The sequence below is a fragment of the Dorea sp. D27 genome, from assembly GCF_001185345.1.
Taxonomy (GTDB): Bacteria; Bacillota; Clostridia; order Lachnospirales; family Lachnospiraceae; genus Extibacter.
Genome location: NZ_KQ236747.1, coordinates 296,341 through 346,510 on the forward strand (window position 1 = coordinate 296,341; position 50,170 = coordinate 346,510).

The 50,170-nt window shown below is 49.0% G+C and carries 45 protein-coding genes and 1 rRNA gene; 42 read left to right on the plus strand and 4 right to left on the minus strand.

What is annotated here, in order from left to right; all coding sequences use genetic code 11:
- Window positions 1-395: 395 nt before the first annotated feature.
- Window positions 396-1,067 (minus strand): hypothetical protein, encoded by a 672-nt coding sequence (locus HMPREF0980_RS17220; protein WP_084002925.1) that lies wholly within the window; start codon window positions 1,065-1,067, stop codon window positions 396-398.
- Window positions 1,068-1,435: 368 nt separating this feature from the next.
- Between HMPREF0980_RS17220 and HMPREF0980_RS17225 the strand changes: the two genes are divergently transcribed.
- The 5 genes from HMPREF0980_RS17225 (at window position 1,436) to hflX (ending at window position 8,015) form a co-directional block, all read left to right on the plus strand.
- Window positions 1,436-3,775 (plus strand): heavy metal translocating P-type ATPase, encoded by a 2,340-nt coding sequence (locus tag HMPREF0980_RS17225; protein ID WP_084002927.1) that lies wholly within the window; start codon window positions 1,436-1,438, stop codon window positions 3,773-3,775.
- A 170-nt stretch (window positions 3,776-3,945) separates the two neighbouring features.
- Window positions 3,946-4,305 carry an ArsR/SmtB family transcription factor gene (locus HMPREF0980_RS17230; protein WP_049730298.1) on the plus strand — a complete coding sequence of 120 codons (360 nt, stop codon included), beginning with the start codon at window positions 3,946-3,948 and terminating at the stop codon, window positions 4,303-4,305.
- Between the two features lie 31 nt (window positions 4,306-4,336).
- On the plus strand, window positions 4,337-6,199 hold the full coding sequence (locus HMPREF0980_RS17235) for a heavy metal translocating P-type ATPase (RefSeq protein WP_049730299.1): 1,863 nt from the start codon (window positions 4,337-4,339) through the stop codon (window positions 6,197-6,199).
- 8 nt (window positions 6,200-6,207) lie between these two features.
- Window positions 6,208-6,735 (plus strand): tetratricopeptide repeat protein, encoded by a 528-nt coding sequence (locus tag HMPREF0980_RS17240; RefSeq protein WP_049730300.1) that lies wholly within the window; start codon window positions 6,208-6,210, stop codon window positions 6,733-6,735.
- A 5-nt stretch (window positions 6,736-6,740) separates the two neighbouring features.
- The gene (gene hflX, locus HMPREF0980_RS17245; RefSeq protein ID WP_049730301.1) at window positions 6,741-8,015 is read left to right on the plus strand and encodes a GTPase HflX; all 1,275 of its coding nucleotides are present in this window, start codon (window positions 6,741-6,743) and stop codon (window positions 8,013-8,015) included.
- On the opposite strand, the gene HMPREF0980_RS17250 is transcribed toward hflX, so the two are convergent.
- Window positions 7,961-8,806: a helix-turn-helix domain-containing protein gene (locus HMPREF0980_RS17250; protein WP_049730302.1), complete on the minus strand. Its 846-nt coding sequence runs from the start codon at window positions 8,804-8,806 to the stop codon at window positions 7,961-7,963. The genes hflX and HMPREF0980_RS17250 overlap by 55 nt on opposite strands.
- Window positions 8,807-8,973: 167 nt before the next feature.
- Between HMPREF0980_RS17250 and dapF the strand changes: the two genes are divergently transcribed.
- The 28 genes from dapF to HMPREF0980_RS17390 all read left to right on the plus strand — a co-directional run bounded on the left by dapF (window position 8,974) and on the right by HMPREF0980_RS17390 (window position 37,667).
- Window positions 8,974-9,831, plus strand: coding sequence for a diaminopimelate epimerase (gene dapF, locus HMPREF0980_RS17255; RefSeq protein WP_049730303.1), 858 nt, complete (start codon window positions 8,974-8,976; stop codon window positions 9,829-9,831).
- A gap of 27 nt (window positions 9,832-9,858) precedes the next feature.
- On the plus strand, window positions 9,859-13,209 hold the full coding sequence (locus HMPREF0980_RS17260; RefSeq protein ID WP_049730304.1) for a PD-(D/E)XK nuclease family protein: 3,351 nt from the start codon (window positions 9,859-9,861) through the stop codon (window positions 13,207-13,209).
- Window positions 13,206-16,820, plus strand: a complete 3,615-nt coding sequence (gene addA / locus HMPREF0980_RS17265; protein ID WP_049730305.1) for a helicase-exonuclease AddAB subunit AddA — start codon at window positions 13,206-13,208, stop codon at window positions 16,818-16,820. The genes HMPREF0980_RS17260 and addA overlap by 4 nt, the downstream gene beginning before the upstream one ends.
- 468 nt (window positions 16,821-17,288) lie before the next feature.
- Complete coding sequence (locus HMPREF0980_RS17270; RefSeq protein ID WP_049730306.1) at window positions 17,289-17,612, plus strand: PadR family transcriptional regulator; 324 nt, start codon at window positions 17,289-17,291, stop codon at window positions 17,610-17,612.
- Window positions 17,609-18,295, plus strand: a complete 687-nt coding sequence (locus HMPREF0980_RS17275) for a DUF1700 domain-containing protein (protein ID WP_049730307.1) — start codon at window positions 17,609-17,611, stop codon at window positions 18,293-18,295. Before HMPREF0980_RS17270 ends, HMPREF0980_RS17275 begins: the two co-directional genes overlap by 4 nt.
- 3 nt (window positions 18,296-18,298) lie before the next feature.
- Window positions 18,299-19,132, plus strand: a complete 834-nt coding sequence (locus HMPREF0980_RS17280) for a DUF4097 family beta strand repeat-containing protein (protein WP_049730308.1) — start codon at window positions 18,299-18,301, stop codon at window positions 19,130-19,132.
- 47 nt (window positions 19,133-19,179) lie between these two features.
- Window positions 19,180-19,371: a PspC domain-containing protein gene (locus tag HMPREF0980_RS17285; protein ID WP_049730309.1), complete on the plus strand. Its 192-nt coding sequence runs from the start codon at window positions 19,180-19,182 to the stop codon at window positions 19,369-19,371.
- A 121-nt stretch (window positions 19,372-19,492) separates the two neighbouring features.
- A complete protein-coding gene (locus HMPREF0980_RS17290; protein WP_049730310.1) occupies window positions 19,493-19,687 on the plus strand; it encodes an alpha/beta-type small acid-soluble spore protein in 195 nt (64 codons plus the stop codon).
- A 109-nt stretch (window positions 19,688-19,796) separates the two neighbouring features.
- Window positions 19,797-20,495 (plus strand): WecB/TagA/CpsF family glycosyltransferase, encoded by a 699-nt coding sequence (locus HMPREF0980_RS17295; protein ID WP_049730311.1) that lies wholly within the window; start codon window positions 19,797-19,799, stop codon window positions 20,493-20,495.
- Window positions 20,496-20,709: 214 nt separating this feature from the next.
- Window positions 20,710-21,798, plus strand: a complete 1,089-nt coding sequence (locus tag HMPREF0980_RS17300; RefSeq protein ID WP_049730312.1) for a PucR family transcriptional regulator — start codon at window positions 20,710-20,712, stop codon at window positions 21,796-21,798.
- Window positions 21,799-21,814: 16 nt separating this feature from the next.
- Window positions 21,815-22,501, plus strand: a complete 687-nt coding sequence (ftsE, locus tag HMPREF0980_RS17305) for a cell division ATP-binding protein FtsE (protein WP_049730313.1) — start codon at window positions 21,815-21,817, stop codon at window positions 22,499-22,501.
- Window positions 22,491-23,399, plus strand: coding sequence for a permease-like cell division protein FtsX (ftsX, locus tag HMPREF0980_RS17310; protein WP_049730314.1), 909 nt, complete (start codon window positions 22,491-22,493; stop codon window positions 23,397-23,399). Before ftsE ends, ftsX begins: the two co-directional genes overlap by 11 nt.
- A gap of 20 nt (window positions 23,400-23,419) precedes the next feature.
- Complete coding sequence (locus HMPREF0980_RS17315; protein ID WP_049730315.1) at window positions 23,420-24,529, plus strand: murein hydrolase activator EnvC family protein; 1,110 nt, start codon at window positions 23,420-23,422, stop codon at window positions 24,527-24,529.
- Window positions 24,530-24,545: 16 nt separating this feature from the next.
- Window positions 24,546-25,730: a S41 family peptidase gene (locus HMPREF0980_RS17320; RefSeq protein ID WP_049730316.1), complete on the plus strand. Its 1,185-nt coding sequence runs from the start codon at window positions 24,546-24,548 to the stop codon at window positions 25,728-25,730.
- 95 nt (window positions 25,731-25,825) lie between these two features.
- Window positions 25,826-27,112 carry a dihydroorotase gene (locus HMPREF0980_RS17325; protein ID WP_049730317.1) on the plus strand — a complete coding sequence of 429 codons (1,287 nt, stop codon included), beginning with the start codon at window positions 25,826-25,828 and terminating at the stop codon, window positions 27,110-27,112.
- A gap of 12 nt (window positions 27,113-27,124) precedes the next feature.
- Window positions 27,125-28,051, plus strand: coding sequence for an orotidine-5'-phosphate decarboxylase (gene pyrF / locus HMPREF0980_RS17330; RefSeq protein ID WP_049730318.1), 927 nt, complete (start codon window positions 27,125-27,127; stop codon window positions 28,049-28,051).
- Window positions 28,044-28,817 carry a dihydroorotate dehydrogenase electron transfer subunit gene (locus HMPREF0980_RS17335; RefSeq protein ID WP_049730319.1) on the plus strand — a complete coding sequence of 258 codons (774 nt, stop codon included), beginning with the start codon at window positions 28,044-28,046 and terminating at the stop codon, window positions 28,815-28,817. Before pyrF ends, HMPREF0980_RS17335 begins: the two co-directional genes overlap by 8 nt.
- Complete coding sequence (locus tag HMPREF0980_RS17340) at window positions 28,817-29,719, plus strand: dihydroorotate dehydrogenase (RefSeq protein ID WP_049730320.1); 903 nt, start codon at window positions 28,817-28,819, stop codon at window positions 29,717-29,719. The genes HMPREF0980_RS17335 and HMPREF0980_RS17340 overlap by 1 nt, the downstream gene beginning before the upstream one ends.
- A gap of 12 nt (window positions 29,720-29,731) precedes the next feature.
- Entirely contained in the window at window positions 29,732-30,406 is a 675-nt protein-coding gene (gene pyrE, locus HMPREF0980_RS17345) for an orotate phosphoribosyltransferase (RefSeq protein ID WP_049730321.1), read from the plus strand.
- A 14-nt stretch (window positions 30,407-30,420) separates the two neighbouring features.
- Window positions 30,421-30,573, plus strand: a complete 153-nt coding sequence (locus tag HMPREF0980_RS19210) for a hypothetical protein (RefSeq protein WP_049730322.1) — start codon at window positions 30,421-30,423, stop codon at window positions 30,571-30,573.
- Window positions 30,574-30,598: 25 nt separating this feature from the next.
- A complete protein-coding gene (locus HMPREF0980_RS17355; RefSeq protein ID WP_049730323.1) occupies window positions 30,599-31,087 on the plus strand; it encodes a VanZ family protein in 489 nt (162 codons plus the stop codon).
- Window positions 31,047-31,445: a hypothetical protein gene (locus HMPREF0980_RS17360; protein WP_049730324.1), complete on the plus strand. Its 399-nt coding sequence runs from the start codon at window positions 31,047-31,049 to the stop codon at window positions 31,443-31,445. Before HMPREF0980_RS17355 ends, HMPREF0980_RS17360 begins: the two co-directional genes overlap by 41 nt.
- The gene (locus tag HMPREF0980_RS17365; RefSeq protein ID WP_049730325.1) at window positions 31,446-33,494 is read left to right on the plus strand and encodes an aminopeptidase; all 2,049 of its coding nucleotides are present in this window, start codon (window positions 31,446-31,448) and stop codon (window positions 33,492-33,494) included.
- A gap of 78 nt (window positions 33,495-33,572) precedes the next feature.
- Window positions 33,573-34,085, plus strand: coding sequence for a 5-(carboxyamino)imidazole ribonucleotide mutase (purE, locus tag HMPREF0980_RS17370; protein ID WP_049730326.1), 513 nt, complete (start codon window positions 33,573-33,575; stop codon window positions 34,083-34,085).
- A gap of 11 nt (window positions 34,086-34,096) precedes the next feature.
- Window positions 34,097-35,122: a phosphoribosylformylglycinamidine cyclo-ligase gene (purM, locus tag HMPREF0980_RS17375; protein ID WP_049730327.1), complete on the plus strand. Its 1,026-nt coding sequence runs from the start codon at window positions 34,097-34,099 to the stop codon at window positions 35,120-35,122.
- Window positions 35,116-35,742 (plus strand): phosphoribosylglycinamide formyltransferase, encoded by a 627-nt coding sequence (purN, locus tag HMPREF0980_RS17380; protein WP_049730328.1) that lies wholly within the window; start codon window positions 35,116-35,118, stop codon window positions 35,740-35,742. Before purM ends, purN begins: the two co-directional genes overlap by 7 nt.
- Window positions 35,743-35,780: 38 nt before the next feature.
- A complete protein-coding gene (purD, locus tag HMPREF0980_RS17385) occupies window positions 35,781-37,052 on the plus strand; it encodes a phosphoribosylamine--glycine ligase (protein WP_049730329.1) in 1,272 nt (423 codons plus the stop codon).
- A 66-nt stretch (window positions 37,053-37,118) separates the two neighbouring features.
- Window positions 37,119-37,667, plus strand: a complete 549-nt coding sequence (locus HMPREF0980_RS17390; RefSeq protein ID WP_242847438.1) for a helix-turn-helix domain-containing protein — start codon at window positions 37,119-37,121, stop codon at window positions 37,665-37,667.
- Between the two features lie 79 nt (window positions 37,668-37,746).
- On the opposite strand, the gene HMPREF0980_RS17395 is transcribed toward HMPREF0980_RS17390, so the two are convergent.
- Window positions 37,747-38,475 carry a GntR family transcriptional regulator gene (locus tag HMPREF0980_RS17395; RefSeq protein ID WP_049730330.1) on the minus strand — a complete coding sequence of 243 codons (729 nt, stop codon included), beginning with the start codon at window positions 38,473-38,475 and terminating at the stop codon, window positions 37,747-37,749.
- Window positions 38,476-38,699: 224 nt separating this feature from the next.
- On the opposite strand from HMPREF0980_RS17395, the gene HMPREF0980_RS17400 reads away from it, so the two are divergent.
- Genes HMPREF0980_RS17400 through pnuC form a run of 3 tightly spaced genes read left to right on the plus strand, consistent with a single transcriptional unit; the run spans window position 38,700 to window position 41,284 of the window.
- Complete coding sequence (locus HMPREF0980_RS17400) at window positions 38,700-39,695, plus strand: ADP-ribosylglycohydrolase family protein (RefSeq protein ID WP_049730331.1); 996 nt, start codon at window positions 38,700-38,702, stop codon at window positions 39,693-39,695.
- Window positions 39,692-40,588: a PfkB family carbohydrate kinase gene (locus HMPREF0980_RS17405; RefSeq protein ID WP_049730332.1), complete on the plus strand. Its 897-nt coding sequence runs from the start codon at window positions 39,692-39,694 to the stop codon at window positions 40,586-40,588. The genes HMPREF0980_RS17400 and HMPREF0980_RS17405 overlap by 4 nt, the downstream gene beginning before the upstream one ends.
- A gap of 3 nt (window positions 40,589-40,591) precedes the next feature.
- The gene (gene pnuC, locus HMPREF0980_RS17410; protein ID WP_049730333.1) at window positions 40,592-41,284 is read left to right on the plus strand and encodes a nicotinamide riboside transporter PnuC; all 693 of its coding nucleotides are present in this window, start codon (window positions 40,592-40,594) and stop codon (window positions 41,282-41,284) included.
- A gap of 694 nt (window positions 41,285-41,978) precedes the next feature.
- Here pnuC and HMPREF0980_RS17415 read toward each other — a convergent pair.
- A complete protein-coding gene (locus tag HMPREF0980_RS17415) occupies window positions 41,979-42,836 on the minus strand; it encodes a MurR/RpiR family transcriptional regulator (RefSeq protein ID WP_049730334.1) in 858 nt (285 codons plus the stop codon).
- 302 nt (window positions 42,837-43,138) lie between these two features.
- On the opposite strand from HMPREF0980_RS17415, the gene ald reads away from it, so the two are divergent.
- The 6 genes from ald to HMPREF0980_RS17445 form a co-directional block, all read left to right on the plus strand.
- The gene (ald, locus tag HMPREF0980_RS17420; protein ID WP_049730335.1) at window positions 43,139-44,254 is read left to right on the plus strand and encodes an alanine dehydrogenase; all 1,116 of its coding nucleotides are present in this window, start codon (window positions 43,139-43,141) and stop codon (window positions 44,252-44,254) included.
- A 223-nt stretch (window positions 44,255-44,477) separates the two neighbouring features.
- Complete coding sequence (locus tag HMPREF0980_RS17425; protein WP_049730357.1) at window positions 44,478-44,846, plus strand: GntR family transcriptional regulator; 369 nt, start codon at window positions 44,478-44,480, stop codon at window positions 44,844-44,846.
- Between the two features lie 59 nt (window positions 44,847-44,905).
- Window positions 44,906-47,344 (plus strand): ATP-dependent Clp protease ATP-binding subunit, encoded by a 2,439-nt coding sequence (locus HMPREF0980_RS17430; protein ID WP_049730336.1) that lies wholly within the window; start codon window positions 44,906-44,908, stop codon window positions 47,342-47,344.
- 56 nt (window positions 47,345-47,400) lie between these two features.
- Window positions 47,401-47,814, plus strand: coding sequence for a hypothetical protein (locus HMPREF0980_RS17435; RefSeq protein ID WP_049730337.1), 414 nt, complete (start codon window positions 47,401-47,403; stop codon window positions 47,812-47,814).
- Between the two features lie 248 nt (window positions 47,815-48,062).
- On the plus strand, window positions 48,063-49,415 hold the full coding sequence (gene radA / locus HMPREF0980_RS17440) for a DNA repair protein RadA (RefSeq protein ID WP_049730338.1): 1,353 nt from the start codon (window positions 48,063-48,065) through the stop codon (window positions 49,413-49,415).
- Between the two features lie 512 nt (window positions 49,416-49,927).
- Window positions 49,928-50,170, plus strand: a 16S ribosomal RNA gene (locus HMPREF0980_RS17445); the annotation flags it as partial.

The following is a 50,170-nucleotide window of genomic DNA, read 5'->3' on the forward strand; positions in this document are numbered from 1 at the left end:
CTGAAAGAAGAGCCGGAATCAGGCAAGGGATGTTATCTCATATAACAGCCCTGTACCTGATTCCGGCTCTTCCTCATAATAATTTCATTTTTCAAAGGTTTTCACTCGCTCAGCTTTTTTATTAATATACCGGCACAGATAAATTCCTTCTGACCGCCAGTAACGTCACACAGCCACCCCCGCTCGTGCCAGTAAAGTAGATAGCCGATGGGGAGGCAGGGGACATATGCGAAGGTATAAGCGGGAGGGACGGAGAATCCTCACCAGATTCCTTGGCCCGTGGGATGAGAGCCCCATCGGCGAACATTCCACAGGCTTAGGAATCTGTGTGATAGTCGCAGTCCCGGACGCATCGCAGCAGATGCCCCCTGCCTTCCCAGCGGCGCCCTGCTTCACTAAACCCCCATTCCCTTGATGAGCTCCTGAATGACTTCTTCAGTGCGCCCTTCTTCACGCCCTTCCTGCATTCCTTCTTTTCTTGCCTCTTCTTTCTCGTAATATTTCTCTTCCCATGCCTGCATATACTTCACCCCGACTTCTTCACTGTTCCTTACCTTGCGGACCCGGTCGTGGATGCGCCGGATGCGTTCGCTCCCGGCTTGTTCTGCCGCCTCGTCCGTCGTATGCTCCACGTAGTGCAGGAATTCCGCCAGCTCCTGTGAGACCTCATCGTCATTCGTCCCACGGGTGTTCAGGAAGATCCGGGTTGCCCCATCTTCGAGGATGCATCCCGGCGCTTCCTCACACACGGCCCGGAAGGTGTACCGGTACTTCCCGCGGCCAAACAGGTCGAAAGGCGTAATCATGATGAGGTACGACTCGTTCAGCTGGCTGTAGTCCGGAATCCCGGGCTCCAGCAGGGAGATGTCCAGGCGGACGGAGCGTGCCTCCGACGAGATCCGCAGCTCCTTTTCCGCCTCATTTTGCGTAAGGAGCGGGACATCCCTGCCCAGGATGATTCCGAGCGCCTCCTGGTGGGCCAGCGGGTCCTCCATTACTTCCTCGAATAGGAAACGGTCCGTAAGGTTCAGTTTGTTTAATGGTATCAGCTTTTGTCTTTTGTTCATATGATTCTCCTTCATTTTATTATATCTTATCCACGGTTAACAGACGGAAAACAAAAGAACGGCCCCATAGGCATCCCTCCCTCGCATGAAAGATTTGTTACAAACATCGGATAGGTGCGGCGATCTGCCGTAGATGACTTTAGATAAATCAGAATGTTTGACTCGTACACGTATGTTACCATAATCTGGAACTCTGTTCAAGCAGAATCCGGCACGTTTCGGTAAGGGTATGTACGATTAGGAAAGTTTTAAAATTCTATTGACATTTATACAGATGTGTGGTTATATTAAAGTACAACATATGAATGATTGCTCATATGTTCATAAAAACAATTAAAGCTATTTAAAAATGTTCAGGAGGATTAGTTATGTTAGCAGCTGAGAGAAAAGCATTTGATGAATGCGGGTGTGGATGCGGCCATGCTCATCACGATGATGACGGCCATGAATGCCATGATGGAAACCATCATGACAACAGCCATGAACATACGCACGCATGTCATGAACATCACGAACATATAGACGAAGAACAGTACGGCCATGACCATCATCACGAGGAAGTGGTGCATACAGGCCGTGAATTCGACCATGTGGGCCAAGATGTGCCACAGAAAGTATATATGCTGGAGAACCTGAGCTGTGCGAACTGTGCGGCCAAAATGGAAAAACAGATACGACAGTTGCCGGAAGTAGAGATGGCAACCATCACTTATGCGACAAAACAGCTGAAGGTAGCAGCCCGAGAACAGGAGAAGCTGCTACCAAGATTCAGGGAAATATGCCGTTCTATAGAAAGCGATGTGACTGTTACGCCGAGAGACGAGGTGCAGAGACAGGCGAAGCAGGAGCATGCCGGATTTTTCACAGATAACAGGACAGATGTACTTGCTATTGCAGGGGGAGCTATCCTGTTCGTCGCGGGGGAGGTGCTGGAACGGACCTCGGCAGATCCGATGCTTGCTTCGGCGGCATTTATTATAGCCTATATACTGCTCGGATGGGGGATTGTATTTACGGCGGTGAAAAACCTATCAAAAGGCCATGTGTTTGATGAGAACTTTCTTATGAGCGTAGCTACGCTGGCCGCGTTCGCCATCGGCGATTTTGCGGAAGCAGTCGGAGTCATGCTGTTCTACCGGATTGGAGAATTGTTCGAGCATGTGGCCGTGGAAAGAAGCCGGTCCCAGATAATGGATGCTGTCGACTTGAGGCCCGAGGTAGTCAACCTCGTGCATGGCGGAGAGGTTGATGTGATACCGGCCAGGGATGCAGAGGCAGGAGACCTTATCCTGGTGCGCCCAGGAGACCGCATACCCCTCGACGGCCGTGTGGAAGAGGGGGAGAGCCGTATCGATACATCTCCGGTAACGGGAGAACCGGTGCCAGTGGGCGTTAAGCCGGGGATGGAAGTGATCTCGGGATGTGTCAATGAGCAGGGCGTATTAAAGGTAAGGGTTGAAAAGCCATTGAGCGAGTCTATGGTGACAAAGATTCTGGATTCCGTTGAGAACGCGGCAGCCAGCAAGCCGAAGATTGACAAGTTCATCACCAAATTTGCGAGGGTGTATACTCCGATAGTAGTAGCCGCCGCCATTGCAACGGCTGTCATACCGTCACTGATAACGGGCGACTGGAACCACTGGATATATACGGCCATCACCTTTCTTGTAATCAGCTGTCCGTGCGCGCTCGTGCTCAGCGTGCCTCTGGCATTCTTCTCTGGAATAGGGGCCGGTTCCCGGCGCGGGATACTGTTCAAGGGCGGAGTGGCGATTGAGGCGCTGAAGAACGTTAAGGCCATCGTCATGGATAAGACAGGTACAATTACAAAAGGCAGTTTTGAAGTACAGCAGGCAACAGCAGTTGGACGGTTTACAGAGAAGCAGGTGCTTACTATGGCGGCTGACTGCGAGTTAGACTCGTCCCATCCGATTGGCAGCAGTATCGTGAAAGCGGCGCGGGAGATGAAGCTGGAACTCATGAGGCCGGATAAGTCGGAAGAAATACCAGGGAAAGGGGTGCGTGCCGTATTCCGTGACGGCGAAGTGCTCTGCGGCAATAAGGCGCTGATGGAAATGCATGGAGTAGATACCGCGGCGTACAGGAAGAAGGGGTACGGGACGGAAGTCCTCGTGGCTGTAAGTGGGGAGCTGGCAGGATGGCTCGTCATTGCAGACGTAATCAAAGAAGAGGCGAAAGATGCCATCGGTATGCTCAAGGCCAAGAACCTGGTGACGGCGATGCTTACCGGAGATGCCAGGGAGAGCGCGGCGGCCGTGGCTGATATGACCGGTATCGACGAGGTACATGCACAGCTTCTGCCGGAAGATAAGCTTCACATCCTGAGGAAGATACGTCAGACACATGGGCCGGTCATGTTTGTAGGGGACGGCATTAACGATGCTCCGGTGCTGGCTGGTGCAGATGTGGGAGCGGCGATGGGAAGCGGCGCGGACGCGGCGATAGAGGCTGCAGATGTTGTATTTATGACATCCTCTGTGACGGCGATACCGGAATCTATCGGCTTAGCCAACGCGACAGGAAGAATCGCGATACAAAATGTTACGTTTGCACTGGCGCTGAAACTGCTGATCATAGTGCTTGGTTTTGCAGGAATGGCCAATATGTGGATGGCGGTATTCGCAGATACGGGGGTAGCCATGCTCTGCGTACTTAATTCTATCCGTATATTGTATAAACGGGTGTGATGATTGTATAACAGCAGTTCGATAAGTGAAGGATATCAGTATAGTAAAAGATGACACCAAGATTACAAAAATGTTAATTTTGGTGTCATTTTGGTAAAACAGTTGAAAAGGGATGTCCCATGTTGCATAATTAACAAGTGAACGGATATTCATATGAAAGGATGTAATAAATGAGGAAACCAGAAGCTGAATGCTGCGAGACAGTCTGTATCCACGATGATGTGATCGACAGGGTAAGCAGACAGATGCCTCCGCAGGAGAGAATGAAAGAACTGGCTGATTTCTATAAAGTATTTGCAGATGCCACGAGGATCCGCATCTTATGTGTGCTTCTGGAATCGGAGATGTGTGTCTGTGACCTGGCAGAGGTGCTGGAGATGACGCAGTCTGCCATTTCGCACCAGCTGCGTGTACTGAAGCAGGCGAAGCTTGTGAAAAACCGCAGGGACGGCAAGACCGTGTATTACTCGCTGGCCGATGGACATATACAGACAATTATTAGTCAGGGAATGGAGCATATTACAGAGTAGACAACATATATATACAAAAAAGGAAAGTGGAATGACAAGGCAATTGAAACAGAGACTCTTAATCTACGGTACAGGTGTGTTTATATACATTTGCGCTGTTGCAGCGACGATACAGTATACACTGTCTGACTGGGTAAAGTTCATATTGTTTTTGACGGCATATCTTGTGATAGGCTTTGATGCTTTCCGCCAGCTTGCTGGAAATCTGATGAAAAGGGAGATATTCTCCGAGTATCTGCTGATTATCCTGGCGACGGTAGGGGCGTTTGGCGTACAGAGATATACGGAGGGCGTGCTTGTCATGCTGCTGTTCGAGCTTGGAATGATGTTCGAAGCCGTATCGACGGACAGTGCCAAACGTTCCATCGAACAGATGATTGACATACGGCCCGAGTATGCGACAAGGAAAGTGCGCGGCAAAGAGACGAGGGTGGATCCATCGGAACTCAAGCTGAGACATATCATCATCGTCAAGCCGGGAGAGCGGATTCCGGTCGATGCTGTCGTCACCGCAGGGACATCTACGGTGGATACGAAGGCTCTGACGGGAGAGTACATGCCCCAGACGGTAGAACCGGGGGATGAGATATACGGAGGCTGCATCAACCTGAGCGGTGTCATCGAGGCAAGGGTGAGCCGCATCTACCAGAATTCTACAGTGTCCAAAGTTATGGAGATGGTGGAAGAGGCACAGAATAACAAGGCTGAGAGCGAGACATTTGTCACGAAATTCTCCAGGGTGTACACGCCGGTGATGATTGTGTGCGCGCTTCTCATCATGATATACCCGTCTCTGACATTTTCTTACGGCAATTGGAACACATGGATATACAGGGGACTGATTTTCCTTGTCGTGGCTTGCCCTTGTGGCCTGGTCCTGTCCATCCCCCTCGCTTTTCTTGCGGGTATCGCGTCTGCGGCCCGTCAGGGGATAGTCGTAAAAGGAGGAAATTACCTGGAGTTCCTGGCGAAGGCGGATACATTTATATTTGATAAGACGGGAACGCTGACAGAGGGCGTCTTTCATGTCAAGGAGATGAAAGCAGAGGGCATGACAGAAGAAGAGCTTCTGGAGATGGCGGCCCATGTAGAGAGCTATTCCAACCATCCGATTGCACAGTCCCTGCTCGCTGCCTATGACGGAAAGCTGGACAAATCACGCGTTCGGAGAGTCAAAGAAGCACCTGGCTTCGGCATCAGTGCCACATATGACGGGAAGCGTGTACACATAGGCAATTACCGGATGCTGGAAAAGCAGAATATAGAACGCAGCAGGATAAAGCGCCCGGGAACCGTGATATATCTCGTGGCTGATAAGAAATATGCGGGTTACATAGTCATCGCTGATTCAGTGAAGGAAGATGCAGGCCCGCTCATGCAGTACCTGAAGGAAAAGTGCCGGGCGGTGCTTGTCATGCTGACAGGAGACAATGAGGCTTCAGGAATGGAAGTTGCCGAAGCGCTGGATATGGATTACGCATATATGGACCTGATGCCGGAGGATAAACTGGAGCAGATAGAGGACTTCCTCGGTCTGCAGGATAAGATGGAAAAGCTCGTATGTGTGGGGGACGGCATCAATGATGCTCCGATTCTGGCCCGGGCTGACGTGGGAATCGCCATGGGCGCCCTTGGCTCAGCAGCGGCCATTGAGGCGGCGGATGTAGTTCTCATGGAAGACGAACTTATAAGAATTAAGGACGCTATCCGCATCTCCAAGGAGACTATCAGGGTAGTAAGCCAGAATATAGCATTTTCAGTTGGCGTGAAGATAGTGATTCTTCTGCTGGCGGCTGTAGGATATTTCGGGATGTGGGAAGCGATTCTTGCAGAACTTGGAGTAATGTTCGCGGCTATCCTGAATGCGGTATGGGTAGTCAGATACACGGTATAGGAGGAAATATGAAGAAATATATAGTCATCCTGTCTGTGGTGGCAGTGAGCGCCGCGCTGACAGGGTGCGTGAAGAACTATACAAAAGAAGGAGTAGAATATCTCGAAAAGGGAAAATATAAAGAGGCAGTGGAACAGTTTGAACTGGCGGTAGAGGCCGATAAGAACGTGGGAGAGGCCTACAGAGGCATCGGCATGGCCAAGTGGGAGCAGAAGGACTATGAAGGCGCCCGCGATGCGTTCAAACATGCAATCGAGAGCAAAGCAGAAAAGACGGCAGCCATATATAACCTGCTCGGAAGCTGTGAGATGGAGCTTGACAATCCACAGGGGGCTCTCAGCTATTACAGGCTGGCGCTCTCAGCCGAGGATGCAGGCAAGGAACTCATAAAAGAAGTAAAGTTCAACATGATAGCCGCTTTTGAGCAGTCCGGGGACTGGGAAAGCGCAAGGGCGAAGCTGAAAGAATATATTGCAGAGTACCCCGATGATGAGAAGGCACAGAAAGAGGCCGATTTTTTAGAGACGAGACAGTGAGGCATATGATAGATATAAAAGAAGAAAAGGAACGGGTAATCTTAGTCGGGGTCAGTACATCGGATCAGGACGACACGAAGAAATCATTGGATGAGCTGGCTGAACTGGCAGCCACCGCAGGGGCGGAGACGGCCGGGCGTATCATCCAGAGCAGGGAGCAGATGCACCCTGCCACTTATGTTGGAAAAGGGAAGCTTACCGAGCTTAAGGATTTGATTTGGGAGGCATCTGCGACAGGAATCATCTGTGACGATGAACTGTCTCCGGCCCAGATGGGGAATCTCCAGGATGAACTGGATGTTAAGGTCATGGACCGGACATTGGTAATTCTGGATATTTTTGCGTCCCGGGCATCTACCAGCGAAGGTAAGATACAGGTTGAGCTTGCACAGCTTGGATACCGCCAGTCCAGGCTGACCGGGTTCGGAAAGTCTCTGTCCAGGCTTGGAGGCGGAATCGGAACGAGAGGGCCGGGGGAAAAGAAGCTGGAGATGGACCGACGCCTGATCAAGGGGAGGATAGCCCAGCTGAACAGAGAATTAAAAGATGTAAAGCGCCATCGTGAGGTTACGAGAGAACAACGTGCCAGAAACCAAGTGCCGGTGGCCGCTATCGTCGGGTATACGAATGCAGGCAAATCGTCACTTTTGAATGCGCTTACAGATGCAGACATACTGGCAGAAGACAAACTGTTTGCCACGCTGGATCCGACGACGCGTGAACTGAAGCTCCCGAGCAAACAGTCTGTCCTGCTTACGGATACGGTAGGATTTATCAGGAAGCTTCCACACCATCTCATAGAAGCCTTCCGCAGCACGCTCGAGGAGGCAAAATATGCGGATATGATACTGCATGTGGTAGACGCCGCTAATCCCCAGATGGATGAGCAGATGCACATCGTATATGAGACGTTACGCAGCCTGGGTATTAAAGACAAGCCGGTCATTACTTTATTCAACAAGCAGGACAAAGAAGAAGCCCAGCAGACAGTGCGCGATTTCCAGGCTGATTATACGGTCAGGATTTCTGCCAGGACGAAAGAAGGCCTGGAGGAACTGAAAGAGATGATAGAAGCCGTGCTGCGCGGACAGAAGGTGCTCATAGAACAGCTGTATTCATATAATGAAGCGGCTAAGCTGCAGCTCATACGGAAGTACGGAGAGCTGACGGCAGAGGAATACAGGGAGGACGGAATCTTTGTTAGCGCATATGTCCCGGTATCTGTCTATGGCAAGGTAAGAAGCGTATCTCTCGGCGATTCATTGAACAAAGCTTTATAGGCCCGCTGGAAAGTGGAGTAATCCTTAAAGCCGCATTCATAGGCGGCCTGGGCGGCAGAGGTGCCGGACAGTATAAGCTCCCTGCCAAGCAGAAGACGCTTTTGCGAGATGTAGCTTCCTATCGTGAAGCCGGTTTCCTGCTTAAACAGGCGCATCATATAATATCTGCTTATGAAGAATGTCTCCGCGATGGCACTGATGTTGAGTTCATCTGCAAGATGTCCGTTGATATATTCCAGTATATCCATAACTTTCGGATTGCAGGCGTCCGTGCCAATGAATTCGAGCCGGTTGGATAGTGCAGCCCGGTTGAGGTGAATCATGAATTCAAGGAAGAGCACCTGGCGGTAAAGGGCCGCTGCATACGCACCGTCTGAAAAGGAACGTTCCAGGCGGGCGATAGATCTGAACAGGGAGCTCTTCTTAAGCGAAGGGATACGCAGGACGTTAGAGCCTGCTTTTTCTGCTTTCTGGAAGCAGCAGCTCAAATCGTATTCTTCGGTTTTATATGCATCCATAAAGTTTGGAGAGATATAGACGATGATGCGCTCGTACGGATAACGGTTGTCCACGATAAGCCGGTGGATATCGTTGTGTTTTACAAGTACGATATCATATGGCTTCAGCTCGTAAGACCTGCCCTCGACCATATAATTGACGTGGCCGCGTATGAGGATAGTGATCTTGTCAAACTCATGATAATGGTATTCTACCTCTTTTGTCTCCGTATCAGTCAGGTGGAACAGCCGGAATTCACTGTTTAAATATCCACGTTTTTCATAATCGCCCATCGTTCGCCCTCCTTCTGGAATAATTTTAGCGGAACAGGGCATTATTTGCAATACAGTAAGCATTATTTGTATTGAATTTGAAAATAATGCCTGTTATGATATACATATGATGCAGACTCTGAGTAATCAGGGATACATGAAGACGTTATGTTATGGAGGTAACGAGAATGAAAGTTGTTTTGGAAAGATATCATGGACTCGGGAATGATTATGTCGTGTTCGACCCGAATAAAAATGAACTGGAACTTACGCCGGAAAATGTCCGTATGATCTGCGACAGGAATGCAGGGCTTGGTTCGGACGGTGTCCTGGAAGGGCCGGTTATGAAGGATGAGGGCATGTTTGTAAAAGTCTGGAATCCTGACGGGAGCGAATCTGAGACAAGCGGCAATGGAGTGCGTATCTTTGCCAAATACCTGAAGGATGCAGGGTATGTGCAGAAGAAGCATTTCAAGCTGTTTACAGAACATGGCCCGGTTGAGGTGGCCTTTTTGAATGAGGACGGCAGCCGTCTCCGCGTGTCTATGGGAAAACTGTCCTTCTACAGCGACGATATTCCGGTGACAGGGGAGAGAAGGGAAGTCATCAATGAGGACATGGTTTTTGGCAGGACACTCTATCCCGTAACATGTGTTTCTATCGGCAATCCGCACTGTGTTATCCCGATGAGGGAGATATCGAAGCCGCTCGTATGCAAGATTGGCGACTACGCAGAGATTGCCAGATACTTTCCGAACCGTATCAACACGCAGATTATGCAGGTCATCGATAAGGAAAATATAGCGATAGAGATATATGAAAGAGGGGCGGGATATACGCTTGCATCCGGTACCGGCGCCTGTGCCGCCGCGGGTGTCGCGCATAAGCTCGGCATGACAAACAATAAAGTAATCGTCCACATGCCGGGGGGAGAGCTGCAGGTAGAAGTAGAAGCTGACTGGAACGTATATATGACAGGAGACGTATTCTATGTGGCAAAGATTACCCTCAGCAACGAATTTGTAGAAAAATTAAGAAGCGTATAGTATACTAAGGCATAGGAGGAAAGACCTATGCCTTTACAATTTATATTCGGACCGTCAGGTTCGGGGAAATCAACATATCTCTATGAACGTGTCATAGAGGAATCTCAGCAATATCCGGAACGGAAATTTCTGGTCCTTGTGCCGGAGCAGTTTACCATGCAGACACAGAAGGACCTTGTCAGTATGCATCCCAACAGAGGAATTATGAATATAGATGTCTTGAGCTTTGGCCGTCTGGCCTACCGTGTGTTCGAGGAAACAGGGGGAGGGGCACTGCCCGTACTCGATGATGAAGGGAAGAACCTTATCCTCCGCCGCATTGCAGGCAAGTATGAGAGCAGGCTCAAAGTGCTGAAAGGGAACATGAAGAAGCTTGGATATATCAGCGAAGTCAAGTCTGTCATCTCGGAATTTACCCAGTATGATATCGGGGAGGAAGAGCTTGAAAAGGTGATGGAGACAGCAGGCGAGAACTCCAGGCTCTATTATAAGCTTAAGGATATCAGCCTGCTTTATAAAGGCTTCTCCGAATATCTGGAGGAGAGATATATCACAAAGGAGGAACTGCTGGATGTCTTAAGCCGGGTGGCCGGGCAGTCAGAGCTGCTAAAGGGCAGTACAGTGGTGCTGGACGGCTTTACAGGCTTTACTCCGGTACAGAACCGGCTGCTGCTGGAACTTATGCGCTGCTGCGGGGAGGTTATCGTCACGGTCACGATGGATGACAGAGAGGATCCTTATGTATACAGCCATCCGTACCAGCTCTTTGCCATCAGCAAGCAGATGGTCACTTCGCTAGTGCGGATTGCCCGTGAGTCATCTATAGAGATGAAGGAACCGGTCTGCCTGTATGAAAGACCTCTGCCCCGTTTCCGCGGTAATGACGCCATGGCGTATCTGGAGCGCAGCCTTTTCCGCTTCGGACGGCATTCATACAGCGCAGAGCAGAGTGCAGTGTCTATACACGTGGCAAGAAATCCGAAAGAGGAGGCGCTGGCCGTGGCCGGACGCGTGCGGAATCTTGTGAGGACGAAAGGATACAGATATCGTGAGGTCGGCGTTATCGCAAGTGATATGAACATTTACGGCGACTATCTGGAGCAGGCTTTTGACATGTATGGCATACCGGTCTTTATGGATCACAAGCGCAGTATCCTGCTGAACTCCTTTGTAGAATATATCCGAAGCCTGCTCAATATGGTCCAGCAGAGATTCAGCTATGAGAGCGTGTTCCGTTTTCTGCGCACGGATCTTGCAGGGTTCGCCGGCGAGGATATAGATGATTTGGAGAATTATGTAATAGGCCTCGGCATCAAAGGGTATAAAAAATGGCAGGAAAGATGGGTCAGAAGAACGAAGGGGATGAACGAAGAGGATCTGGAACGGCTGAACCATTCCCGGACAGCGTTTATAGAGAAGGTGGACGGTTTCAGCTACGTACTGCGCCAGAGAAGGAAAACGGTCCGGGACATCACGATGGCTGTCTATGAGTTCATGGTGCAGGAGGAGCTGCAGATGAAGCTGAAGAGGCAGGAAGAAGAATTTCAGAACAGCGGAGAGCTTGCGCTGGCAAGAGAATACGCGCAGGTATACCGTATCGTGCTGGATCTGTTTGACAAGTTCGTAACATTGCTTGGGGACGAGGCTGTCAGCCTGGAAGAATATATAAAACTTCTGGACGCGGGGCTTGAGGAGGCAAGAGTCGGTGTCATTCCACCGAGCCCGGACCAGGTGGTGGCAGGCGACGTGGAGCGTACAAGGCTCAAAGATATAAGGGTTCTGTTCTTTGTCGGCGCAAACGATTCTTATCTTCCTGGCGCGCTCGGGCAGGGGGGACTCCTGTCGGAACATGACCGGCAGCAGTTTTCCAGAGAGAAGCTCCCCTTGTCTCCAGGCAGCAAGGAGAAAGCATACATCCAGAAGTTCTATCTGTATATGAACCTGACAAAACCGTCAGACTCTCTGGAAGTATATTACAGCAAGGTGTCGTCAGATGGAAAGAGTAGCAGGCCATCGTATCTGATTCAGGAGCTGAGGCGCCTCTATCCGCTGCTGTCCGTAAAGGATGAAGAAGGAAAACGGCTTGTTGAGCAGGAGTTGACGGAAGAAACAGCTGTAGCGAGGCTTATCGATGGAATCCGGGATGCACGGATACAGGCGGATGCCGGCTGGAAAGAACTCTTCTCGTGGTATCGGAGGAGCCGGGTATGGCAGAGGCGTCTGGATCGGCTGATTGATGCCGGATTCCACTCCTATTCTATGGACGGACTCACTAAAGAGGCGGCGCGGAGGCTATATGGGGATGCGTTTGAGGACAGCATCACAAGGATGGAGCGATATTCCACCTGTGCGTTCTCTCATTTTCTTGCATACGGACTTAGGCTTGCCGAGAGGCAGGAGTACGAGTTCCAGTCGGTGGATCTGGGCAATGTATGCCACAGCGCTCTTGAGAAGTATTCGAAGCTCGTTGAGGAAACGGGGAGAAGCTGGACGGATATCCATGAGGAAGAACAGCGAGAATGGATAGAGCGAAGTGTCGAGGAGGCAGTTGCGGATTATGGCAATTCCGTACTCTACAGCTCCGCCCGCAACGAGTATATGGTGAGACGGATGAAACAGATGCTGTATCGGACCATATGGGCATTGACCAGACAGCTGTCCGCCGGTGATTTTAAGCCGGCCGGTTATGAACTCAGATTCGCTAACGGCAAGATTGACCGTGTGGATACGTGTGAAGATGACAACAAGTTATATGTGAAGGTTCTGGATTACAAGACAGGTATGAAGGCATTTGACGTGGTGGCCCTATACGAAGGTCTGCAGCTACAGCTCATGGTATATATGGATGCCGCTGTAAAGCTGGAACAGAGGAAGCATCCGGATAAAGAAGTCGTGCCGGCCGGGGTGTTCTATTACCGTATCCAGGATCCTCTTGTTGAAAAGGCAGAGGAGGAAGAAGAGCGGATAGAGGCGGTTCTTAAGGAACTGAAACCAGACGGGGTCATCAACGAGAAAGAGGAGGTGCTCTCCCATCTGGACAGGGACCGGTCGGGAGAATCTCTTGCCGTGCCGGTAAAATATAATAAAAACGGCAGCCTTGCAAAGGGGTCTAAGACGGTTCCGGAAGAGGATTTCCGTACATTGATGGAATATGCGGTCCGGAAAGTGGCGGATGTGCACCGGGAGATTGCGGACGGAGGCACCGCTGCCCGGCCATATCGGAAAGGGCAGGAATCCGGATGCGATTACTGCGCCTACCGCCATGTGTGCGGGTTTGATGTCAAAGTGCCCGGCTATGCATACAGGGAGCTGGACAAGATGAGCAAAGAGGAGGCCATTGAGGCCATGAGGATGGAGAAGGGAGACAGCAGGCCATGAGTATAGCATGGACAGAGGAACAACGGAAAGTCATAGACTTGCGGGACAGGAATATCCTCGTATCAGCCGCAGCGGGATCGGGAAAGACAGCAGTGCTCGTCGAACGGATCATCGCCATGCTCACGGATGCGAAGCATCCCGTCTCTGTAGACAGCCTCCTTATCGTGACCTTCACAGAAGCGGCCGCGGCGGAGATGAAGGACCGTATCCGGGAAGCAATTGAAAAGAAGCTGGAGGCTGATGATACGAACGAGCATCTCAAGACGCAGGCGACATTGATTCACAGCGCCCAGATAACGACAATCCACAGCTTCTGCCTGTCGGTCATACGTGACCATTTCCATGCAATTGATATAGATCCTGGGTTCCGCGTGGGAGAAGAGGGCGAATTGAAGTTGATGAAGCATGACGTCCTCGGGCAGATATTGGAGGATAGATACCAGAATGGGAGCAGAGAATTCCTGGAGTTCGTGGAGGCCTACGGGGGAGGGAGAGATGACAGGAAGATGGAAGAACTTGTCCTCAAGCTGTATGAATATTCCAGAAGCTATCCGGATGCGGAAGGCTGGCTTGCCTCCTGCGTAGACGCATATGACATAAAGGATGAAGCAGAGCTGGAGGGCAGCAGGTGCATGGAGCTTATCAGGAAACAGTCCATGCTATACATGTCGGATGCGGCGGCGCTTATAGACGAGGCACTTGACGTGTGCCGGGAGCCGGACGGGCCGTCAGTCTATGAGGAGGCGCTTCTTTCAGACAGGGAGATTGTCAATACATTTCTTGCAGCCGGTTCTTATGGGCAGATGTATGAAGCGGCAGCAGACGTAAGGTGGACGAAGCTTAAGGCAAACAGGGACAAGACGGTGTCAGAAGAGAAAGCGGCTCTCGTGAAGGCAGCACGGGAAGAGGTGAAAAAGACAGTAAATGATCTGTGCAGCCAGTATCTTTGCCAGGATGCAGAAGGGGCCGTAGAGGACATGACGCTGTGCAGGCGGGCCATGTCCGTCCTGGCATCGCTAGTGGATGAATTTGCATGCAGGTTCGAGGAACGGAAACGGGACCAGAATATGATTGATTTCAGCGATATGGAGCAGTATGCGCTCAGAATCCTGGCAGCAAAAGAGGGAAGCGACTTTGTGCCGACAGCCGTGGCAAGGGAGTATCAGCAGCGGTTCCAGGAGATTATGATCGATGAATACCAGGACAGCAACCTGATTCAGGAGACTATACTCACAAGCGTATCTACCGTATCGCAGGGAAGAAATAATGTCTTTATGGTGGGAGATGTGAAGCAGAGCATCTATCGTTTCCGGCTCTCCAGGCCGGAACTTTTCATGGAGAAGTTCCATACGTACGATACGGGGAACAGCAGCAGGCAGAGAATCGATCTTCACAAGAACTTCCGAAGCCGGAAGGAAGTTCTTGATAGTGTCAATGATATATTTGAACAGATTATGACTCCCGCGCTTGGGGGAATCATGTACGATGACGAGGCAGCGCTACATATCGGTGCCGGTTTCGAAGAGAGCAGTGAAAAAGGCCAGAACGATACGGAGGTTCTTCTCATCGATACGGATCCTGCCTTATACGTGGATGACATGGATACAGAAAAGAAGGCGATTATGCCCTCGGACAGGGAGCTGGAGGCCAGGGCAATTGCAGCACGGATTCGGAAGCTGCTGGAAAACCAGACGGTACTCGATAAGGCTTCGGGAAAGAGCCGTAAAGCGAGGTATTCGGATATCGTAATCCTTACCCGGAGTGTGAAGGGGTTCAGCGACGTATTTTCCGAAGTGCTGAACAAAGAAGGGATACCGACATATGCCGGCACAAAGGAGGGATATTTTGAGACGCAGGAAATAGGTGTCCTGCTAGATTATCTGCGTGTGCTGAACAACAGGAAGCAGGATATTCCACTTGCGGCGGTATTAAAGTCTCCATTTTTAGGATTGTCAGATGTGGAGATGGCAGATATTAAGAATAGAGCTGTGGATCTGCCTTTCCATGAGGCCGTACCTGCTTATGCATCGCAGGAAGAAACGCCAGCGGGATGCAGGCTGAAAGAGTGTCTGGATAAGATGGAGCAATTCCGCAAAAAGGTACCCTATACCCCAATACACGAGCTGCTTCTCTTGGTGCTGAAGGAGACGGGATATGAAGAATATGTAACTGCCATGCCCGGAGGGGAGCAGAGGAAAGCGAATCTGCAGATGCTGATCGAAAAAGCGAGAGCATTCGAATCGACCAGCTATAAAGGCCTGTTTCATTTTATCAGGTATATCGAACAGCTGCAGAAGTATGATGTGGATTACGGAGAAGCCAGCCTGGAAGATGAGCAGTCCGATACGGTCCGGATTATGACGATACACAAGAGCAAAGGACTGGAATTTCCGATTGTCTTCGTGTCGGGCATGGGAAAGCAGTTTAATATGACAGATGCCAGAAGCAGTGTTGTGCTCCATGCCAGGCTCGGAGCGGGGCTGGATGCCGTAGATACAGATATGCGTACAAAGAGCCCGAGCCTGCTCAAGCGGGTCATCCAGAAAGAAGAGATGCAAGACAGCCTCGGTGAGGAGCTCAGAGTGCTTTACGTCGCGCTGACGAGGGCAAAGGAGAAGCTGATTATGACAGGAACGGTGAAAAATGCCGGGAGAAAGCTGGATTCATATGCGCTGGCAGCCCGCCGGAAGGAGCAGCAGCTGTCTTTTACCCGCCTTGTGCGGGCCGGCAGCTATCTGGACTGGATTCTTCCTGCGGTGCTAAGAAAGTCAGAGGATATTCCTGTCAATATAGAACGGATATCGGCAGAGGACCTTGTAAGAGAATCGGCAGGAGAGTATGTTAAGGGCAGGCTCACGGCAGAAGTGCTGAGGCGCTGGGATACCGGGCAGGTCTATGACTTGCAGATGAAGGAGCTCATCGAAGAACAGTTTTCCTATGAATATCCATACAGCCTGAGCCAGAACCAGAAATTGAAGTTTACCGTCTCCGAGCTCAAGAAGAGAGCTTACATGGAAGAAGAAGCCGGCGCCATATTGTATGAAGAGGAAGATGTTGTCCCCCTTATCCCGCAATTTCTGAAAGAGGAAGAAGAGCTGAGCGGGGCGTCAAGAGGTACGGCTTACCACAGGCTTCTGGAGCTTCTCGACTTTGCGGAAGACTATGACGGCGTCTTGCTGAAAGAAGCGATGGAAAGACTTAGAAGTGAAGGAAAGCTGACGCAGGATATGGCAGATTGTATCCGGCCGGGCGATATCCTCAGATTCCTGGACAGCAGCGCCGGAAGACGCATGCGCAATGCATCAGTGAAGCAGAAGCTTTACAAAGAGCAGCCGTTCGTGCTCGGCGTGGACGCGAGGGAGATGTATCCGGATGAAGCGGAAGGAGAGTTGATACTTGTACAGGGGATTATAGACGTTTACTTTGAAGAAGAGGATGGCCTAGTCGTACTGGACTATAAGACAGACAAGGCGAAAAGCGGCGTGGAGCTTCGGGAAAAGTACCATGCGCAGCTTGACTATTATGCCAGGGCGTTGGAACAGGTGACAGGAAAGCACGTGAAAGAGAAGATCATCTATTCCTTTACGCTGCAGGAGGAGATTGAGGTTTAGGTTTAGGTAAAGGAGGCGCCGCTGGTGAGGATTCTCCGTCCCTTCCGCTTACACCTTCGCATCTGTCCCATACCTCCCCAGCGGCTGTCTGCTTTACTGGCATGGCGGGGGTGGATGTGTGGCGCTGTCGGCTGATAGTAGGGCTTTGGCTGTGTCAGAATAGTGATAAAGGGGTAAGCAAGTCGGAAACCTTGGCTGGTAATAACATAATGAAGAAGAGCCGGAATCTGGTTCGGGGATGTTATATGAGATTACACCCCCTGCCTGGTTCCGGCTCTTCTTGCATCAACGGCGTGTACGCCTGGCTGCAAACGCTTAACAACGACCAATTTGCTCCCCGCCCGCGTCTAATTTACAAAAATATATAATATGTGTTGACAAATGATATTATACATCATATAATATGGATATAAAAATAATATTAAAACTTACATAATATTATAAATACACACACAGAGAGGTGATAATATGGTATTTAACACCGGAGCAGCTCTTTTGGACGCAATTGTTCTTGCAGTCGTGTCAAGAGAAAAAGAGGGGACTTACGGATATAAGATTACCCAGGATGTGCGGCAGGCAATTGATGTGTCTGAATCCACACTTTATCCGGTACTCAGGAGACTGCAGAAGGATGAATGCCTGGAAGTGTACGATCAGCAGTTTGACGGCAGGAACAGACGTTACTACAAAGTGACGGAGAAAGGGATGGCCCAGCTGAATCTGTATAGAGGCGAATGGAAGAATTATTCCAATAAGATTAGTGAATTGTTTGAGGGAGGTGCTACGGCATGAATCGCATTGATTATATGACAGAATTGGCCGCATTATTACAGGATGTTCCGGTGGAAGAGCGCAGGGAGGCGATGAAGTATTACAACGATTACTTTGATGATGCGGGTGAGGAGAACGAGCAGCGGGTCATCGAAGAGCTCGGAGGCCCGGAAAAAGTTGCGGCAACGATAAAAGCCGGCCTCAATGGAGGCGGGGACGCTGAAGGAGAGTTCAGCGAGACCGGATATACGGATACAAGATTTGAACAAAAAGACGTACCTGCAGGAAGAGAAGGTTACACATACGGAGGGCAGGAGCCGCCAAGGACGAACCGTACATTGAAGATAATCCTTATTATTGCAATTATTATCGTAGGAGCCCCGGTTGTCATACCGGTTTCCATCGGAATTACATTGGCTGTAGTGGCATGTGTATTTGCATTGTTTCTCATCTTTATCGCTCTTGTCATTGCATCTATAGCAGTGGTGATAGCAGGGATATCATTATTCTGCATCGGAATCGGGAATCTCGTGCCTGCGCTTGCAGTAGGCTTGGCACTTGTCGGTACAGGACTCTTGCTGGCAGTTATAGGCACGATTGCGACAGTAGGTACTGTAAGGCTCTGTATTATAGTTTTCCCGGGCATTATAAGAGGAATTGTATGGATATTAAGAAGACCATTCCAAGGAAGGGCGGTGGCATAAGTTATGAGAAGAGGGTGGAAGATTTTCTGGATAATATGTGCAGTCATTGCTGCAGTTGGTTTTGCATGCTGTATGACGGCAATGGCACTTGGTGTCACGGCGGAGGCGATAGAGGAACGTTTTCCCAATGGATTTGCCATCGTGAAAAACAGTGACTGGCATCACAGCGGAAACACATATACCGGTGAAGTGGATGAAAGTCAGACGTTTTCCAATATGCAGATTCAAGAGATAGATGCCCACATATCTGGAGGAGAACTGCAGGTGCTGCAGTCAGATTCAGATGAGATTAAGATTGAGACATCGGGCATCGATTCCCGTCTGAAGCTTAAATACTACGTAGAAGACGGGGAACTGAAGATAGAGACAAAAAAACACATATGGGGTATAAATGGCGGGAAACATATAGGTACAGTATATTTGTTCGTGCCAAAAGGATACGAATTTGATGATGTAAGCTTTGAAGTGGGAGCAGGTTATCTGTATGTGGAAGACATTTCCGCCAACAGCCTTGATATAGAAGTAGGGGCAGGCGCGGCCGATGTCAGCAGCTTTCACGCTGGTGAAGCCAGTCTGGACTGCGGGGCAGGCAGGATTACGGCGTCGGGACTGGCGGACTGGGAAATGGATATCGACTGCGGCATAGGTGAGATTGCCCTTGCTGTCAATGCGAAGCTGGAAGATTACAGCTATGATATCAAATGTGGAATCGGACAGGTGGACGTAGGAGATGAACATTTTACCGGCCTGGGATCCAAGAAGACGATAGAACACGCGACGGGCAAAGAGATAAATATTGACTGCGGAATAGGTAAAGTAAGCGTGGACTTTTATTAGACAGATACGACAATAACAAATAGATATGAAAAAAGGAGGATTTAACTATGGAGACAAAGAGACTATATCGTTCCAGGCAGAGCCGTATGATCTGCGGCGTATGCGGAGGCATTGCAGAATACTTCAACGTGGACCCGACACTCATCAGGCTGGGGCTCGTCCTGCTTGCCTGTACAGGAACCGGCATACTTGCATATTTCATCGCTGCGATTATCATACCGGACCAGCCTCAGAATTAAATCATTTATTTCATAGGGGTCAGACCCCCGCATATGCGAGGGGTCTGACCCCTATGCAAATTCTGTATATTTTCAGAAAACTTGTCAATACTCTCTAAAAATGAAAAGGAGAGTTTTGACTATGTCTGGGAAGAAGAGCAAACCAATTAACCTTCATGAACTTACGGATGAGGAGAAGATAAAGTATGAGATAGCGGAGGAGCTTGGTCTTTTGGATAAGGTGATGGCTGATGGCTGGAAATCGCTGTCGTCCAAGGAGACAGGGCGAATTGGCGGCCTGATTACGAAAAAGAAACGGGAGAAGGAGAAAAAGTAACAGAAATATTACGAATATTAATAAGTGTGAACAATTGCCGACAAAGGTTGAAAATCCAATATCCTTTTGCTATAATCGAAAAACTGGAATAACATGATAAGGTGAGCATATGAACGATAAGATTAGCGTTTTAGATATTGATATTGACAACTATACTGCTAAAGAAGCGATGAAGGAGACGGTCCGCTACCTGGAATCAGATCCTGTCAATGTCGTGGAACTGGTGACGGTTGACGGACTGATGCAGATGGATGAGGTGCCGGAGCTTAAGGATGACATACGGAAGTTCGACCTTGTGCTTGCAGGTGACAAGACGATACTGGAGGCAGCAGACATTACGGACAGAAGAACCATACAGGAGACAGAAGGACATGTGTTTATGAAGATGTTCTTCCGCTATATCCATAAGAACCACAAAAGAGTATATCTTCTTGTCGAGTCTGAAGAGGAAGGGGAGCACCTGTACAATTATCTGGAGCATTCCTACAGCGGTTCCCAGATTGTCGGGCTGGCCAAAGTATCGGCCCAGAACCGTGCGGACGATATGCTTGTCAACGCCATCAACGGGGGAGAGGTTGACTGCGTGATCTCCATATTGTCTTCTCCGCTGCAGGAAGAATTTATCGCCAAGAACCGCGGAATACTCAACACGAGAATCTGGATGGGCCTTGGCAAAGGGATACTTCCGGTTGGAAGGCCCGGATTCGGACAGGGCAGGATAACACAGTTCCTTTTGAAGAGAATCTTTAAGAAAGAGATAGAAAAAAGGAAGAGAGATATGAGCGAAGCGCTGGTGTCCGCAAAATAAGAAAAATATAAGAATTTATTTTTGGTAACAATGTACATGGTATAGAATGTGAAAAATATATGAAAAGTTGAGGAAATTAACAAAAAATTGTTATTTCCTCTTTCTTTTTTTGTTGATATATATTAATATAGATTTTAGTAGTATGCGTTTGAGGGCTTTGAAAGCTTTTTTTGTTGTGAAAAATGCATATTGAAATGAGTGGAGGAGATGGAATATGATATCTAATCAAATACTTCAAAATACAATTGAAGGATTGAAAGGGATTACGAGGATAGACTTCTGCGTGATGGACACCGACGGTAAATCTCTTGCAAGTACTTTCTCAGAACAGGAGAATTATGAGGAAGAGGTAGTATCCTTCGTAGAATCCCCGGCCGACAGCCAGGTTGTCCAGGGATATCAGTTTTTTAAAATCTTTGACGAGCACCAGTTGGAATATATTTTACTTGCCAACGGGGGTGGAGATGATGTATATATGGTAGGGAAGATTGCTACGTTCCAGATTCAGAATCTTCTGGTGGCATACAAGGAGCGTTTTGATAAGGATAACTTCATCAAGAATCTGCTGCTTGACAACCTTTTGCTGGTTGACATCTATAACCGTGCCAAAAAGCTACATATTGACACGGAGGTGAGGCGCGTTATCTTTATCATAGAGACAAAGCACGAGAAAGACAGCAATGCACTTGACAATGTGCGCACGCTTCTTGGCAATAAGTCGAAAGATTTTGTGACGGCAGTTGATGAAAAGAACATCATCGTCGTAAAAGAACTGGAAGCCAATGATGGCCATGAAGAACTGGAAAAAGTGGCAAAGGAGCTTTACGAGCTTCTGAAAGAAGATGGTGAGGAAGAGATTCTTATCGCTTACGGCACCATCGTCAATGACATCAAAGAAGTATCAAAATCCTACAAAGAAGCAAAGCTTGCTTTGGATGTAGGCAAGATATTCTTCGGTGAGAAGAATATCATGGCTTACAGCGCGCTCGGAATAGGCCGGCTGATCTATCAGCTTCCCATTCCTCTGTGCAAGATGTTCATCCGTGAGATTTTTGAGGGGAAATCACCAGATGATTTTGATGAGGAGACACTGACGACTATCAACAAATTCTTTGAAAATAATCTGAACGTGTCAGAGACATCGAGACAGTTGTATATACACCGTAATACATTAGTGTACCGGCTGGATAAATTACAGAAAAGCACAGGACTTGATCTGCGCGTATTCGAGGATGCCATTACATTCAAGATTGCACTCATGGTAGTGAAATACATGAAATATATGGAGTCCTTGGAGTATTAGTAATCAGGAGGAGAATATGATTGAATTAAAAGAAGTGACGAAAGAGTACTCAAAAGGGGTTGCAGCCCTCAATGGCATCAATCTGAAGATTGACCAGGGCGAATTTGTATTCATAGTCGGCGACAGCGGTTCCGGTAAATCGACGCTGATACGTCTGATTATGAAGGAGCTTGATCCTACATCAGGTACTATAGTCGTGAACGGGCAGAACCTGAACAGGATGAAGCACAGGAAGATTCCGATGTATCGCAGAGGGCTCGGGGTCGTGTTCCAGGATTTCCGTCTTCTGAAGGACAGGAATATCTATGAAAACATAGCATTTGCACTGCGGGTGACGGAAAAGCCGACTCGTGTGATAAAAAAGAAAGTTCCGGCGGCATTGTCACTCGTCGGGCTGGCGCAGAAGTATAAGTCTTTCCCTAAGGAACTGTCCGGCGGGGAGCAGCAGCGTGTAGCCATTGCCAGGGCGATTGTAAATGAGCCTGCCATACTGCTGGCAGATGAGCCGACCGGTAATCTGGATCCCACCAATTCATGGGAAATTATGAAACTTCTAGAAGAGGCGAATGAGAGAGGGACGACCGTATTGGTGGTTACTCATAACCAGGAGATTGTAAACGAGATGAAGAAGCGCGTTGTTACGATGAAGAAGGGTGTCATCGTCAGCGACGAGAAAAAAGGTGGGTATAGTAATGAGAATTAGCACAGTTGGATATTCGATGAGACAAGGGGTCAAGAACATCCGCAGAAATAAGATGTTTTCCATTGCATCTATCGCCACTATGGCGGCATGTATCTTTCTGTTCGGACTGTTCTATTCCATTGTAATAAACTTTAACTACATAGTAGACAAAGCGGAAGAAGGAGTGGCCATCACCGTGTTCTTTGAAAATGATGCCACACAGAGCCAGAAGGATAAGGTCGGGGAGGACCTGGAGAATGCCGAGGGCGTTTTAAAGGTGAACTACATCAGTGCGGATGAAGCGTGGGATAAGTTCAAAGATGATTATTTCGGCGAGTCCGGCGACCTTGCAGAAGGATTCAAAAGCGACAATCCGCTTGCAAATTCAGACAACTACGAGGTGTACATGTCGGACGTATCGAAGCAGAAGGATGTGGTATCCTACGCGGAAAGCCTGGACGGCGTCCGTAAGGTCAACAAGTCCGACGTTGTGGCGAAAACGCTCACGAGCGTGAACAAGCTTGTCGGTTACGTATCCGCGGCTATTATCGTCATACTGCTTATCGTGTCGGTATTCCTCATAAGCAACACGGTAACGATGGGTGTTACGGTGAGGCGGGAAGAGATAGCGATTATGAAGTATATAGGGGCCAAAGACGGATTCGTCAGGTCGCCGTTCGTAATCGAAGGTCTGCTCATAGGGGTGATTGGCGCCGTACTGCCGCTGATTCTTCTGTATTTCCTCTACAGCAAAGTGATAGAATACATCATGGTCAAGTTCAGTCTGCTCAACAATATAGTAGACTTCCTGCCGGTAATGCAGGTATATAAGACGTTGCTTCCTGTAGGCCTTGCTTTGGGAGTAGGCATTGGTTTCCTGGGAAGTTTCGTGACAATCAGAAAACACCTTAAAGTATAAAATCAAGGGGGATACGTAAGATGCGAGGGAAGAGAATATGGAGCGTGCTGCTGGTAACAGTTCTCTGTATGGGGATGGCGATACAGGTGAACGCCTCAAGTATCGGCGACACGAAGAAAAAGGCAGAGGAACTGGAATCAAAGAAGAAAGCGGCTGAGGATGAGAAAAATTCTCTGGCGGCCCAGCTCGATTCGATCGTGGCCGAGATGGAAGACACGAAAGCCAGGATTGAAGAAAAAGAGGCTGAGATTGAAAAGAAAGAAGAAGAGCTGATTCAGGCAAAAGTCGATGAAAATGACCAGTACGAGAGTATGAAGAAGAGAATCCAGTATATGTATGAAAACGGCAATTCCCAGTTCATAGAGATTCTCGTACAGTCGAAGAGCATCGGTGATTTTCTGAACAATGCGGAGTATATCACGACTATATCTGAGTATGACAGAAGCATGCTCGTACAGTTCCAGGAGATCGTCAAAGAGGTCGAGGAGCAGGAAAAGGCGCTGCAGGAAGAATACGATGAGCTTGAGACGATGCAGAACGACCTGATTGCCAAGCAGGACAGCATCAATACTATGCTGGAGAGCAAGAATGCGGAGATCAGCCAGCTGGAAAGCGAGATAGGCGCTACCGCCGATACGCTCGCGAAGCTGGAGGCTGCCGCGGCGGCTGCGGCGCGTAAGCAGGCAGAGGCCACTCAGACGTACAGCGGAGGCAGTGCGGGGGCGGCTGTCGTATCGGGTAACGGGACATTCACACATCCTTGTCCTGGATATAGTTACATATCAAGTGAATTTGGCTGGCGTGCACAGCCGATTCCAGGTGCAAGCTCCAATCACAAAGGGATGGACTTTGCCGCGGCTACAGGGACACCGATATACGCGGCGGCAGGCGGAACCGTGGTATCTGCAGGCTACAGCGGCAATGCCGGTAACCTGATTATTATCAATCACGGAAATGGACTGCAGACATATTACATGCACTGCAATAATATCTATGTAAGAGCAGGTCAGAGCGTTAGCAAGGGACAGAACATCGGCGCGGTAGGAAGTACAGGCAATTCTTCCGGCCCGCACCTTCATTTCCAGGTAATGTCAGGCGGTACGCCGGTCAACCCGCGTAATTATTTATAAGAACAGGACTCGTATCATGAAGAAAAACAATGGATTTATCAAGGGGGCGCTCTGCGGCGCCCTTGCTGTATTATTAGTTGCAGGGCTTGTATCCTGCGGAAGCAGAATGAACAAGGCGTCAGCCGGCAAAGAAGAAGTGGTGGACAACGAGACAGAGGATAAGCTGGAGATGCTCCAGCAGCTCATTGATGGCAGCTACCTTGGAGACGTGGATGAAGATGCACTCCAGAGCGGAATATACAAAGGGTATATCAATGGGCTTGCAGATCCGTACTCTGTCTACTACGACAAAGAGGAGACGGAGCAGCTCCTTGAGACGACGTCAGGGGAATACAGCGGCATCGGCGCCGTACTAAGCCAGAACAGAGAGACCGGCATCATCACCATACTACAGGTATATGACGATTCTCCCGCGCAGAAAGCCGGCATCCAAGATAACGATATACTTTATAAGGTGGAAGGCGAAGAAGTGACTGGTGTGGATCTGACAGAAGTCGTCTCCAACATCAAAGGAGAAGAAGGGACAGAAGTCAAGATGACTGTGCTGAGGGGTGATGCCAATGACGAGGTGGAGGTGACCGCGGTCAGGGGTAAGGTTGAGGCGCAGACCGTCAAATATGAGATGAAGGACGGCCAAGTGGGCTATATCCGTGTGTCGGAATTCGATTCCGTCACATATGACCAGTATAAAGCAGCCATTGAAGATCTGGAAGGACAGGGGATGAAAGGCCTCGTCGTAGACCTGCGGAACAATCCGGGCGGCAATCTGGCCACCGTGTGCGATATGCTCGACCTCATGCTGCCAGAAGGGCTGATCGTATATACGGAAGATAAGGATGGGAAACGTTCAGAAGAGACATCGGACGAGGAACACCAGTTCAAGCTTCCGATGACCGTGCTTGTCAACGGCAACAGCGCCAGCGCGTCTGAGATATATGCCGGTGCAATCCAGGACTATGGCCTTGGAGAGATCATCGGAACCCAGACTTACGGAAAAGGTGTCGTGCAGCAGATATTTGACCTAAAGGACGGCACCTGCGTGAAGCTGACAATTGCTGAATATTTTACGCCAAAAGGGAGAAACATTAATGGAAAGGGCATTACTCCTGATGTAGAAGTAGAGTACGAAGCAGACAAGGCTAATCCAGAAGCGGATAATCAGCTGGATAAAGCATTGGAAGTAATAAAAGGCAATATGTAAGTATAAGGGGAATGTCTGTTTGGCATTCCCTTTTAATTTCCCTTGTGCTAAAATAAAACATGGTATGTACTTTTAGAAGCAGAAAGGAAGCATATATGAAAATATTGATTCAGAACGGGCATGTCATCGACCCGCCGACAGGCAAAGACGGCATATATGACGTGCTGGTAGAAGAAGATAAAATAATTAAGGTAGAGCAGCAGATAAAGGAAAAGGCCGACCGTGTCATCAATGCAGAAGGCTGCTATGTCATGCCGGGATTTATCGATATGCATGTACATCTGAGAGACCCGGGTTTCACGTACAAGGAGACGCTGGCAACCGGAGGCCGGGCTGCAGTAAAAGGCGGCATCACTACGATGTGCGCGATGCCTAACACGAAGCCGGTCATCGACGACAGAGAGAAAGTAGAGGACGTACATGCAAGGGCGGCCAGACAATCTCTGGCCCATGTGATTCAGCTCGGTGCCGTGACGAAAGGACAGCTCGGACATGAGCTGGCTGATATAGAAGGGATGGCAGAAGCCGGCTGCCACGCCATAAGCGAAGATGGAAAGTCAGTGATGAACGCGTCTTTGTACCGCAGGGGTATGAAGAAGGCCAAAGAATGCGGCATATCCGTGTTTGCCCACTGTGAGGATATCACGATGGTAGAAGGGGGTGTCATGAATGCGGATGACAATGCAAAGCGCCTCGGCCTGAAAGGAATCACCAATTCTGTGGAAGACGTCATCGTGGCAAGAGATATCCTGCTCGCCAAAGAGACAGGCGTGCGGCTGCACCTGTGCCACTGCTCAACGGCAGACAGCGTGGAGATGGTACGGCTTGCCAAAGAGGACGGGCTTCCGGTCACCGGTGAAGTGTGCCCGCATCACTTTATACTGACGGCGGACGACATACCGGAAGACGACGGAAACTATAAGATGAATCCTCCGCTCCGGGGCAAAGAAGACGTGACCGCCCTGCGGGAAGGTCTGAAGAACGGGATTATGGACGTCATTGCGACAGACCATGCTCCTCACTCGGAAGAAGAGAAAAACAAATCCATGGCGGAGGCGGCTTTTGGCATCGTAGGCGTAGAGACTTCAGCCGCACTGACGTATACAGAACTTGTAGAGCCGGGGATACTGACCATGACGGAGATGGCGGAAAAGATGAGTACGAATCCGGCCGGAATACTTGGACTGGAAGACAAAGGGTCCGTATCAGAGGGAATGACCGCGGATATCGTGATTTTTGACACGCGACAGGAATATACGATTGACAAAGATACATTTGCCTCAAAGGGCAGGAACACGCCGTTCCATGGACGTAAAGTAAAAGGACAGGTCATGTATACGCTGGCGGGCGGTACGGTTGTATATGAAAATGAGGTACGTTAGGAGGAAGATGAAGTGATTAATCAGTTAGTGTCTAATATCAAAAAGACAGGGGCCCCGGTTGCAGTCGGTCTGGATCCGATGCTCGGCTATATACCGGAGCATATACAGAAAAAGGCTTTCGCACAATATGGGGAGACGCTTGAAGGGGCTGCCGAAGCAATCTGGCAGTTCAACAAAGCCATTGTAGATTATACGTACGACCTGATTCCCGCCGTCAAACCACAGATAGCCATGTATGAGCAGTTCGGGATTCCGGGGCTTGCCGCATTCAAGAAGACGACAGATTATTGCAAGGAGAAGGGTCTCGTAGTCATCGGGGACATCAAGCGCGGAGATATCGGTTCCACATCGAAAGCATATGCAGTAGGGCACCTTGGCAGAGTCCAGGTCGGGAGCAAGACGCTCGTACCGTTTGATGAGGATTTTGTAACGGTCAATCCGTATCTTGGTTCCGACGGCGTCCATCCGTTCCTCGATGTGTGCAGAGAGGAAAAGAAAGGCGTATTCGTACTCGTAAAGACATCAAACCCGTCCAGCGGCGAGTTCCAGGACCAGCTGGTCGGCGGCCGGCCGCTCTATGAACTTGTGGGAGAGAAAGTAGCTGCCTGGGGAGAGGAACTTATGGGAGATGAGTATAGCTATGTCGGTGCGGTCGTCGGTGCGACGTACCCGGAGATGGGCAGAGTCTTACGCAGCATTATGCCGAACGCATATATCCTCGTGCCGGGATACGGGGCACAGGGAGGCAGAGGCAAGGACCTTGTACATTTCTTCAACGAAGACGGGCTCGGTGCGATCGTGAATTCTTCCAGAGGCATCATAGCGGCGTACAGGCAGGAGCAGTATGTGAAGTATGGAGAGGCGAACTTTGCCGATGCCTCAAGAGCCGCGGTAAAGGATATGATAGAAGATATAAAAGGAGCGCTGGAACATGAGTAAATATAAAGGACAGGCAGCGGTCCTCTCGCAGGAGCAGATTGCCAGGGACATATACAGTCTGTGGATTGAACTTCCGCGCATTGCATCGGAAGCGGCGCCCGGACAGTTCCTGTCACTGTATACGCGGGATGGAAGCAAGCTGCTGCCACGTCCGATAAGCATATGCGAGATAGACAAATTGCAGGGAAGACTACGGCTCGTGTATCGTGTGACCGGAAAGGAGACCGGAACAGAGTTATTTTCCCGGCTGGAACCAGGAGATTCTCTGGAAGTGATGGGTCCTCTCGGCAACGGCTTTCCACTTGAGAATCCGGGAAGAGCGTTCCTGATTGGCGGCGGCATCGGAATACCTCCTATGCTGGAGCTTGCCAAGCAGCTGCCAGGTGACAGGCAGATTATCGCGGGATACAAAGATGAGCTGTTCCTGACGGAAGATCTGGAGAGGTACGGGGAGCTCTATGTGGCTACAGAGGATGGCAGCGCAGGCACGAGAGGAAATGTGCTGGATGCAGTGCGTGAGCACGGGCTTGCCGCGGATGTCATCTATGCATGCGGGCCGACGCCGATGCTACGGGCTCTTAAAGCATATGCAGAGGAACACGGCATTGTCTGCTACATATCGCTGGAAGAAAAGATGGCATGCGGTATCGGGGCATGTCTTGCGTGCGTGTGCCGGTCGAAAGAGACCGACAGTCACAGCAATGTGCATAACAAACGGGTCTGTAAAGACGGGCCGGTATTCTTGTCTACGGAGGTGGAAATCTGATGGATACAAAAGTGAACCTTGCAGGCGTGGAGCTTAAGAATCCGGTCATGACCGCATCAGGAACGTTTGGATCCGGTGAAGAATACAGCGAATTCGTGGATTTGAGCCGCCTCGGTGCAGTCGTTACGAAAGGGGTGGCAGATGTACCGTGGCCCGGCAATCCGGTTCCAAGAATCGCGGAGACGAAGTCGGGCATGATGAATGCCATCGGACTACAGAACCCCGGAATCGATATGTTCTGCCGGCGTGACATCCCTTTCCTGAAACAGTTTGATACAAAGATCATTGTCAATGTGTGCGGAAAGACGACAGAAGATTACTGCAAAGTAGTGGAGCGTCTGGCGGATGAAGATGTGGATATGCTCGAGATAAACATATCGTGCCCGAATGTCAAAGAGGGCGGCATTGCCTTTGGTCAGAACCCGAAAGCGGTGGAAGAGATTACGGCCGAAGTTAAGAAGCGTGCAAAACAGCCGGTCATCATGAAGCTGAGCCCTAATGTGACAGATATTACTGAGACAGCGAAGGCGGCGGAAGCCGGTGGGGCAGATGTACTGTCGCTCATCAATACGCTGACGGGGATGAAGATAGACATACACAGGCGCGCGTTTGCGCTGGCCAACAAGACAGGAGGGCTGTCCGGGCCGGCGGTAAAACCGGTTGCGGTGCGGATGGTCTATGAGGTGGCAAACGCTGTGAAGATTCCTGTTATCGGCATGGGAGGTATCGAGACTGCGGAGGATGCTATAGAATTTCTTCTCGCCGGAGCTACGGCCGTGTCTGTAGGAACCGCCAATTTTTATAATCCGTCTGCAACCGTGGAGGTGGCAGACGGCATAGAGGCTTATATGAAGCGTTACGGCTTTGAACACGTATCCGAGCTGACAGGGCTTGTAAAGTAGAGGAGGTTAGATATGGAACAGTATAAAAAAGAGTTTATCGAGTTTATGATTGACTGCGAAGTGCTGAGATTTGGAGATTTTGTGACAAAGAGCGGCAGAAACACGCCGTTTTTCGTGAATACAGGTTTCTATCGGACGGGAGCACAGCTTCGGAAGCTCGGCGAATACTATGCGAAGGCGATAGAAGGCAGCTTCGGCCTTGACTTTGACGTCCTGTTCGGGCCCGCCTATAAAGGGATTCCGCTTACGGTGGCTGCAACGATGGCCATCAGCGAATTCTATGGCAGAGATATCAGGTATTGCTCTAACCGTAAGGAAGTGAAGGATCATGGCGATAAGGGGATTCTGCTTGGCAGTCCGATTACGGACGGGGACAGGGTCGTTATCATTGAAGATGTGACAACCGCAGGAACCTCTATACAGGAGACGCTTCCCATTATCAAAGCGCAGGGCGATGTGACGCCGGTGGGCCTTGTCGTGTCGGTGGACCGCATGGAACGAGGCCAGGGCACGAAGAGCGCTCTTGCGGAAATTGAAGAGAAATATGGTCTGAAGACGACGGCCATCGTCACGATGGATGAGGTGACGGAACATCTCTACAACAGACCATATAAAGGAAAAGTTATCATTGACGATACATTAAAATCAGCAATTGATGCATATTATAAACAATATGGCGTGAAATAGCAGGAGGGTTTCTTATGAATGAAAAAGCATATAAAACCATGAGTTTCGCAGGGGCGGCCGGTATAGCCACCGGTATCGTCATGATAGCTGTCGCAATCGCGGCAGGAGTAATTATGATTGTGAGTGGGGCACGCTTATTAAAAGATAAAAAGGGGCTTACATTTTAGCCTGGATTGAAAGGGTGCTATATTTTTGAATACGAAAAACAGAAAAAGAATCCGCATAATCGGGAAAATATTATTTGTATTTTATATCGCGTTTCTCATTTATTTTCTCTTATTATCTGATTGGTACGGGCGTACGGGAGTGATGCAGGAATACCGGTACAACCTTGTGCTGTTCCAGGAAATCAAACGTTTCTGGGAGTACCGGGAACAGCTCGGAATGTTTGCTATGTTCACGAACCTGTTCGGCAACGTGCTGATTTTTATGCCTTTTGGATTCTTTATGCCCATGGCAAGCCGTCACAGGAGCTTTTTTTCCGCACTGTTCTACAGCTTTGGACTAAGCCTGTGTGTGGAGACTTTCCAGCTCGTGACGAAAGTGGGCAGTTTTGATGTGGACGATCTTCTGCTAAATACGATAGGCGGAGTGTTAGGCTATATTATATTTGCAATCTGTGCAGCAGTAAGGAGAAGATATGATCATAAAAAGAAGGCAAAAAGACAAAGAAGAAGATAGGTCAAAGGAAATACAGAAGGAGCGGGAGAAACGACGCAGGAAGATGATGCGCGGCAAATACGGGCAGGCGCCGCTTAAGCACGCCAAAAAGGGAATCAATTCCTGCTGCTATGCAGGAACCGTATTCCTCATACTTATGGCAATGCTCGTTTTCTCCTACGTGTCAGGCGGCAGCGTGAGCGTGATTGCCGGCTTCGCCGGTCTTGCGGTAGCGATACTGGCCTGGCTTGGTCTGATGTCGGGAATCCGCGGCTTCCGTGAGAGAGAAAAGAATTACATAACCTGCAAGGCAGGGGTCGTATGTAACGCGCTCCTCCTTATGGGCCTTATGAGTATATTTTTCAGGGGGCTGTTTTAGATGATTGAGGAAAGATATGAACTTGCGGTTGAACGCATAAAAGAAATCTGTAAGGAAGATACGGTGGCCGAATCATTTCGTGACTATTTTTGCCGTACAGCGCAGTTTATCGGAATGCTCGATGAACTGAACAGCTGTATAGAGAGCGGAACATATGCGGGCCTTCCGCTTGAACAGCTGAAAGAATGGAACGAAAACTTGTATGCGGATATACTGCCCGGGCAATATGAGACAAGCTATGCCAATCCGGATTATGCTGTGGAGAAGGCAGGGAGAGCATATGGACAGATACTGAGCTTCCTGTACACGGAGCTGAGAGGCGCAATCGCATATGTATTCGAGGGCAGAAAGGAATATCTGGATATCTTATATGAACTGTTCATTGAGATATATAATGAGTTTGAAGAAAAGGACGAACCTGAGACTAAGGTGCTGAAGGAGATTCTCTACTGGTATGCCAGCGACTACTGTGACGTGTTCGCGGCGGACCGTGTCAGGGAGCAGATTGATCCTGAGGAGTCATTTGCGGCGGGCATTATTATGGGCAGCAATCTTTCGGACCTGCGGTATCTGTACCGGTTTGGCGAGTATATAAGCGAAAATGAATGGAAGACGGCAGAGCACCTGAACAGCCTTGATGCATCTGTCATCTGTAAGATGGCCGATACCTTCACGGAAGGCTACCGGATGGGATTCATCAATACGGGCAAGGACCTGTCTAAAAAGTCTGTCGTAAATATCCGGTATGTACTAGGCTTTGAGCGGGTCATCCGCCAGGCCATAGAGAATTTTGCCCGGTTGGGGCTTAAGCCTGTCATCTACCGCTCCGGTGTGAGCGTGCTGACAAAACGCCGGCATCTGAAGACCGGCTATTACGGAGCCATCCCGAATAAACAATACGAATATGACCATAGAAATGACCAGGGGCTGTATCTGGATAAAAAGTTCGTGGAGCGCAGGCTGGAAGTCATCCAGTCAGCTTTTGAACAGAATAAGGACATGGCCGCCCGGTTCGCAGGTCCGGCGTGTCTGGATGTCTTTGGAGAGAGTCCTTTTTCTCCAGAGCAGAAAGATACGGCAGTCAGGCTTACGAAGAAGCAGGAAGAACTGTCTCTGCTCTATGACAGCCGTTCCGGACAGATTACCAATACGTATATCAAAGGCGAGGAGAGAAGCTTTACTATCGCCGCATATCCTGTGCCGGAAATCGGGGAGCAGTATGAAGAGATATTCGATGAAGTAATCAGGATCAATACGCTGGATGCCTCTTTGTATGCCAAAGTTCAGCAGACGCTCATCGATGCCCTTGACAAAGGCGAATATGTACACGTAAAAGGCAGAGGCGGCAATAAGACAGATATGAGGGTACAGCTATACCGCCTTGCAGATCCGCAGAAGGAGACGATATTTGAAAACTGCGTGGCGGATGTCAATATACCGGTAGGAGAGGTGTTCACCTCTCCGGTACTGGAAGGCACGTGCGGGGTCCTGCATGTGAGCCGCGTATATCTCAACGAACTGCTGTATAAGGATCTTGAAATTACATTCTCTAACGGTATGATAACAGATTATACGTGTGGCAATTTTGAGCGGGAGATGGAGAATAAAAGTTATATACGCGACAACATCCTCCACAGGCATGCGACGCTTCCCCTTGGTGAATTTGCTATCGGGACGAATACGACCGCTTATATCGCCGCGAGGAAATACGGGATAGAAGATAAGCTGCCGATCCTGATTGCTGAGAAGATGGGCCCTCATTTTGCCGTCGGTGATACGTGCTACAGCTGGAGCGAGGATATCAAAGTGTACAATCCTGATGGGAAGGAGATTGTGGCAAGAGACAATTCCGTGTCGTCCAGACGGGCAGAAGACGTGTCGAAAGCATATTTCCACTGCCACACGGATATCACGATACCTTATGATGAACTCGGCAGCATCACCGTCGTCACAAAGGAGGGGGAAGAGACGCTCCTGCTTGAGGACGGGAGGTTTGTGCTCCCGGGTACGGAGATCCTGAACGAACCGCTGGAAAAATACAATAATTAGGACGTGCGTATTGAACTGCCTGCGTCCAGTATGATATGATTTATATATTGAAATTTTAAATACGAAAGGATGAAGATTATGCCAAAAGTAGGAATTGTCATGGGCAGCGACTCAGATATGAAAGTGATGAGCAAGGCAGCCGATATGCTTGAAAAATTAGGAGTAGAATATGAGATGACAATCATCTCGGCACACCGTATGCCGGATTTATTCTATGATTATGCGAAATCAGCCGAAGAGAAGGATTATAAGGTCATCATAGCCGGAGCGGGAATGGCGGCACACCTTCCCGGCATGTGCGCGGCCATCTTCCCGATGCCTGTCATCGGAATCCCGATGTCCGGCAAGAATCTGGACGGGCAGGACGCACTCTATTCTATCGTCCAGATGCCGCCAGGAATTCCGGTTGCGACAGTTGCAATCGACGGAGGAGCGAACGCGGCGATTCTGGCGGCCAGAATACTGGCGACCTCAGACCCGGAACTTCTCGACAGGCTGAAGGAGTATTCCCGGGAAATGAAGGATACAGTACAGGCCAAATCAGAAAAGCTCGATAAACTTGGATATAAAGAATATATGAACCAGATGTAAGGAGAAGAGGAATGGATTACAAGAACGCAGGTGTAGATATCGAAGCAGGTTATAAATCTGTGGAGCTGATGAAAGAACACATCAAGAACACGATGAGGCCGGAGGTACTGACGAATATCGGAGGATTTTCAGGAGCTTTCTCTATGGAAGCATTCAAGAATATGGAGAAGCCGACGCTCGTATCAGGGACGGACGGTGTAGGTACAAAACTGAAATTGGCATTTCTTTTAGATAAACACGATACGATTGGTATCGACTGTGTCGCAATGTGTGTAAACGATATTGCCTGTGCGGGAGGGGAGCCGTTATTCTTCCTCGACTATATCGCGTGCGGCAAGAATGAGCCTGAGAAGATTGCCACGATAGTGAGCGGTGTGGCAGACGGATGCGTACAGTCCAAAGCGGCCCTCATCGGCGGGGAGACGGCGGAGATGCCTGGCTTCTACCCGGAGGATGAGTATGACCTGGCCGGATTTGCAGTTGGCGTGGTCGATGAAAAAGACCTGATTACCGGAAAAGAGTTAAAAGCCGGCGACGTGCTCATCGGCATGGCATCCTCAGGGGTGCACAGCAATGGCTTCTCTCTCGTGAGAAAAGTATTTGATATGACGAAAGAGTCGCTGAATACATATTATGAGGAACTTGATGCCACCTTGGGAGAGGCGCTTATCGCTCCGACGAAGATATATGTGAAAGCGCTGTCCGGCATAAAGGCGGCGGGCGTGAAAGTGAAGGCGTGCAGCCACATTACAGGAGGCGGCTTCTATGAAAACATTCCGCGTATGTTATGTGACGGCGTGCATGCGGTTGTGGAAAAGGACAGCTATCCGGTTCCGCCGATATTCGGACTGTTGGCAAGAGAAGGTCAGATTGAAGAACATGCGATGTACAATACGTATAATATGGGGCTTGGTATGATCGTGGCAGTGGATGCGGGTGATGCTGATAAGACGATGGAGGCGATAAAGGCGGCCGGGGAAGCTCCGTACGTTGTAGGACGCATCGTGGCCGGCGAAAAGGGAGTTACAGTATGCTAGATGTAGTTGTGCTCGTTTCCGGTGGCGGAACGAATCTGCAGGCCCTCATAGACGCAGTGGAGTCCGGTGCTGTCGCTAATACGAAGCTGGCCGGTGTAATCAGTAATAACAGGAACGCATACGCGCTGCAGCGGGCGGAGGACAACGGGATACCGGGGATATGCATATCTCCGAAAGAGTTTGCATCCAGAGAAGAATTTAATGAGAGATTTCTGGATGCAGTGGATACGCTGCAGCCCGATCTGATAGTGCTGGCGGGATTTCTCGTCGTCATACCGCCGGCGATGATAGAGAAATACAGGAACCGCATCATCAATATCCATCCGTCTCTTATTCCGTCTTTCTGCGGAACAGGGTATTACGGGCTGAAAGTTCATGAGGCGGCCCTGAAGCGCGGGGTGAAGGTAGCAGGAGCTACGGTTCACTTTGTGGACGAAGGGACAGATACCGGTCCCATTATTCTGCAGAAAGCGGTAGAAGTAGTCCAGGGCGATACTCCGGAAGTGCTTCAGCGGCGGGTGATGGAGCAGGCGGAGTGGAAGATACTGCCGCAGGCTGTCGGCCTCATTGCCGCGGGCAGAGTGAAAGTGGAAGACGGAAGAGTGTTTATCAGAGAGTAGAGCAGGATAGCAGGACACATACAGGAGGAGAACTTGGAATGAAGGTATTAATTGTCGGTAGCGGCGGTAGAGAACATGCCATAGCATACAGTGTGGCAAAGAGCGATAAGGTTGATAAGATTTATTGTACTCCGGGAAATGCAGGGATAGCAGAACTGGCGGAATGTGCCCCGATCGGCGCCATGGAATTTGACAAGATTGTGGCTTTTGCCAGGGAAAGGGGAATCGACCTTGTAATCGTAGGTATGGATGACCCACTTGTAGGCGGCCTGGTCGATGAACTGGAAGCGGCAGGTATCCGGGCGTTCGGCCCGAAAAAGAACGCGGCCGTACTGGAAGGATCCAAGGCGTTTTCAAAAGACCTCATGAAGAAATATAACATTCCGACCGCAGGATATGAGAATTTTGAAGATCCGGAAGAAGCTCTGGCCTATCTGAAAACTGCAAAATTTCCAATTGTATTGAAAGCGGACGGACTTGCTCTCGGCAAGGGGGTGCTCATATGCAGTTCCTATGAAGAGGCGGAAGCCGGCGTGAAGACGATTATGGTAGAGAAGCAGTTTGGAGCTTCCGGGAATACGATGGTCGTGGAAGAGTTTATGACCGGCCGGGAAGTCTCTGTTCTGTCCTTTGTGGATGGGAACACGGTCAAGACAATGACATCCGCCCAGGACCACAAAAGGGCCGGCGACGGCGATACCGGCCTCAACACGGGAGGAATGGGTACATTTTCGCCAAGTCCGTTCTATACGAAGGAAGTAGAGGAATTCTGTAACAAATATATTTATCAGGCGACGGTCGATGCCATGAAGGCTGAAGGCCGGCCATTTAAGGGTATTATATTTTTCGGCCTCATGCTGACGGAAGAAGGCCCGAAAGTGCTGGAATATAATGCAAGATTTGGAGATCCCGAGGCACAGGTAGTGCTTCCCCGCATGAAGAATGATATCATAGAAGTGATGGAGGCATGTGTCGATGGCACGCTTGACAAGATAGACCTCCAGTTTGAAGACAATGCGGCTGTCTGCGTAGTTCTGGCTTCTGACGGATACCCTGTCCAATATGAGAAGGGACTTCCGATTACGGGGCTGGAAGAATTCAAGAAGCACGATGGATATTACTGCTTCCATGCCGGTACAAAGCGCAACGGGGAACAGGTTGTGACAAACGGAGGGCGCGTGCTCGGCGTGACGGCAAAGGGAAGCGACCTGAAGGAGGCCAGGGCAAATGCCTATGCGGCTACCGAATGGGTGAATTTTGAAAACAAATATATGCGCCATGATATCGGAAAAGCGATTGATGAGGCATAAGCGAAGGGCGCGTATCGCTGTGGGTAAGGCGCGGTATGATATAGAGAAAGAAGGAGCATGGAAACGTTGAATGATATTCAGTTGATTGGTTACAGTATCCGCAGCCAGAGGCGGAAAAAAGGTATGACGTTACAACAGCTTTCAGACGCGACAGGATTATCAATCGGATACCTGAGCAATCTGGAACGGAACGCGAACAGTCCGACCCTGGTCAACATCCAGAAGATATGTGAGGCATTTGGTACTTCTTTGTTCAGTCTTCTGGAGACGAATAAGGAAGAGGATATCATCGTCCGGCGGAATGAGCGGGAGCCGATAATCAGCGAAGAGCACAATATGAAACTGGAAAATATAGACTTTGGGCTTGTAAATGCCTCTTTTATCTATATGACAATCGAACCGGACGGAGCAGGGGATGGACTGTGGTGGGAGCATGAGTACCACGAAGTCGGAACTGTTCTCAAGGGGAGGCTGACGCTAACTCTGGACAACCAGACGTTTGAGCTGGACGAGGGGGATACGATTCTCATAAAGGCTCACACGCGTCATTGCTATTTTAACAGGACAAAGGAGAGCTGCGTCTCTTATTGGACAAGATGTAAAGAAATCAAGTAATCAAATGATTGCAAAAGCCACCGGCAGGAAATGCCGGTGGCTTTTTTGGACTGGGGAGGACGAATGCATGGCTGTACTGCTAATTGCGGCTCTGCGTCAGCGTATATTCAAAATGATCGGTCAGATAATAAGTGGTAAAGAGCTCAATCGGGACTTCTCTATCCTTTACTATTCCATAGGTCAGCCCCGCCGAGTATAGAAGGGGCGTATCTTTGCTGATATCGAGATGCTTCATGACATCGCCGTATGCAGGAACTGCTTTCAATTTCAAGGTCGTGGTTGATATTTTCACTCTGTAGTTTTCTTCGATTATCTTATAGAGAGAGCTGTTGATGAAATCATATCCCTCAATATCACGGAAGACCTCATACGGCAGGGTGGTCTGGGTAAAGCAGAGAGGGGCGTCATCAGCGTAATAGATACGTTCAAGATAGAAGACCGGATCTGCTTTGCGCAGCTGCAGCCTGGCGACTTCTTCGGGACTGCTGATGCGTATTTCTGCTTTGATGACCTTCCTGCCAGGAGTCATCCCCTGCCGGATAATCTCTTCCGTGTAGCTTGAGATAGACGTGAGTTCCTGGAGCCGGGCCGTTCTTCTGACACAGGTACGCTTTCCCTGCATCTTTTCGATATATCCATTATGATACAGTTCATCGATAGCACGGCGGGCGGTTACACGGCTGACTTCGTAAGAAGCGATAAGCTGTGATTCGCTCGGAAGTTCCGCACCCCCTGGGAGTTCTCCTGACTGGATCCTGCTTATCAGGTCTTCTTCGATTCTTTTATACTTCGGTTTATTCTCGTTCATAGCATACCTCTTTTTCAAATTGCTCACACGGGAGAAATCCGCTGTTCTATGTCAATTATACGTTTAAAAGCAGATGATGTAAACATGTTATTATAAGTGTATAAATTGGAAAATTTATCTTTGTACAGTATGTACAAATAATATATGTTTTATTTTGCTATTATTACAAGTTGACTATATGTGTAAAAACACATATTATAATAAGTGAAAGGAGACGTTGCAATATGAGAGAGAAGATTTTGGGAGTTTTATACGGAATGGCCATTGGTGACGCTATGGGTATGCCTCCGGAGCTATGGAGCAGAAAGCGTGTACTGGAGCACTATGGGGAGATAGATGACTTTCTGGACGGATGTCCGGAAAATATCATTTCCTATCAATATAAAGCAGGACAGTTTACGGATGATACGAGCCAGGCACTGACGATACTGGACAGTCTGACAGAGACGGATTTTGTTCCGTCAGCGAGAAGCATAGCGGAACATATCCTGAAGTGGGCAGAGGATGAAAATGCATTTGAAAATAATATTCTCGGCCCTACGTCGAAAGTTACCCTCCAGCTCTTCAAAGAAGGGAAGGATGCCAGGAGGTTTTCCGATGAGGCGGTATCTAACGGGGCAGCTATGAGAATCGCACCTATAGGCACCTTGTTTGAGCCGAAGGAGAAAGAGAAGCTGTGCGATTATGTGGCGGCAGTCTCTCAGGTCACCCATACGAGTGACGTGACAATAGCTGGAGCGGCCATGATTGCCATGGCTGTTGCATCAGCGGTGAAGTATGGTGACAGGGAACGGATGATAGAAGATGCCTTGTCAGTTACAGAGTATGCCATGTCTCTCGGCGCGTCTACACCGAGCCCGTCGCTTTCCGCCAGAACCCGGCTGGCCGTCCATTATGCAAAAGAGTACAAAGAGGACAGCAGAATGTTTCTGGAGCATATATATGACATCATAGGGGCAGGCGTGAACACGTCCGAGTCTGTTCCGGCGGCGCTCGCGCTTGCCTATTATAGTTTTGATGTCCAATCATGCGCGCTTCTCTGTGCCAATCTCGGAGGGGATACGGACACCATCGGGGCTATGGCCGTAGCCATATGCGGAGGAGCCGGGGGCATAGACAGGATTCCTCGTTCCTATGTGGATAAGATCCGGCAGGCAAATGGAGTTGATCTGGAGAAGTATGCTGACATATTGGCAGAGAAACGGGGGAGGATATCATGAATAAGAAATGTCTGATAATAGGAGCCGCTATGCTGGATATTATCATGGAGGTAGACAGGCTTCCGCGTTCCGGGGAAGATATGTACGCGAAGGACCAGAAGATGACGGTGGGCGGATGTGCCTATAATGCGGCGGACATATTAAAGCATTTTCAGGTAGACCACACCTTTTTTGCGCCGGTAGGCACAGGGATGTATGCGGGGTTCATTGAAGCGGAGCTTGAAAGGAACGGTCACAAAAGTGCCGTCAAGTCCGGCCGGATGGACAATGGCTATTGCCTTTGCATGGTAGAGGCGGACGGTGAGCGGACATTCGTCACGATGCCGGGAATAGAGTGCAGGTTTGAAAAAGAATGGTTCGATTCTCTGGCCGGAGAGGACTATGAATCGGCTTATGTGAGCGGTTATGAGATAGAAGGAGAAGGTGGGGATGTCATACTTGATTTCCTTGAGAGCGTTCCGAATCTTCTCGTATATTATGCACCCGGGCCGAGAATCACTTATATCTCGGAAGAAAAGAGGGACAGGCTGTTTGAACTTCATCCTGTCCTCCACCTCAATGAGACGGAGAGTATCTCGGCAACAGGTGCGGATACGGCAGAAGACGCTGCCCTGCGTCTGGCAGAAAAGACCGGCAATGTGGTAATCATCACTCTCGGTGACAGAGGAGTGCTTCTCTGTGAGGACGGCAAGACTATGGTTATCCCGGCGGAAAAGGCAGAGGTCGTGGACACGATCGGGGCAGGTGATTCACATATCGGAGCGGTCATGGCGATGCGCGCGCTCGGGCACAGCTTTGAAGAAGCTGTTCGGGCAGCCAACAAGGTATCAGCTATGGTGGTAGGAGTAAAAGGACCGACACTGACGAAAGAACAATTTGAGAAAGGATTATAGACGATGGAAAAGACGAAACGATTTTTTACAGACTGGAGCAGATTTGAAATCAGCTGGCTCATATTATCTACGGTTATCATGATTGTGCTCAGCGTTATCTGGGGCGACAATCTACTTGCCCTCATCAGCGGCATCACCGGCATCCTTGGGGTCGTGCTGGCGGCAAAGGGAAAGGTGAGCACTTATATCTTTGCAACTGTTAATGTAGCCATATATGCGCTGCTCACCTTCCAGAACCATTTATACGGAGAATTCATGTTGAACGCTTTCTATTATATACCGATGAATTTTATCGGCTTCTATCTCTGGTCCAAGCACAAAGACAATGAAAGCGGAGAGGTGGAAGGAAAGAAGCTGACCGGCAGGCAGACTGTCATACTATTTGCGGTAGTTGCGGTAGTCGTGCTTGGATACTGGCAGATATTAAGCCGTATCGGGGGACAGCTGGCGCTCATCGACGCATTATCTACCGTATTCTCTGTCGTAGCGCTCATTATGCAGGTTGCACGTTATGCAGAGCAGTGGCTCCTCTGGATTATTGTGAACGTCGTGTCAGTGGTCATGTGGCTGCTCCTCATAGGGAAGGATTCCTCAGCCGTGACGATGGTCGTCATGTGGGTTGCCTATCTGTTCAATTCCGTGTACGGATATTACAACTGGAGAAAGCTGGCCGCTAAGAATGTAGAGAACAAATAATTGGCAGTTTGAGTAATGTAGACGCCGATGGCGGCTCTCATCCCACAAACTAAGGTATCTGGTGAGGATTCTTACGTTCCTCCCGCTTACACCTGCGCATCTGTCCCATACCTCCCCATCGGCTATCTGCTTTACTGGCACAGGCGGGGGAGGCTGTGTGACGCTGGCAGTTGATGGAAAGGTTTTGGCTGTGTCAGTATAGTGATAAGGGGCCAAGCAGGTTGAAAACCTTGATTGGAAGCAATCGTAATGAAGAAGAGCCGGAATCGGGTACTGGGATGCTATCTCATATAGCATCCCAGTACCCGATTCCGGCTCTTTTTGCAGCAACGGCGTGCACGCCTCGCTTCAAACGCCCAACAATGACCGATTTGTTTTCTATGTCGCACATATTAAGCTTGTCATATCTTATCATTCATCTCATGCAGCCAGCAGCCATCCGCTGGCCAGTAATGCTACATCGCCGCTCTCGCCCTTGTCAGTAAAGTAGATAGCGGGCGGGGAGCCGTGTGGCAGATGCGCAGGTGCAAGCGGAAGAGGCGGAGAATCCTTTCCGTAGCCCTTATCCTGCGGAATGCAAGCCGCTATCGGCGCGCATTCCGGAGGGTTAGGGATACGTGAAATAGTCGGAGCCTCGGACGCATCGGAGCAGATGCCACCCGGCTCCCCGCCCGCGTCCCACTTTAATCATAAACTAGTAGTTCCCCAGCTCACCGAGATATTTGTCTATTTTCTTCAGCCGCCGTTCAATGCCTTTCACCTTATGGCTGATCGTGTCCAGAAGTGCTTCGGCTATGAACTGGGGCGCCACGAGGGAATTGAAGAAGGTATTGCTGTCTACAGGTACGGTGAACAGGACGGTGGCATATTGTGCGAGCAGGGCACTTGGCTTGTCTGTTACCACAATAATCTTAGCACCGACTTCATAGGCCATCCTGACGGATATCTTATCTATAGAAGAATAACGAGGGAAGCTGAATGCGACGACACAGTCATCCTTCGAGATATTGCACATATGGTCCACCGGACTGATGGACGTGGAATTAGTCATCTCTACATTAGGAAGCATATGCTTCAGGTACAGGAGGAAATAGTCGCCAAGACAGCTGTTGCCTCGGGAAGAGACAATATATTTCCTTTTGCTTGATATGATGGCTTCCGCGGCTTCCTCAAAAAGGGCCGTGCTGTTGTTGACAAAGACCGATTCCATATTCTTGGCCGTATTTTTAAAATGTCTGTTGATATAGTCGGAGCTAGTATCCAGCTTGGCACGCTTGGCCACCCTCTGTGAAGGAACTGTTATGGAGCTTGAAATGCTGAGCACTTTGTCCTGGTAATCTTTGCGCAGACTTTTCTGAAAATCCATAAAACCGTCAAAGCCAAGAGAACGGCTGAAACGTATGACAGAGGATTCACTTACACCAAGCTTTAACGCGATTTCGGTGGAGGTCATGAAACAGGCATCAGCAGAATTGTCCAATACATATCTCGCAATCATCTTTTGTGTTTTGGTGAGATTGGCATTGTTAATAGTTTCTCTTAATTCTTTCATACTATGTCCTCCGAAAGCATACGTATTTCTATCTTATAATTAGATTTAATCATGAAAAACTGAATTTTGCAAGAATAAATTGTAAATACAACTGACATAAAATTAACACAATTAAAAGTTTTTGTGAAAAAAATAACTTTTATTGAATATTATTGACGGCTGTGATACTATAATTTTAGAGACAAATGAATAATATTCTTCACAAAACTAGGAAGGTGAAAAATATTGTTCACGAAAAGTCAATGCCGACGCATGGCAGCCAAACTAATATAATTTTTAGTACCAATAGGAGGTAAAACAAAGTGAAAGTAGGATGCGTAAAAGAGATTAAGAACAATGAATTCCGTGTAGGTATGACACCTGACAACGTAAAGAGTTATGTAAATGCAGGTCATGAAGTTTACATCGAAAAGGGAGCTGGAGCCGGTTCCGGATTCATGGACGCTGAGTATGAAGCAGCGGGAGCTAAGATGATTGACGCTGCTAAAGAAGTTTGGGATACCGTTGATATGATGATCAAAGTGAAAGAGCCATTGCCGGAAGAGTACCCATTATTCCACGAAGGACTGATTCTTTATACATATCTTCATCTCGCAGCTGACAAGCCGCAGACAGACGCTCTTTTGAATGCAAAGGTTAAAGGTGTTGCTTACGAGACATTGATTGAAAGAAACGGAAGTATTCCGCTTCTTGCTCCTATGAGCCAGATTGCAGGACGTTTAAGTATCCAGGAAGGTGCTAAATATCTTGAGAAGACATTTGGCGGAGAAGGCGTTCTCCTTGCCGGCGTACCAGGAACACCAAAGGCTAATATCGTTATCCTCGGCGGCGGTTCAGTAGGAACCAACGCTTGTAAGATAGCAGTTGGTATGGGCGCTAACGTAACAATCATGGATATCAACCTTCAGAGACTGGCATATCTGGATGATATCTTCGGAGCACGTATCCAGACATTAGTATCTACAGATGCTAATATTGAAAAAGCAGTGAAAGAAGCTGACCTCGTAATCGGTTCCGTACTGATTCCAGGAAAAGCTGCACCAAAACTCTTCAAGAAAAAATATCTCAAAGAGATGAAACCAGGCGCTGTATTCGTAGACGTTGCTGTAGACCAGGGCGGATGTGGAGAGACGACGAAGGTTACATACCACGACGATCCGATTTACGAAGTAGACGGAATCGTACACTACTGTGTAGGCAATATGCCAGGAGCAGTTCCGAGAACATCTACGATTGCACTTACAAATGCTACGTTAAACTACGGCCTGCAGATTGCGAATAAGGGCCTTGAAAAAGCTTGCTCAGATAACGATGTTATCTACTCTGCAATCAATACATATGATGGAAAGCTCACATGTAAGAACGTTGCAGACAGCTTTGACTGCTATGACTATACAGATATCAAATCTTTATGGTAATCGGTAATTGACTTTTCCAAACTTAATTCCTTCAAAGTTGCAAAAGGACTTACGGCTTCGGCCGCGAGTCCTTTTAAATTGTCAGAAAATGGGAAGAATTTTGAAAGGGGTCAGACCCCTATGGCCATAGGGGTCTGACCCCTTTCAAAATTTACACTTGCAGACAATTTTTATGTGTGCTAAGGTGTATATAACAAAAGACACAGTAAGAAAAGGTGATAATATGCTGATAGAGATTGATTTTAACAGTGACGAAGCGTTATACATCCAGCTGCGCAACCAGATTATCATGGGGATTGCCACAGCGACAATCCACGAAGGAGATCCGCTTCCTTCTGTTCGCCAGCTTGCAGATACGATTGGCATCAATATGCATACGGTAAATAAGGCGTATAGTATACTGAAGCAGGAAGGTTTTATTCAGCTGGACCGCAGAAGAGGTGCAGTGATTGCTATTGATGTCGATAAGGTGCAGGCGCTGGAGGAGATGAAGCGGCAGCTTCAGATTGTCCTTGCGAAAGGAAGCTGCAAGAACATTACGAGAGAAGAAGTCCATGAGCTGGTGGATGAGATATTTGAGGAGTATTGTTAACAGCTAATTTAGATTGGAAAGGAGTTATGATGCCATTTCCGGCATCATAAGCAGACAGCATGAATTATACAGAACAGGCCAATGAAGTATTACAGATTGCAAAGACGATAGCGAGGGAGCTGGACCATCCTTATGTTGGGACAGAGCATCTGCTGCTCGGGCTTAGAAAGGTGTATACCGGCGTTGCCGGACAGGTTCTGGCAGCCAACGGAGTAGATGAGGAAAATATATTGAAAGTGGTGGATGAACTTGTGTCGCCGGTAGGCAATACTACAGTTGCGCATAATCCGGATTTCAGCCCGAGACTTCAGTATATCCTGGAAGAAAGCAAAGGAGAAGCACTCCGTTTCAGGTCGCCCGATATCGGTACGGAACATCTGCTGCTTGCACTTTTGAAAGAAGTTGACTGTGTGGCGGCACGGATCCTGCTGACATTAGGCATCAGCCTTCAGAAGCTCTATCAGGATGTGCTTGCGGTGCTAGGGGCGGATCCGAAGGAGTATCAGGAAGATCTTATGCAGGAAAGCGGCAGAAAAAAGGAAGGGGTACTGGAACAATACGGCACAGATCTTACAGCCGAGGCAGAGGAAGGCAAACTGGACCCGGTGATAGGAAGAGATGCAGAAATCAGCCGGCTGATGCAGGTCTTAAGCCGGCGTACGAAGAACAATCCGTGCCTGGTAGGAGAGCCGGGTGTTGGCAAGACTGCCGTCATAGAGGGACTTGCGGCGCGCATAGCGTCGGGCATAGTGCCTGACAGCATGAAAGAGAAAAGGATACTGACGATGGATCTGGCAGGGATGATAGCTGGTTCCAAATACCGCGGGGAATTTGAGGAAAGGATGAAAAAGCTGATTCAGGAAGTAAAGGCGGCTGGGAACATCATTCTCTTCCTGGATGAAGTGCATACGATTATCGGCGCGGGAGGTGCGGAAGGCGCCATGGATGCCTCTAATATACTGAAACCATCTCTGGCAAGGGGGGAACTGCAGCTCATTGGAGCTACGACCATAGTAGAATACCGTAAATATATTGAAAAGGACGCTGCACTTGAACGTAGGTTCCAGCCGATTACGGTCGAGGAGCCTACAGAAGAGCAGTGCCTGGAAATCCTCCGAGGACTGCGTTCCAGATATGAGGGGCATCACCATGTGGCGATTGATGACGAGGCTCTTAAAGCTGCGGTACGACTTGCGGACCGGTACATCAGTGACAGGTTCCTGCCGGATAAAGCTATCGACGTGCTGGATGAGGCATGCTCTAAAGTAAGCCTGAAAGGGTTCAAAGTGCCCGACAGCATCTTCCAGCTCGAAGCTGAAATTGCTGAATTGATGAAGAAGACAGAAGACGCCGTAAGACAGGGGAATATGCAGGATGCATCTGCGCTTCATAGAGAGCAGGAAGATGCGGAAAGAAAACTTAATCAGGTCAGGAGACGCTTTCAGAGACGAAATGCTCAAAAGGAGCTCTATATAACAGAAGAGGATATTGCGGATGTAGTGTCTGAATGGACGAAGATACCGGTCCAGCGTCTCGCCGAGTCTGAGAGCGCAAGGCTGAACAAACTGGAACAGACGCTTCACAAGAGGGTCATCGGACAGGAGGAAGCTGTCACGGCAGTGGCAAAGGCAATCAAAAGAGGCCGCGTAGGGTTAAAGGATCCGAAGAGGCCAATAGGTTCCTTCCTATTCCTCGGGCCGACAGGCGTCGGCAAGACGGAGCTGTCCAAAGCATTGTCGGAAGCGCTGTTTGGAAATGAAGAGTCGATGATCAGAGTCGATATGTCAGAGTATATGGAAAAGCACAGCGTAGCAAAGATGATTGGCTCTCCTCCGGGTTATGTCGGCCATGATGATGGGGGACAGTTAAGTGAACAGGTCCGAAGACATCCATACTCAGTCGTATTGTTCGACGAGATTGAAAAAGCCCACCCGGATGTATTCAATATATTGCTGCAGGTACTCGACGACGGACACATTACAGATTCCCAGGGCAGAAAGGTCGACTTTCGCAATACGGTCATAATCATGACATCCAATGCCGGGGCACAGGCAATCATAGATCCGAAGAAGCTTGGATTTAATGCCAGAGAAGACGCTGCCGGAGACTACAAACGGATGAAGGACAATGTGATGCGTGAGATTAAGCTGATTTTCCGGCCTGAGTTTGTGAACCGTATCGATGAGATAATCGTGTTCCATCCTCTCACGCAGGATGAGATGAAGAAGATTGTGGGCCTTATGTGCCGGGAGTTTACGAAACGCGCCAAAGAACAGCTTGATATTACGATAATGGTCAGAGATTCAGTTAAAAAGCATATCGTTGAGACTGGGACGGACGAGAAGTTTGGCGCGCGGCCACTGAGGAGAGCCGTGCAGAATCAACTGGAAGACCGGCTTGCGGAAGCGATACTTTCAGGTGAAGTCGCGAGGGGTTCATCGGTAGAAATCGGAATGTCTAAAAAAGATATTAAATTTATTTCAAAGACTACAAATTAAAACGGATTTGATATATAATAGGGGTACAAAAGAAGAACCTTAGGAGGATAAAATCAATGGCAGCAGTGAAAGAGCTTTTGAAGGCTGAAGCAGACGGGACACTTAGTTTTGGGGACTACACGCTGGACAGTAAGACAAAGCTGGATGGATTTGAATTTCAGGGCGACTTATACAAAGTGAAGACCTTTTCGGAGATTACAAAGTTAGAGAAGAACGGTATGTTCGTATATGAATCCGTTCCGGGAACAGCAGTGGAGAGCTTTAAGGCGACAGAGGAAGAAGTATCATTCAAAGTATCGGGAACCCAGGACGCGCAGTTTACACTTGAGCTGGAAGCAGACAGCGAGTACACTGTATATATGGATGGAGCCGATGCAGGTGATATGAAGACGAACCTGAGCGGAAAGTTGAGTGTCAGTGCAGAACTGGAGCCAGATAAATGTGTCGAGGTGAAAGTGATAAAGAAGTAGTGCTGAAAGATTACCAACAGTTCAGCCCCCTGTGGAGGCAGGGGGCTGGATTTTTTGTTACATAGGAAACCGCGTTTTCTGTGTAACAAAAACCCTCCGGGGGAAGCCCGATTGCGCGAAGATGTAGTATGCCGCAGGCGACCGCGCTCGGCGCTAGAATGTGCCAAGGCACATTCTTTATTTTAAAACGGGGAACATTGTTCTGACATCAGGAAGAGAGAAATCTAAGGCAAAAGAGGAGAGAATAAATGGCAAAGGGAAAAAAGAGCATATTTTTCTGCCAGAACTGTGGACATGAAGAGAGCAAGTGGCTGGGCCAATGCCCGGCGTGCAGGGAATGGAATACGTTTGTAGAGGAGAAGGTTGCATCGGTCAAACAGGGCAATGCAAGACAGTTGAAAGAAGCCGATGTGGTCGCGCTGTCCGGCGTTTCCACAGAGGAACAGGACAGAGTCAGGACAGGCATCGATGAACTTGACCGGGTACTTGGAGGAGGGATTGTTCCAGGTTCCCTGGTGCTTGTTGGAGGAGATCCCGGAATCGGCAAATCTACGCTGCTGCTTCAAGTGTGCCAGAAATTGTCCGAGGACAAGGAAATCTTATATATATCCGGTGAGGAATCGCTGGCTCAGATAAAGCTGCGCGCAAACAGGATGGGGGAGTTCAAGGACAACCTTCTTCTTCTGTGTGAGACGAATCTGGAGCTTATACGTTCGGTGATAGAAAAAAGGCGCCCCCAGCTGGCAGTTATTGATTCCATCCAGACGATGTACAGCGAAGAAGTTACTTCCGCTCCGGGCAGCGTGTCACAGGTGAGGGAATCCACGAATGTATTTATGCAGCTTGCGAAGGGATTGGGTATATCCATATTTATAGTGGGACATGTGACGAAGGAAGGTACTGTTGCCGGGCCGAGGGTACTGGAACACATGGTAGACACCGTACTTTATTTTGAGGGCGACCGCCATGCGTCCTACCGTATATTACGCGGAGTAAAGAACCGGTTCGGTTCTACGAACGAGATTGGCGTATTTGAGATGAGGCAGGACGGGCTGCAGGAAGTGGCGAATCCTTCGGAGTATATGCTGAGCGGACGGCCTGAGAATTCTGCTGGCTCGGTCGTGGCTTGTTCCATGGAGGGAACGAGGCCCATCCTTATAGAAATTCAGGCACTTGTATGTCAGAGTAACTTTGGCATGCCGAGAAGGACTGCAGCCGGTACGGATTACAACCGTGTGAATCTTTTGATGGCCGTTCTGGAAAAAAGGGTTGGACTTTCCATGTCGAGTTATGATGCCTATGTCAATATCGCAGGGGGCATTAAGATGAATGAACCGGCTATAGACCTCGGAATTGTTATGGCCCTCGTCTCAAGTTACAAGAACAGGCCGATGGATGAGAAGATGATCGTGTTTGGCGAGGTGGGACTGAGCGGCGAGGTGAGGGCGGTCAATATGCCGGAGCAGAGAGTTGCGGAGGCGAAGAAGCTAGGATTTGAGACGTGTGTGCTCCCCGAAGTATCCAGAGAAATGGTTCGGGAAGTGAAAGGAATACGGATTGTCGGAGTAAAAACGATTAATGAAGTAATGTCAATTATTTAGTCATCGTAAAAAACGGAAAAGTTATAAAATATGTGTTGACAATTAACGACATGTTTGGTATTCTATTATAGCTGTCGCTTGAGAAGATAGTTGACAAAAACTTGTTATAGTAAAGACAAAAAAGTTGTTGACAAGGGCTTGCAACATGTGGTAATGTTTAAAAGCTGTCGCTTAAGAGAGCGAATAATTATAAGAAAAAAGTCGTTGACAAATAACGACAGATATGGTATCTTATAGAAGTTGCCGCTAATGATGGCAAACAGCAAAAGAACCTTGATAATTAAACAATAGACAACGACCCTGAAAATTTCTTGTAAAGAGAAAAATTCAGAACGGACATCGAAAGAGATGTCAACCTAAAAACAGTAATAACGGGATAGGATTAGCGAGCAGTTAATCCTGACCGCGATTGAACAAGGAAGCTTCCGCGATGCTAGGCTCGGTGAATACCTCGCCAAGCCATCGGGAAGCGTCTCGACGCTAAGGCCTGTGAGAGACCAGGCCAAAGCTTTTAAGACGAGAGTTTGATCCTGGCTCAGGATGAACGCTGGCGGCGTGCTTAACACATGCAAGTCGAGCGAAGCGCTCTGTTCAGATTTCTTCGGAATGAAGAGCATTGCGACTGAGCGGCGGACGGGTGAGTAACGCGTGGGCAACCTGCCTCACACAGGGGGATAACAGCTAGAAATGGCTGCTAATACCGCATAAGGCTACAGAGCCGCATGGCTCGGTGGCAAAAGCTCCGGCGGTGTGAG

Excerpts from the sequence above, each read along its gene's own strand:
- ftsE (WP_049730313.1), top strand. The coding sequence starts at position 21,815 with ATGATTGAATTAAAAGAAGTGACGAAAGAGTACTCAAAAGGGGTTGCA.
- dapF (WP_049730303.1), top strand. The coding sequence starts at position 8,974 with ATGAAAGTTGTTTTGGAAAGATATCATGGACTCGGGAATGATTATGTC.
- HMPREF0980_RS17295 (WP_049730311.1), top strand. The coding sequence starts at position 19,797 with ATGAACGATAAGATTAGCGTTTTAGATATTGATATTGACAACTATACT.
- HMPREF0980_RS17235 (WP_049730299.1), top strand. The coding sequence starts at position 4,337 with ATGACAAGGCAATTGAAACAGAGACTCTTAATCTACGGTACAGGTGTG.
- purD (WP_049730329.1), top strand. The coding sequence starts at position 35,781 with ATGAAGGTATTAATTGTCGGTAGCGGCGGTAGAGAACATGCCATAGCA.
- HMPREF0980_RS17340 (WP_049730320.1), top strand. The coding sequence starts at position 28,817 with ATGGATACAAAAGTGAACCTTGCAGGCGTGGAGCTTAAGAATCCGGTC.
- HMPREF0980_RS17240 (WP_049730300.1), top strand. The coding sequence starts at position 6,208 with ATGAAGAAATATATAGTCATCCTGTCTGTGGTGGCAGTGAGCGCCGCG.
- HMPREF0980_RS17430 (WP_049730336.1), top strand. The coding sequence starts at position 44,906 with ATGAATTATACAGAACAGGCCAATGAAGTATTACAGATTGCAAAGACG.
- HMPREF0980_RS17405 (WP_049730332.1), top strand. The coding sequence starts at position 39,692 with ATGAATAAGAAATGTCTGATAATAGGAGCCGCTATGCTGGATATTATC.
- HMPREF0980_RS17415 (WP_049730334.1), bottom strand. The coding sequence starts at position 42,836 with ATGAAAGAATTAAGAGAAACTATTAACAATGCCAATCTCACCAAAACA.
- HMPREF0980_RS17250 (WP_049730302.1), bottom strand. The coding sequence starts at position 8,806 with ATGGGCGATTATGAAAAACGTGGATATTTAAACAGTGAATTCCGGCTG.
- HMPREF0980_RS17260 (WP_049730304.1), top strand. The coding sequence starts at position 9,859 with ATGCCTTTACAATTTATATTCGGACCGTCAGGTTCGGGGAAATCAACA.
- HMPREF0980_RS17395 (WP_049730330.1), bottom strand. The coding sequence starts at position 38,475 with ATGAACGAGAATAAACCGAAGTATAAAAGAATCGAAGAAGACCTGATA.
- HMPREF0980_RS19210 (WP_049730322.1), top strand. The coding sequence starts at position 30,421 with ATGAATGAAAAAGCATATAAAACCATGAGTTTCGCAGGGGCGGCCGGT.
- hflX (WP_049730301.1), top strand. The coding sequence starts at position 6,741 with ATGATAGATATAAAAGAAGAAAAGGAACGGGTAATCTTAGTCGGGGTC.
- HMPREF0980_RS17320 (WP_049730316.1), top strand. The coding sequence starts at position 24,546 with ATGAAGAAAAACAATGGATTTATCAAGGGGGCGCTCTGCGGCGCCCTT.
- pyrE (WP_049730321.1), top strand. The coding sequence starts at position 29,732 with ATGGAACAGTATAAAAAAGAGTTTATCGAGTTTATGATTGACTGCGAA.
- purM (WP_049730327.1), top strand. The coding sequence starts at position 34,097 with ATGGATTACAAGAACGCAGGTGTAGATATCGAAGCAGGTTATAAATCT.
- HMPREF0980_RS17300 (WP_049730312.1), top strand. The coding sequence starts at position 20,710 with ATGATATCTAATCAAATACTTCAAAATACAATTGAAGGATTGAAAGGG.
- ftsX (WP_049730314.1), top strand. The coding sequence starts at position 22,491 with ATGAGAATTAGCACAGTTGGATATTCGATGAGACAAGGGGTCAAGAAC.
- HMPREF0980_RS17325 (WP_049730317.1), top strand. The coding sequence starts at position 25,826 with ATGAAAATATTGATTCAGAACGGGCATGTCATCGACCCGCCGACAGGC.
- pnuC (WP_049730333.1), top strand. The coding sequence starts at position 40,592 with ATGGAAAAGACGAAACGATTTTTTACAGACTGGAGCAGATTTGAAATC.
- HMPREF0980_RS17335 (WP_049730319.1), top strand. The coding sequence starts at position 28,044 with ATGAGTAAATATAAAGGACAGGCAGCGGTCCTCTCGCAGGAGCAGATT.
- HMPREF0980_RS17365 (WP_049730325.1), top strand. The coding sequence starts at position 31,446 with ATGATTGAGGAAAGATATGAACTTGCGGTTGAACGCATAAAAGAAATC.
- HMPREF0980_RS17275 (WP_049730307.1), top strand. The coding sequence starts at position 17,609 with ATGAATCGCATTGATTATATGACAGAATTGGCCGCATTATTACAGGAT.
- HMPREF0980_RS17220 (WP_084002925.1), bottom strand. The coding sequence starts at position 1,067 with ATGAACAAAAGACAAAAGCTGATACCATTAAACAAACTGAACCTTACG.
- HMPREF0980_RS17285 (WP_049730309.1), top strand. The coding sequence starts at position 19,180 with ATGGAGACAAAGAGACTATATCGTTCCAGGCAGAGCCGTATGATCTGC.
- HMPREF0980_RS17280 (WP_049730308.1), top strand. The coding sequence starts at position 18,299 with ATGAGAAGAGGGTGGAAGATTTTCTGGATAATATGTGCAGTCATTGCT.
- HMPREF0980_RS17435 (WP_049730337.1), top strand. The coding sequence starts at position 47,401 with ATGGCAGCAGTGAAAGAGCTTTTGAAGGCTGAAGCAGACGGGACACTT.
- HMPREF0980_RS17225 (WP_084002927.1), top strand. The coding sequence starts at position 1,436 with ATGTTAGCAGCTGAGAGAAAAGCATTTGATGAATGCGGGTGTGGATGC.
- radA (WP_049730338.1), top strand. The coding sequence starts at position 48,063 with ATGGCAAAGGGAAAAAAGAGCATATTTTTCTGCCAGAACTGTGGACAT.
- HMPREF0980_RS17290 (WP_049730310.1), top strand. The coding sequence starts at position 19,493 with ATGTCTGGGAAGAAGAGCAAACCAATTAACCTTCATGAACTTACGGAT.
- HMPREF0980_RS17360 (WP_049730324.1), top strand. The coding sequence starts at position 31,047 with ATGATCATAAAAAGAAGGCAAAAAGACAAAGAAGAAGATAGGTCAAAG.
- purE (WP_049730326.1), top strand. The coding sequence starts at position 33,573 with ATGCCAAAAGTAGGAATTGTCATGGGCAGCGACTCAGATATGAAAGTG.
- purN (WP_049730328.1), top strand. The coding sequence starts at position 35,116 with ATGCTAGATGTAGTTGTGCTCGTTTCCGGTGGCGGAACGAATCTGCAG.
- HMPREF0980_RS17230 (WP_049730298.1), top strand. The coding sequence starts at position 3,946 with ATGAGGAAACCAGAAGCTGAATGCTGCGAGACAGTCTGTATCCACGAT.
- HMPREF0980_RS17270 (WP_049730306.1), top strand. The coding sequence starts at position 17,289 with ATGGTATTTAACACCGGAGCAGCTCTTTTGGACGCAATTGTTCTTGCA.
- HMPREF0980_RS17425 (WP_049730357.1), top strand. The coding sequence starts at position 44,478 with ATGCTGATAGAGATTGATTTTAACAGTGACGAAGCGTTATACATCCAG.
- HMPREF0980_RS17400 (WP_049730331.1), top strand. The coding sequence starts at position 38,700 with ATGAGAGAGAAGATTTTGGGAGTTTTATACGGAATGGCCATTGGTGAC.
- addA (WP_049730305.1), top strand. The coding sequence starts at position 13,206 with ATGAGTATAGCATGGACAGAGGAACAACGGAAAGTCATAGACTTGCGG.
- HMPREF0980_RS17315 (WP_049730315.1), top strand. The coding sequence starts at position 23,420 with ATGCGAGGGAAGAGAATATGGAGCGTGCTGCTGGTAACAGTTCTCTGT.